41 protein-coding genes are annotated in these 42,028 nt (G+C 68.7%); 22 read left to right on the forward strand and 19 right to left on the reverse strand.

Going from position 1 to position 42,028, the window contains the following annotated elements; translation table 11 throughout:
• A partial coding sequence (locus QZX79_RS08175) for a sigma-70 family RNA polymerase sigma factor (RefSeq protein ID WP_294567401.1) occupies nt 1–602 on the forward strand: 602 nt, incomplete at its 5' end.
• 33 nt (nt 603–635) lie between these two features.
• On the opposite strand, the gene QZX79_RS08180 is transcribed toward QZX79_RS08175, so the two are convergent.
• Nucleotides 636–1,895 carry a glycosyltransferase 87 family protein gene (locus QZX79_RS08180; protein ID WP_294567404.1) on the reverse strand — a complete coding sequence of 420 codons (1,260 nt, stop codon included), beginning with the start codon at nt 1,893–1,895 and terminating at the stop codon, nt 636–638.
• A 470-nt stretch (nt 1,896–2,365) separates the two neighbouring features.
• Between QZX79_RS08180 and QZX79_RS08185 the strand changes: the two genes are divergently transcribed.
• Nucleotides 2,366–4,804, forward strand: coding sequence for a bifunctional diguanylate cyclase/phosphodiesterase (locus tag QZX79_RS08185; RefSeq protein ID WP_294567406.1), 2,439 nt, complete (start codon nt 2,366–2,368; stop codon nt 4,802–4,804).
• 123 nt (nt 4,805–4,927) lie between these two features.
• Complete coding sequence (locus QZX79_RS08190) at nt 4,928–6,445, forward strand: flotillin family protein (protein WP_294567408.1); 1,518 nt, start codon at nt 4,928–4,930, stop codon at nt 6,443–6,445.
• A gap of 181 nt (nt 6,446–6,626) precedes the next feature.
• Here QZX79_RS08190 and QZX79_RS08195 read toward each other — a convergent pair whose 3' ends face one another.
• Nucleotides 6,627–8,702 carry a bifunctional diguanylate cyclase/phosphodiesterase gene (locus QZX79_RS08195; protein ID WP_294567411.1) on the reverse strand — a complete coding sequence of 692 codons (2,076 nt, stop codon included), beginning with the start codon at nt 8,700–8,702 and terminating at the stop codon, nt 6,627–6,629.
• Between the two features lie 311 nt (nt 8,703–9,013).
• Here QZX79_RS08195 and QZX79_RS08200 point away from each other — a divergent pair, with 311 nt between their 5' ends.
• A complete protein-coding gene (locus tag QZX79_RS08200) occupies nt 9,014–9,655 on the forward strand; it encodes a ScbR family autoregulator-binding transcription factor (RefSeq protein WP_294567414.1) in 642 nt (213 codons plus the stop codon).
• A gap of 209 nt (nt 9,656–9,864) precedes the next feature.
• Here the strand turns inward: QZX79_RS08200 and QZX79_RS08205 are convergent, their stop codons facing one another.
• Nucleotides 9,865–10,404 (reverse strand): heme-degrading domain-containing protein, encoded by a 540-nt coding sequence (locus tag QZX79_RS08205; RefSeq protein ID WP_294567417.1) that lies wholly within the window; start codon nt 10,402–10,404, stop codon nt 9,865–9,867.
• A 113-nt stretch (nt 10,405–10,517) separates the two neighbouring features.
• The gene (locus QZX79_RS08210; protein WP_294567421.1) at nt 10,518–10,733 is read right to left on the reverse strand and encodes a hypothetical protein; all 216 of its coding nucleotides are present in this window, start codon (nt 10,731–10,733) and stop codon (nt 10,518–10,520) included.
• A 203-nt stretch (nt 10,734–10,936) separates the two neighbouring features.
• Between QZX79_RS08210 and QZX79_RS08215 the strand changes: the two genes are divergently transcribed.
• Nucleotides 10,937–11,167: a hypothetical protein gene (locus QZX79_RS08215; RefSeq protein ID WP_294567424.1), complete on the forward strand. Its 231-nt coding sequence runs from the start codon at nt 10,937–10,939 to the stop codon at nt 11,165–11,167.
• Here QZX79_RS08215 and QZX79_RS08220 read toward each other — a convergent pair.
• Nucleotides 11,164–11,319, reverse strand: a complete 156-nt coding sequence (locus QZX79_RS08220) for a hypothetical protein (RefSeq protein WP_294567427.1) — start codon at nt 11,317–11,319, stop codon at nt 11,164–11,166. The genes QZX79_RS08215 and QZX79_RS08220 overlap by 4 nt on opposite strands.
• A 221-nt stretch (nt 11,320–11,540) precedes the next feature.
• Between QZX79_RS08220 and QZX79_RS08225 the strand changes: the two genes are divergently transcribed.
• A complete protein-coding gene (locus QZX79_RS08225; protein WP_294567429.1) occupies nt 11,541–13,004 on the forward strand; it encodes a GH1 family beta-glucosidase in 1,464 nt (487 codons plus the stop codon).
• Between the two features lie 59 nt (nt 13,005–13,063).
• A complete protein-coding gene (locus tag QZX79_RS08230) occupies nt 13,064–14,038 on the forward strand; it encodes a LacI family DNA-binding transcriptional regulator (protein WP_294567485.1) in 975 nt (324 codons plus the stop codon).
• 55 nt (nt 14,039–14,093) lie between these two features.
• Here the strand turns inward: QZX79_RS08230 and QZX79_RS08235 are convergent, their stop codons facing one another.
• Nucleotides 14,094–14,375, reverse strand: coding sequence for a hypothetical protein (locus QZX79_RS08235; RefSeq protein WP_294567431.1), 282 nt, complete (start codon nt 14,373–14,375; stop codon nt 14,094–14,096).
• Nucleotides 14,376–14,528: 153 nt separating this feature from the next.
• Entirely contained in the window at nt 14,529–14,753 is a 225-nt protein-coding gene (locus QZX79_RS08240) for a hypothetical protein (RefSeq protein WP_120167147.1), read from the reverse strand.
• A 256-nt stretch (nt 14,754–15,009) separates the two neighbouring features.
• On the opposite strand from QZX79_RS08240, the gene QZX79_RS08245 reads away from it, so the two are divergent.
• From QZX79_RS08245 to QZX79_RS08265, 5 genes are all read left to right on the forward strand, one after another.
• Nucleotides 15,010–15,879: a hypothetical protein gene (locus QZX79_RS08245; RefSeq protein ID WP_294567434.1), complete on the forward strand. Its 870-nt coding sequence runs from the start codon at nt 15,010–15,012 to the stop codon at nt 15,877–15,879.
• A gap of 67 nt (nt 15,880–15,946) precedes the next feature.
• Nucleotides 15,947–17,338: an aminotransferase class V-fold PLP-dependent enzyme gene (locus QZX79_RS08250; protein WP_294567436.1), complete on the forward strand. Its 1,392-nt coding sequence runs from the start codon at nt 15,947–15,949 to the stop codon at nt 17,336–17,338.
• A gap of 21 nt (nt 17,339–17,359) precedes the next feature.
• Nucleotides 17,360–18,307: an acyl-CoA thioesterase gene (locus tag QZX79_RS08255; RefSeq protein WP_294567438.1), complete on the forward strand. Its 948-nt coding sequence runs from the start codon at nt 17,360–17,362 to the stop codon at nt 18,305–18,307.
• Nucleotides 18,308–18,369: 62 nt separating this feature from the next.
• Entirely contained in the window at nt 18,370–19,239 is an 870-nt protein-coding gene (locus QZX79_RS08260) for an aldo/keto reductase (protein ID WP_294567440.1), read from the forward strand.
• A 109-nt stretch (nt 19,240–19,348) separates the two neighbouring features.
• A complete protein-coding gene (locus QZX79_RS08265; RefSeq protein ID WP_294567442.1) occupies nt 19,349–20,050 on the forward strand; it encodes a type 1 glutamine amidotransferase domain-containing protein in 702 nt (233 codons plus the stop codon).
• A gap of 175 nt (nt 20,051–20,225) precedes the next feature.
• Here QZX79_RS08265 and QZX79_RS08270 read toward each other — a convergent pair whose 3' ends face one another.
• On the reverse strand, nt 20,226–21,014 hold the full coding sequence (locus QZX79_RS08270) for a nitrilase-related carbon-nitrogen hydrolase (RefSeq protein WP_294567487.1): 789 nt from the start codon (nt 21,012–21,014) through the stop codon (nt 20,226–20,228).
• 146 nt (nt 21,015–21,160) lie between these two features.
• Between QZX79_RS08270 and QZX79_RS08275 the strand changes: the two genes are divergently transcribed.
• From QZX79_RS08275 to QZX79_RS08290, 4 genes are all read left to right on the forward strand, one after another.
• Nucleotides 21,161–21,334, forward strand: coding sequence for a hypothetical protein (locus QZX79_RS08275; protein WP_294567444.1), 174 nt, complete (start codon nt 21,161–21,163; stop codon nt 21,332–21,334).
• Nucleotides 21,331–22,797: a cytosine permease gene (locus QZX79_RS08280; protein ID WP_294567446.1), complete on the forward strand. Its 1,467-nt coding sequence runs from the start codon at nt 21,331–21,333 to the stop codon at nt 22,795–22,797. The genes QZX79_RS08275 and QZX79_RS08280 overlap by 4 nt, the downstream gene beginning before the upstream one ends.
• Nucleotides 22,794–23,891, forward strand: coding sequence for an alcohol dehydrogenase catalytic domain-containing protein (locus tag QZX79_RS08285; protein WP_294567448.1), 1,098 nt, complete (start codon nt 22,794–22,796; stop codon nt 23,889–23,891). Before QZX79_RS08280 ends, QZX79_RS08285 begins: the two co-directional genes overlap by 4 nt.
• A gap of 109 nt (nt 23,892–24,000) precedes the next feature.
• The gene (locus tag QZX79_RS08290) at nt 24,001–24,642 is read left to right on the forward strand and encodes a TetR/AcrR family transcriptional regulator C-terminal domain-containing protein (protein ID WP_294567450.1); all 642 of its coding nucleotides are present in this window, start codon (nt 24,001–24,003) and stop codon (nt 24,640–24,642) included.
• Nucleotides 24,643–24,724: 82 nt separating this feature from the next.
• Here the strand turns inward: QZX79_RS08290 and QZX79_RS08295 are convergent, their stop codons facing one another.
• The 4 genes from QZX79_RS08295 to QZX79_RS08310 form a co-directional block, all read right to left on the reverse strand.
• Nucleotides 24,725–26,356, reverse strand: a complete 1,632-nt coding sequence (locus QZX79_RS08295; protein ID WP_294567489.1) for an alpha-amylase family glycosyl hydrolase — start codon at nt 26,354–26,356, stop codon at nt 24,725–24,727.
• Nucleotides 26,357–26,430: 74 nt separating this feature from the next.
• Complete coding sequence (locus tag QZX79_RS08300; RefSeq protein WP_294567452.1) at nt 26,431–27,324, reverse strand: carbohydrate ABC transporter permease; 894 nt, start codon at nt 27,322–27,324, stop codon at nt 26,431–26,433.
• On the reverse strand, nt 27,324–28,214 hold the full coding sequence (locus QZX79_RS08305) for a carbohydrate ABC transporter permease (protein WP_120167168.1): 891 nt from the start codon (nt 28,212–28,214) through the stop codon (nt 27,324–27,326). The genes QZX79_RS08300 and QZX79_RS08305 overlap by 1 nt, the downstream gene beginning before the upstream one ends.
• Nucleotides 28,211–29,482, reverse strand: a complete 1,272-nt coding sequence (locus tag QZX79_RS08310) for an ABC transporter substrate-binding protein (protein WP_294567455.1) — start codon at nt 29,480–29,482, stop codon at nt 28,211–28,213. The genes QZX79_RS08305 and QZX79_RS08310 overlap by 4 nt, the downstream gene beginning before the upstream one ends.
• 132 nt (nt 29,483–29,614) lie before the next feature.
• Here QZX79_RS08310 and QZX79_RS08315 point away from each other — a divergent pair, with 132 nt between their 5' ends.
• Nucleotides 29,615–30,754: an ROK family transcriptional regulator gene (locus QZX79_RS08315; protein WP_294567457.1), complete on the forward strand. Its 1,140-nt coding sequence runs from the start codon at nt 29,615–29,617 to the stop codon at nt 30,752–30,754.
• 82 nt (nt 30,755–30,836) lie between these two features.
• Here QZX79_RS08315 and QZX79_RS08320 read toward each other — a convergent pair whose 3' ends face one another.
• The gene (locus tag QZX79_RS08320; protein ID WP_294567459.1) at nt 30,837–31,856 is read right to left on the reverse strand and encodes an LLM class flavin-dependent oxidoreductase; all 1,020 of its coding nucleotides are present in this window, start codon (nt 31,854–31,856) and stop codon (nt 30,837–30,839) included.
• 38 nt (nt 31,857–31,894) lie between these two features.
• On the reverse strand, nt 31,895–32,458 hold the full coding sequence (locus tag QZX79_RS08325) for a gluconokinase (protein ID WP_294567461.1): 564 nt from the start codon (nt 32,456–32,458) through the stop codon (nt 31,895–31,897).
• A 124-nt stretch (nt 32,459–32,582) separates the two neighbouring features.
• Here QZX79_RS08325 and QZX79_RS08330 point away from each other — a divergent pair, with 124 nt between their 5' ends.
• Both QZX79_RS08330 and QZX79_RS08335 read left to right on the forward strand, forming a co-directional pair.
• Entirely contained in the window at nt 32,583–33,305 is a 723-nt protein-coding gene (locus QZX79_RS08330; RefSeq protein WP_294567463.1) for a potassium channel family protein, read from the forward strand.
• Between the two features lie 47 nt (nt 33,306–33,352).
• Nucleotides 33,353–34,012 (forward strand): NADPH-dependent F420 reductase, encoded by a 660-nt coding sequence (locus tag QZX79_RS08335; RefSeq protein WP_294567465.1) that lies wholly within the window; start codon nt 33,353–33,355, stop codon nt 34,010–34,012.
• Between the two features lies 1 nt (nt 34,013).
• On the opposite strand, the gene QZX79_RS08340 is transcribed toward QZX79_RS08335, so the two are convergent.
• Nucleotides 34,014–34,505: a hypothetical protein gene (locus tag QZX79_RS08340; RefSeq protein WP_294567467.1), complete on the reverse strand. Its 492-nt coding sequence runs from the start codon at nt 34,503–34,505 to the stop codon at nt 34,014–34,016.
• A gap of 672 nt (nt 34,506–35,177) precedes the next feature.
• Between QZX79_RS08340 and QZX79_RS08345 the strand changes: the two genes are divergently transcribed.
• Complete coding sequence (locus QZX79_RS08345; protein WP_294567469.1) at nt 35,178–35,762, forward strand: sigma-70 family RNA polymerase sigma factor; 585 nt, start codon at nt 35,178–35,180, stop codon at nt 35,760–35,762.
• Between the two features lie 114 nt (nt 35,763–35,876).
• Nucleotides 35,877–37,154, forward strand: coding sequence for a GAF domain-containing sensor histidine kinase (locus QZX79_RS08350; RefSeq protein ID WP_294567471.1), 1,278 nt, complete (start codon nt 35,877–35,879; stop codon nt 37,152–37,154).
• Here QZX79_RS08350 and QZX79_RS08355 read toward each other — a convergent pair.
• Genes QZX79_RS08355 through QZX79_RS08370 form a run of 4 tightly spaced genes read right to left on the reverse strand, consistent with a single transcriptional unit; the run spans nt 37,151 to nt 40,845 of the window.
• Nucleotides 37,151–37,546, reverse strand: coding sequence for a universal stress protein (locus QZX79_RS08355; RefSeq protein WP_120167186.1), 396 nt, complete (start codon nt 37,544–37,546; stop codon nt 37,151–37,153). The two genes, QZX79_RS08350 and QZX79_RS08355, sit on opposite strands and share 4 nt — an antisense overlap.
• A complete protein-coding gene (locus tag QZX79_RS08360) occupies nt 37,543–39,300 on the reverse strand; it encodes a tripartite tricarboxylate transporter permease (protein WP_294567474.1) in 1,758 nt (585 codons plus the stop codon). The genes QZX79_RS08355 and QZX79_RS08360 overlap by 4 nt, the downstream gene beginning before the upstream one ends.
• Nucleotides 39,293–39,835 (reverse strand): tripartite tricarboxylate transporter TctB family protein, encoded by a 543-nt coding sequence (locus tag QZX79_RS08365; protein ID WP_294567476.1) that lies wholly within the window; start codon nt 39,833–39,835, stop codon nt 39,293–39,295. The genes QZX79_RS08360 and QZX79_RS08365 overlap by 8 nt, the downstream gene beginning before the upstream one ends.
• Nucleotides 39,836–39,837: 2 nt before the next feature.
• Complete coding sequence (locus QZX79_RS08370) at nt 39,838–40,845, reverse strand: tripartite tricarboxylate transporter substrate binding protein (RefSeq protein WP_294567478.1); 1,008 nt, start codon at nt 40,843–40,845, stop codon at nt 39,838–39,840.
• A gap of 172 nt (nt 40,846–41,017) precedes the next feature.
• Here QZX79_RS08370 and QZX79_RS08375 point away from each other — a divergent pair.
• On the forward strand, nt 41,018–42,028 hold a 1,011-nt coding region (locus tag QZX79_RS08375), incomplete at its 3' end, for a PAS domain-containing protein (protein WP_294567481.1).

The raw sequence follows: 42,028 nt of genomic DNA on the forward strand, positions 1-42,028 counted from the left end.
GCTCGGCCGCTGACGCCGACGACGTCGTGCAGGAGACCTGGCTGCGGTGGGCGGACGCGGATCAGGCGGCGGTGCGCGAGCCGCGGGCCTACCTGGTGCAGATCGTCACCCGGCAGGCCCTCAACCGGCTGCGCACCGTGGCCCGCCGCCGCGAGGACTACGTCGGCGAGTGGCTGCCCGAGCCCCTGCTGACCAGCCCCGACGTGGCCGAGGACGTCGAGCTCGCCGAGAGCGTCTCCATGGCGATGCTCACCGTTCTCGAGACGCTGGCCCCCACGGAGCGCGCCGTCCTGGTGCTGCACGAGGTGTTCGACGTGCCGTACGACGAGATCGCCGAGGCAGTCGGCAAGTCGCCGGCGGCGGTCCGGCAGATCGCGCACCGGGCCCGGGAGCACGTGGCCGCGCGGCGCCCGCGCACGGCGGTGAGCCGCACCTCGGTCAGCCAGCACCTGGCGAAGCTGCGTCTGGCCGGCCTCGTCAGCACGCACCGCGAGAGCCGCCGCGTGATCTACAGCATCACGGACGGCCATCTGGCGCGGCTGGTCCGGGAGGGCCTCAACCATGCCGACCACCGTGTCACGGGGGAACCCGGGCACGGCTGAGGTGCGGTGCGGTACCGGGCCCCGCGTACGGGCCTAGGCGGACTCGGGCAGGCCGGCCCGGGAGGGCGCCCCCGCCGTCCTCCGGCTCATGCGCCAGAGCCTGCGCACCGACCACGCAAAGATGCCCACCACGAGGAGGTTGCGCAGCGTCAGCAGGAGCGCGACGGCCGGGTTCAGCCCGTACCGCAGCTCGTCGTAGAAGATCGGGTAGACGAGCGTTGTGAGCGCCGCGGTCAGGAGCATCGCCGCCGCCGGGAGCCGCCAGCCCCCTGCGGTATCGAGCACCAGCCCTGCCGCGATCGCCGCGGCGATCCAGAGCATGAACTGGGGTGAACCGACCTTATTGAACACGACGAGCGTGGTCACCAGGGCGAGCGAGGCGGTGGCCAGCAGCGGGCCGGGGCGCGCTCCACGGCGGAGCCCGACGGCGACCAGCGCGGCGGTTCCGAGCACCGCCAGGGCCAGCAGCGGGCCCATCAGGGCGGAGACCTGACCGCTCAGCGCCCCCCTCACCTCCATGGTGTTGATGATCTTGTCCTCGTAGAAGTACGCGCCCGAGGTGCCCGTGATCGCCTGCCAGACGCCGGGCGTCGACAGCGGCGCCTCGAGCTGCATTCCACGCGCGCCCTGGGCGCCGAGGAAGCCGGTGAGGTTGCGGAGGTCACCGAAGACGGCGACGACGACGGCGATGCCCGCTGACAGTCCGGCACCCGCGAGCGCGATCCGAAGACGGCTGCGGCAGGTGATGACCGCGGCCAGTACGACGGCGGCGGGCCAGACCTTCACCCAGGTCGCGGCGCTGAGCAGGAGGGAGGCAAGGACCGGCCGCGCCGCGAGGAGCAGGATTCCGACGATCACCACGGGGGCGGTCAGCCCGTCGAGGCGTCCCACCGCGACCGGGCCGAGCAGTGCCGTGGCAGCGAGCCACCAGTACGCCGCCCGGGGGCCGTGCGGCGTGCCGCGGCGAAGCAGGGCGGCGGTGCCGGCCGCGTTGAGGGCTGCGAAGATGCCGAACCACGTCAGCTGGTACAGCTCCGGGCCGAGGGCCGTGGCGGCGACAATGGGCACGATGGCTCCGGTGGGATAGACCCAGGCGGTGGAAATGCCCTGCCAGATGCCGTCGTCCAGGGCCTGGTAGGCCCAGCCGCGGTAAATGTTGATGTCGCTGAGCACTCCCCCGGACAGGATGAAGGGCATCAGCCGGGCGAGGAACCCCGCGTGGATCAGCGCGAAGAAGATCCAGACGGACGAGGTGCGGGCAAGGAAGTCCGGACCAAGCCGAAGTGATCGCACGGGCGCTCCTGGTGGGTAGGGTGGTGGGCCAAGTCTTTCATCCACGCGCGCGGGCCTGGAAATCGCAGGCGTCGAACCGCGGGCGTGGAAATCACTGGCCTGGAATCACGGGCCCGGAATCGCTGGCCCGGATATCCCGGGCCAGTGAGCCCGGGCCGCGCGAGCCCGCGCCCGGTCCCGGGGTCCCGGTCCCGGAGGGCGGTCTCGAAACCCGGGACGCCGCCCGCATGAGGGCCCTCCGCGCGTGCGCCGCACCTTCCAGGTCCCGCGCGCCCGCCCTGCTATAGTCGGCGCAGGTGGCCACCGTCCGGCTCACCTGAGGGGCGGTCGTGGGCCCGGCTCGCGCTGCACCGATGCACAGCGATCAGCGAAGGTTCACCATGCAACCATGCTCCACGCCGCAGCGAAGGTTCCCCTCCTGATGTCCGGGCGCATCGGCGTTCGGCGCCGGCTGCAGGGGTCGGTGTGCCATGGGCATCACTGAACTGACCGTCACCCTGTGGCAGGAGCGGCGGGTGCTTGAGGAACTGCTTGCGGCGACCGGCCAGGCGCTGGCACCGCCCCGGGACTCCGCCCAGGGCCCGGCGGAAGCACCGCGCGCCGAGTCCGACCTGCGCAAGGAACTCGGGCTGATCCGCCTGGCGCGGGATGTCGAGCTGGCCGCCGTCGCCCAGGAGTGGGGGCTCGGATCCGCGACAGGACTGGCGGGCCTCGCCGCCGGCGCGCCAACCGACTCCTGGCGCTGGGTCCTCGATTCCCACCATCAGGCGCTGACCGACCTCGAGGTGCGGCTGCGCGCCGGCCGCGCCGCGGAGGCAACCGGTACAACTCCCCCGGCCGGCGGTCCCGTCGGGGATGAACCGCCGCGCCCGGGCGGGGACGGCGACGACGGACCGGGCCCGCCCGCCCTGCCGGACTCACTGCTCGGCCACGCCCTGAACGCGGTCTCAGAGGGCTCCCTGATCACGGACGCCGCCCAGGACATCGTGTACGCCAACGCCGCCTTCACGGCCATCACGGGCTACACCTCCGAGGAACTTCTCGGGAAGAACTGCCGGATCCTCCAGGGCCCCGGTTCGGACCGCGTCACGCTTGCCGCCATGAGCAGCCGCCTTCAGCGGGGGGAGACCTTTCGGGGCAATATCCTCAACTACCGCAAGAACGGTTCACCGTTCTGGAACGCACTCACCGTTTCACCGCTGCGCGACGACGACGGCAGGATCACCCACTTCGTCAGCATCCAGCGTGACATCACCGCCCAGGTGGCACTGCAGGAGGAACTGCGCTTCCTCGCCCTTCACGACCCGCTGACCGGGCTGCCCAACCGCAGCGGCCTCGAACAGCGGCTGGGCGCCGCACCAGCCGCCACGGACGTGGCGCTTGGGGTGATTCGCTTCGACAATTTCCGCCACGTCAACGAGACGTTCGGCCGCGACGCCGGAGACGCCCTCCTGCGCGAGATGGCACAGAGGTTGAAGTCGAACCTTCGCACCACCGATTTCCTCGCCCGGATCGGCGGAGACGAGTTCGTTCTCCTGATCGCGGGCATCGACGACGCCGAGGCGCACCGGCAGATCGGCTCCGTCGCCGCTCGGCTCCACCGTGCCGTTGAAACTTCGGTGCCGCTCGGCGGAGGGAATTCGGTCGACGTCGGACTGAGCATGGGGCTGGCGCTGCACCGCGCCGGCCGCGACGGGTTTGGCGACTCCCGGCGGCGGGCGGAGGCCGCCCTCTCCGATAGACCGGTCGAGGGAAGCCCCGGCCGGCAGTGGTGGCGCCTCGCCGAACCCGGCGATCCGGTACCGCACCCCGGTGATCCATCTCCGCACCCCGAGCCCGGCGCATCCGCAACCGTGCAGCCTCCGCAAAGCCCAGCGCCGCAGACGGGAGATCCAGCCCCCGGCCCGCGCGGCCCGGCGGGGACACTGTCACTGGTCCTGCAGCCCGTTGTGGACCTCCGGACGGGAGAAGTGGACCTCCTGGAGGCGCTCGCGCGGGTCAGCATCGAAGGCCACCCTCCGATGGGACCGGCTGACTTCCTGCCGGCGCTGGCCCCGCGGGACGTTGACCAGCTCTTCCGGGACGCGCTCGAGCAGGCCCTGTCCCACCTCGCCCGCTGGGACCGCTCGGGGCGTGCCTTCCGGGTCAGCGTGAACCTCAGCCCCTCCACCCTGCTCGATCCGGAGTGTGCCGGGTGGGTCGCCTCTACCCTCGAACGGCACGGCATCGCGCCGGACCGGCTCGTCCTTGAACTTCTCGAAACCGGTGCGATCACCTCCCCGGTTCAGGTGGCCGCGCTGTCGAACCTCCGGACCCTGGGCGTCTGCCTCGCCATGGACGACCTCGGGTCGGGCTACAGCAGTCTTCAGCGGTTGTCCGTGCTGCCTTTCAGCGCGGTGAAGATCGATGGCGCGCTGACGGCCCAGCTGAGGACACGGCCCGTGCGTACGCTGACGATCCTCGCAATGCTCGTCCAGATGGGCCGCGACCTTGACTGGGACGTCATCATCGAAGGCCTTGAGGACGCTGCCCTGACCGAGGCTGCACGGATCCTCGCACCGCCCTTCGGACAGGGATACCATTTGGCCCCTCCCCTGGAACCGGGGGACGTCCCCGCCTGGGTTGAGGTCTTTGCCCCGCGCGGCGCCGACGGCGGGCTGGACACCTTCCTTGGCGCCCTCGCGTACACGTGGCAGTTCACCCGGCTGCGCTCGCCCCATCCCGGGCCACAGGACCAGTGCCCGCTCACGGCGTTCCTGGACGCGCACGCCGAGCCCGGGTCGCCGGCCTTTGACTGGCACGGCCTCCAGCACGGTCCGGCCGCGGACGCCCCGGAGCCTGGGGCGCGGCTTGTGGACTGGCTTGCGGACCGCAGTATCGAAGAATATGCACGGCTTCCTCTGAATTAGCCGGGCCGGCTAAAGAGTTCGGCAGATTGGGGATGCAAGAAACGTTTTCATCCCTAAGATCAGGAGTGGAACGCGGGACCTTTTTCCGCGGCTCGTTGCCCAGTGCCCGCGGAAAGGGCCACCATGGATCCCACTCTTATTCCAATTATCCTCATCGTCGCGGCTGTGCTTGTCCTCGCCGTCGTCGGCGTCATTCTTGCCCGCATGGCGCTCCATATTGCCAGCCCTGACCAGGCCCTGATTATCTCGTCGAAAGACAGCAAGGGCCAGCCCGACCCCGACAGCCAGCGTGTGGTCTTCGGGCGGATCTTCATCAATCCGTTCTCCCAGCGCGCCTACCCCATCTCCCTGGCCTCCCGCCAGGTCTCGCTCAAGATCGAGGGAATCTCGCAGAACGGGATCAAACTGCACCTCACCGGGGTGGCGCAGGTCAAGGTGGGCGGCGACGCCGACGCCGTCCGCAAGGCGGCCCAACGGTTCCTCAACCAGCAGGAGGCCATTGACCACTACACCCAGGAAACCCTTTCCGGGTCGCTCCGCTCTATTGTGGGCACACTGACAGTCGAATCGATTATCAAAGACCGGGCCACCTTTGCAAAGAGCGTGAAGGAAGAAGCCGAACACTCAATGCACAATCAGGGTCTCGAAATCGACACTTTTCAGATCCAGTCTGTGGACGACGATTCAGGCTATTTGAAAAACCTTGGCCGCCCGGAGGCCGCACTGGCCGAGAAAAACGCTAAAATTGCGGAGGCCCGGTCGGTCCAGGAATCGGAGCAGGCCCGCGCAATCTCCGACGAGCAGGTAGCCCTGGCGCACCAGCAGCTCATCATCAAGCGTGCTGAACTGAAGGAAGTTGCCGACGCCCGCCAGGCGCGGGCGGACGCGGCCGGGCCCCTCGCCGTGGCGGAACAGAACGAGCAGGTGATCATCCGCGAGCAGCAGGTCGCCCAACGGCGCGCCGAACTGCGCGAGCGCGAGCTCGACACGGAGGTCCGCAAGCCCGCGGACGCCGAGAAGTACAGGTTGATCCAGCAGGCCGATGCCAGGCTCGAGGAGCGGCGGCGGGCCTCGGAGGCGACCGAGATCGAGGCACGGGTGGAACTGGCCAAGCGCAAGCTCAACGCCGAAGGCGACCGGGTTGCGGCGGAGGCAGACGCCGCCGCGAACACGGCACGGGGAACCGCCGAAGCGGCCGTGCAGGAGGCGCGCGGGCGCGCCGAGGCGGCAGTGATCCGTTCACGCGGCGAGGCGGAGGCGGAATCCACCGAGGCCCGGGGCAAGGCAGAGGCCGCCGGCATCGCGGCGCAGGCCGAAGCCTACGAGAAGTTCAACGAAGCGGCCGTGCTGAGCAAGGTCCTTGAGGTCCTGCCCGCGATGGCGCGGGAGGTCGCCGCTCCGCTTGCGGCGATCAAGACGATGACCGTTGTGTCCAACGACGGCGCCGGCCAGCTCAGCCGGGATGTGTCGACCGGCGTGCAGCAGACCACCCAGCTGATCAAGGACACCACCGGCCTCGATGTCATCACCCTGCTGGGCGACATCCTGAAGGGCGCGGGGTCGGCCCCGCGCGTCTCCGCGAACGGCGGCGCCGTGTCACCGCCGGCCCCAGGCGGATCCGCGGACGGCGGGCGGCCCTGACCTTTCGGCACCCCGTCGCCTGCCCGGCGGCGGGGTGCCGCCCGCACCGGCCCCGGGTGTTCAGGCGCCCGGGCCCCAGACCTCGGACCGCACACGCTCAGGCCTCAGGCCTCAGGCGTTCGGGGCTCAGGGCTTCGAGACTCGGGCCCCGAGCCGCTCGGGCGTTGCGACCTGCACAGGCTCAGGCCAGCAGTTCCAGCCGCGGCCCGGCCGGCTCGGCGGTCGTGCGGATCTCGCGCACCAGCCAGTCCACGAGGAGCCGTCCGGCGCCGGCGTGTGCCGCCCGTGGATCATGCTGCTGGATGTGCCATCGGTCCACGTCGGCGCTGCTGCCGCGAGAGGCAAGGAATCGACTCAGGGGGCATTCGGCCAGGGCGCGGGGGTGGGGCGAACCCAGTCGGGCGAACTGCCAGTGGTAGGCCAACGCCCCAAGGCACGTGCGGAGCGAACCGTTGCGCGCCGGCAGGCGGAAGTGCTCGACCCACGCCGCGGCGTCCTGGGGTGCCAGCGGGGGGCTGAAGTGGAAGCCCTGACCCAGAGGCGCTCCGAGGACCGCCACCGCCTCGGCAATCCCCTCGTCCTCGATCCCTTCGATCACGACGTTCATGCCGAAATCCCTGCCCATCTGGATCAGGGTCGCGATCAGGCTGAGCGTCTCGGGCGGCTTGGTGCGGATGTCCGCGAGCAGATCGCGGTCGAGCTTGATGGCGTTGAACGGCAGCGACGACAGCCGCTTGAGGCTGCTGTATCCCGCGCCGAGGTCGTCCATGGCGAGGCCGACCCCCAGCCGGACCAGTTGGCTGAGGGCCTCCCGCTGGATGTCCCACTCAAGGGTCTGCGATTCGAGCAGTTCGAGGCCGAGCCGGTGGGGCGCGATTCCATGGCGGGTCAGGGCGCTGCCGATCAGGGCGGGTGAGGCCGGATCGAGAAGGGTGGTGGGCGGCAGGTTGACCGACACGCTGTAGTTCAGCCCCTGCCGGTCCCACTCGGCCAGTTGCGCAAGGGACTGCTCAAGGACCGTGGAGAAGAGGTGGTCCAGGTCGAAGGTGCCCAGGTCCTTGACGAACCCGGCGGGCTCCAGCACCGTCCCGTTGGGAAGGGTCAGGCGGGCCAGGGCCTCGAACAGGTGCACCGAGCCGTCCCGCAGGTCGATGACGGGCTGAAGGCAGATGGACAGTCCTCCACCGTAGAGGGCATCGCGCCGCCGCTCGCGGGCCCACGCGGCCTCCTCCCCGGCCGTATCGGCGGGATCCACCCCCTCTGCGGCGCCGGCGGAGGCGGCGCCTGCAGCACCGGCGAAGGCCCCGGCCGGTGCCGGGGAGACCTCGGCGGAAAGCTCCCACCATCGGCGCCGCCCGTGTTTGCGGGTCTTCACCTCATAGAGGGCCTCATCGGCGCTCTTGAGCAGGGAAGCGGTGTCGAAGCCGTCTTCTGGAAACAGGGCGAGCCCCATGCTCATCCCGATGGTCACCCTGCGCCCATCGATGCTGAAGGGCACCTCGACGGCGGAGGACAGCCGCTCCAGGACCCGGGTGAGGCCCGCTTCCGGAGCGCCGCGGCTGATACCGCTGAGGATCAGGACGAACTCGTCCCCGCCCATCCGGCCGAGGAAATCCTCATCGCGCAGCTGCGCCTGGATCCGCGCCGCCCACTCCTTGAGCAGCAGGTCCCCCGCCTCGTGCCCGAAGGTGTTGTTCACGACGCGGAAGTCGTCGAGATCGATCATGCCCACGGCCGCAGTGATTTCGGACCGGGGCCCGCCCGCCAGAATGTCCGCGAGGTGGTTGTTCATCGCCAGGCGGTTCGGCAATCCGGTGACGGGATCGTGGAGCGCCTGGAAGCGGAGCTGTTCATGGAGCGCCATGCGGGTGTTGATGTCGCGCTGGACACTCACGAAGTGGGTGAGCTCCCCCGACTCGGAGGTCAGGGGCGTGATACTGAGCATGTTCCAGAACGCCGACCCGTCCTTCCGGTAGTTGAGGATTTCACCGCGGAAGGGCTCACCGGCGTCGAGTGCAAGCCGGATGGCGGCCCGGGTCTCGACGTCGGTGCCCGGCCCCTGAAGCATCCGGCAGTTCCGCCCCAGCACCTCATCGGCCGTGTACCCGGTGATGGCAGTGAAGGACTCCGAGACATGCTGAATATGCTCCGAAGCATCGGTGATCAAGGAAATTTCCGAGGTCGCGGCCATCGCCTTGATGAACAGCTCCTCCGGCAGTTCGCCGCCGCCGAAACGCGGCCCATGGCGTAGATGCATGACGTAGTCCCCCTCTACCTGTCACACCCGAAAGCACCGGCCACCCGCCGTCGTGCCCGTGCGTCGGCACAGCGTTGCGCTGCGCCTTAGGACGGATGTTAATGGCATGCTAACCCGTATCTAACCCGGCGTATATCTGGTGCTTTTGCCGGAACGAGCGACAAAAGCCGTCCAAGAACCATGGTGGGAGCGCACCAACCATCCGGCCTGAAGGAAGGGCACAACATGGGATCCAACCTCGAAATGTCCGGAGGACAGCTGGTGCAGCAGGTCCGCCCACCGGGCATCCCGCCCGGCCCCAGGGAGCCGGCATGATCCAGCAGCGGGCACGGGCGACCCGCGAGTCCATCCTCGCCGGGGCCGCTGCGGTCTTCGAAAAAGAAGGGTATGGGATGGCCTCACTCGCGCGTGTCGCGGAGGAGGCCTCGGTGACCAAGGGCGCGCTGTACTTCCACTTCCGTTCCAAGGACGAACTGGCGCGGGCTGTCATTGCGGCCCAGCATGCCCGTGGGATGGAGCGCTCGGCCGCCATTATTGCTGAGGGCCGCCCGCCGCTTGAGTCGATGATCCTCATCATTCGAGGCTTCGGGCAGGACAGCCTCAAGGAGCCGATCGTCCGCGCCGGAATCCGCCTGACCTTCGAGGCATCGGCTTTCGGCCAGGATGTGGCGGGGCCCTACCTGCACTGGACCGAGGCCCTGGAGTCGATGACCCGCGCAGCGCGGGATGAGGGCTGGCTGCATGCGGAGGTCGACCCGGGGTCCTTTGCCCGGCTTCTGGTGGCCTCGGTCGCAGGCATTCAGATGGTCTCCAGCATCCTCGCCGGGCGCCGGGACCTCATGGAGCGTATCGAGGAAATGTGGGCGGCCTTCCTCCCCGGCATCCTCGCCCAGGAGCATCAGCAGGAGATCGGGCGGCTCGTTGGACTCGTCCGCGGAACGCCGGAGGAGTGAAACCGGTCGAATGGTTTGTTTTTAACGCCGGCTGTGCTTAGGCTTCGTTGGGGCGCACGACTCACCGCTCCGTGGGGGAAGCGATGAGACGACGGAACCTATCCGTTCCCGCCTCTGACCGTGCCCGGCGCGTGGTTCACTCCACGCCCGGGCACGGCCACAAGCCCGCGGCCCGCTTCGCTCAACCGGTCTCGCTCAACCCGCCTCGCTCAACCCGCCTCGTGCTGCCATGACCGCAGCGCCTCGACCACCAGGTCGTGGTCGGCGACCTGAGGCAGCCCGGACACCGTCACGACGGCCACCGGCCCCACACCGCGCACATACAAGGGAAACGCTCCGCCATGGGCGGCGTAGAGTGCAGGATCGAGCATCGGATTGTCCTCGGGCCTTCCGCCACCCCGGCGCGCCCGCAGCCCGACCAGCAGGGACGGCTCCGCGTACCGCATCGCGGTGCGGCTCTTGGCCGCGGCCCACAGGTCGTTGTCGTAGGTGGCGCCGTGCAGGGCGACGTGGAAGACCGTGTGGTCGCCGCGGCGGATGTCGATGGCGATTGGGAGATCCCTTTCGGTCCCCAGTTCCACAAGCCGGAGTCCGAGTGCGAGCGCGTCGGCAGCGGTGAACCGGTCAAACTGGAGCTCGGCGATCTCGCCTTCGATTTTCCCGATCGCAGCGGCGAGCAGCTCCTCCGGCTGGGGTTCGAATGAATCCGGATCGAATTCCGGGGCGTGCGGGAGTTCAGGTGTCTGCATCGCACCAACCTACTCCGCGGCGGCCCTTCGTGCCTGCTGCGGTTTCGGGATGGGCCCGGGACGCCCGGCGGGACCTCTCCGGCATGGACCCGGACCGGGCAGCCGGCCGGTGCCTACCGCCGGCCCAGGATCCCCCGGATCATTCCGCCGAGTCCGCCGCGCGAACCGCTGCTCATGCCGCCCCGGCCGGTGGTGCGGCCCATGCCGCGCCCTGCGCCGCCCATGCCGCGTCCTACTCCGCCCGTACCTCGGGTCCCGCGGGTGCCCGTGGTCCCCGTGGTGCCGCGGCCCGCCAGTCGTCCCGCAGCGTTGATAAGTCGGTTGCTCAAGCCCATGGCGCACTCCCTGGTTGGTTGTGCCCGCAGGTCGAATACCCACCGGTCACGCCTCAATGCTAAGCCTGCGATGTATTCCCGGCCATAACTTTCAAGACCCTTCATTCCGCGGATTCCCTCTGGGTAGGATGATGACCTCAGCCCCCATCCGAGGGCCCCGGGGGCGGCGGCGGACACTCGCACAAGGAGCGGACAGCATGGCAATCGCGGAGGACGACGGCGGGGAAATGGTGATCGGCGATGTCAGCCGGGTGGGCGGACGGGCACTTGCGGTGGGGCTTTCGGGCACCGGGGGCGACGAGGTGCTGAAGATCGGCTGGGTGGAGCAGTCCGCCGAACTCGAACTCACCATGGAGGAGGCGGTTGCCTTGCGCGACGAGATCGACAGGATCATCCGCGACCGCCAGTCCCACTCCCAGGGACGTTAGGCCTGGACCGCGGGCTCGGCGACGATGACCCGGTGATTGCCCTCGCACTGGTAGACGGCGACCGCCCCCTCCGGGACGGGTCCGGCCGCCGGCCACTGGCTCTCCGGAAGCTCCAGCAGACTCGATCCGCACGATGGACACACAGCGCTCATCTTCTCCTCCTGGATACCGCGGGCAGGTCCTGCCATTAAACCCGGTCGCTGCCGCCGGGCCTACGGGATCGGGTTTACGCCGGCGCTGGACAAATCGCACGATCTGCCCCTCCTTTGACACTTCCGCCCCCGCCTTCCTAGACTCAACCCACCCCGTGAGAGCGCTCTCTGCGGCAGCACGGCGTTTTTCCGCAACCCATTCAAGGAGCAGGTAAGGGCCCATGTCTCAGCAGGAACACTTCCGCACGAACTGGCCGCAGGGCTTCCTCTGGGGTTCGGCTACCGCCGCTGCCCAGGTGGAGGGGGCCGGCCATGAAGGCGGCAAGGAGGACTCGGTGTGGGACGCCTTTGCCCGCATCCCCGGCGCCGTTGCGAAGGGGGAGAACCTCGAGACCGCTGTGGACCACTACCACCGCATGCCCGAGGATGTCCGCCTGATGAGGGAACTCGGACTCGACTCCTACCGGTTCTCCACCAGCTGGGCCCGCGTGCGCCCCGGGGACCGCGCCGTGAACCGGGAGGGACTCGACTTCTACTCCCGGCTCGTCGATGAACTGCTCGACGCCGGCATCCTGCCCTGGCTGACCCTCTACCACTGGGATCTGCCGCAGGCGCTTGAGGAGAAGGGCGGGTGGGCCAACCGCGACACCGCCTACCGCTTCGTCGAGTACGCCACCGACGTCTACGAGGCCCTCGGCGACCGCGTGAAGCACTGGACGACCTTCAACGAGCCGTTCTGCTCCTCACTGCTCGGCTACGGCTCCGGGGTGCATGCCCCGGGCCGCCAGGAGCCGCGCGCCGCCATCGCCGCCGTGCACCACCAGCACCTGGCACACGGCCTGGCCGTGGCGGAGCTGCGCAACCGCGGCGCCGCGCACCTTGGCATCACCCTCAACCTCAGCAATTCGATCCCGAAGGACCCGTCCGACCCGGTCGATCTCGAAGCGGCGCGCCTTTTCGATTCCCTGCAGAACCGGATCTTCATCGACCCGATCCTCCGTGGCGCCTATCCCGAGGACTCCCTGCGGGACCTGAAACCGTTCGGGCTGGCCGAGCTCATCCAGCCGGGCGACCTTGAGGTGATCGGGGCTCCGCTGGACTTCCTCGGGGTGAACCACTATCACGATGACCTCATCAGCGGACACCCCGACCTCTCGGGCAGCGACGGACATTCAGGCGGCGCGGAGCGGCCGGCGGCGTCGCCCTGGATCGGCGCCGAGTGGATCACCTTCCCCAGCCGCGGCCTGCCGCGCACGGCCATGGACTGGGAGGTCAACCCCGACGGGCTGCGGCACCTGCTGGTGCGCCTGGGCAGGGAGTACGAAACCCTCCCCCCGCTGTACATCACGGAGAACGGTGCGGCGTACGACGACGAGGTCAGTGCCGATGGTGCCATCCACGACGCCGAGCGGACCCGGTTCATCGGAGACCATATCGACGCCGTGGGGCGGGCCATCGACGAGGGCGCCGACGTGCGGGGGTACTTTGTGTGGTCCCTGCTCGACAACTTTGAATGGTCGTGGGGTTACGGCAAACGGTTCGGCATCGTGCGCGTTGACTACGACACCCTGGCCCGCACCATCAAGGACAGCGGCCACGCCTACGGCCGGGTGATCGCCGCCGCGCATTCGGGCTCCGATCCGGCCGCCGCGCCAGCCGAGGCGCAGGACCGGCCGGCCGGGTAGGCTGCCGCCCTGTGACACACCGCGATCCGGGCCGGGCCCGGCCGGCGCCGACCCTCGAAATGGTGGCGGCGCTGGCCGGAGTCTCGCGCGCCACCGTCTCCCGGGTGGTGAACGATTCCCCGGCGGTCGATCCGCAGCGCGCACGGGCGGTCCGGGATGCCATCGCGGCACTGAACTACGTCCCGAACCGTGCCGCCCGCTCGCTGGCCAGCCGGCGGACCCAGGCGGTGACGCTGGTGCTCCCGGAGTCGACCTCGAAGGTCTTCACCGACCCCTTCTTCGCCTCGGTCATCGAGGGAATCGCCGGCTACCTTGCGGAAACCGAGTACACCCTCACCATGATCCTGTCCTCGGAGTCCTCACCCGAGAAGACCCGGCGCTACCTGCTGGGCGGGAACGTGGACGGGGCCCTCGTGGTGTCCCATCACAGCGGGGACAACTCCTGGGCACGGGTGAGCGGGTCCCTGCCGGTCGTCTTCGCCGGCCGCCCGCTGGTGGGAGAGGCCGGGAGCCACTACGTCGAGGTGGAGAACGAGCCGGGCGCGGCCGCCGCCACGGACCTCCTGCTCTCGCGGGGGCGGCGGAACATCGCCACCATCGCCGGCCCGCAGGACATGCCCGCCGGAATTGACCGGCTCGCCGGCTGGCGCAGGGCACTGGCCGGTGCCGGGCTTGATTCCTCGAGGGTCGAGTTCGGGGACTTCACCCCCGCCTCGGGGGCGGCGGCGATGCGCCGGCTCCTCGCCCGCGGCGCCCCGATCGATGGGCTGTTCGTGGCGAGCGCCCAGATGGCCGCCGGCGCGTACTCGATCCTCGCGTCGCACTCGCTGCGGATTCCCGGGGATGTGGCGGTCGTCGGGTTCGACGACGACGAGTTCGCGGCGGCGCTCACCCCGGCCCTGACGACAGTCCACCATCCGGTGACCGGCCTGGGCGCACGGATGGCGGAGAAGCTTGTGGCCCTGATTGAGGGCCGCCCGGTCGAACGGGTCACCCGGCTGGGCACATCCCTGGTCCTTCGCGGTTCTGCCTGAGCGGCACGCCCGCCCGGCGGCCACCCGGGACGCCGGCCCGCCTAGGCCCGGCGAATCAGGCTTCGGCCTCTTCCGCGTCCCCATCCGGGGTCTTGAGGACGGTCACCTCGGCGACGGGCCGGGATTCCAGCTCCGCGTCCTCGTCCCTGCGGTCAAGTTCCTCGGTCAGCTCCTCGAGGCGAAACTCGGTCTCCGGAACAAGCTCCCCCAGCTCGTCGTACTCAGCATCGATCTCGCGGTGGATCTTGCTGTGCAGGACCTCGACCGACTCGTCCCTGAGCTCCGTCAGGTCGTCGGGGAACGGCTCCTCCGGGGTGAGTCTGCTCTTGTTGGGCATGTGATCTGCTCTGTCTGTGTGAGGGGGTGGCGGGGACCGGACTCGACTCAACAGCGTTCGTCGAAACCATTAGGAAAGCATATAGGTAGCTTTTCTAACAAGTGCCATCGTGGCCTTCTTTCCCTCCCAGGCATCCGGAGGAGAACGGCGGCTTCACTCGGGCTGGATTTCCTTGGCACCCGCCGGCGCACCCGACAGCCCGACCACCTCGGGCTCGGGCAGGTCTGCGGCCTCGGCGATGAGGGCCGGATGTTCGCCGTGGCGCAGCGCCTCGACGACAGCCTCCTCAAGGGTCAGTGAGGCGTGGTCGAGTTCGAAGGCCGCAGCCTCCTTGTCTGCTGCGGCAATGCGGATGCGTCGGAGGTCTTCCTCGTTCATGTGTTCAGCCCTTCTTTCCTGGACCGGAAATGCGCCGGGAAGACCATTCCGCCCCCCATCTGTCCTGCTCGAAATCAGCCGAACACGCTCATCATAGGAGTACTTCAGTGTTTGCGATAGCGGCGGGTGCGGACGGCAACCAACCGTTCACGTCCTGTGCCTCGCACGGAGCCGTCCGGCATGGCGGCACCCTTGCCCAACGGTGATGTCTTTGCCAGTGTTGGCATCCCCGACTCCCTCCCGAGAGGCATGACACATGGATCTGGCCTCAGCGGCAGCCGAGCTGTACGCGTTGCCCCTTGACGAGTTCACCCGTGCCCGGGACGACCGGGCGAAGGAGGCCGCTGCGGCCGGGGACAAGGACCTGGGCGGTGCACTCCGGAAGCTTCGGAAGGCCTCGACGGCGGCCTGGCTGGTGAACCTCCTGGTCGACCGGCAGCGGGAGGAGATCGAGCAGGTGCTTGCCCTGGGCGAATCCCTGCGCGAGGCCCAGGAGACCACCGACCGGGCCCGCCTTCACGCGCTGGGGCAGCAGCGGCAGCGCCTCCTGGCCGGCATCGCACGGCAGAGCCTTGACCTCGCCGCCGGACTCGGCCACCGGGTCGGAGCCTCCGCCCTGCCGGAGGTGGAGGGGACCCTTCGGGCGGCGATGACCGATCCGGGCGCGGCGGCGGCCGTCCTCACCGGCCGGCTGGTCCGCCCGCTCGAGGTCTCGGGGTGGGAGCCGGTGGATCTGGCCGGGGCGGTCGCCGGGCCGTTTGAGGACCCGTTTGAAGCCGGTGGCGATGCCGGGGATGAGAGCCGGCCGGCCGATGATCCGAAGCGCGCGGCGCGGCTGGCGCAGGCCCAGGCCGACCTTTCGGAGGCCGAGGCCGCCGCCCAGCGGGCGGCCGGGGAGGCCGAGGCGCTGCAGAAGCGCGCGCACCGGATCGCGGTGAAGCGCGAGGGGCTTGCGGCCTCCATCGAGGACCTTCAGGAGCGGCTGGGGGTGCTGCAGCGCGAGCTGGATGGGTTGGACGCCGAAGCCGCCAAAGCCGGGCGCGCGAAAGACGCAGCCGAACGTGCGGCGGAGGCCGCACAGGAGGAGGTGGAGCAGGCGCAGCAGCGGGTCGGGGATCTCACCTGACGGTGGGCACCCCGGGAAGCCCGGTCGAGGCCTCGGCACGGGCGGCGGTCCCTGCTAAGGTGGCGGCATGTCGGCCCGGCCGGACGTCTATGGCGACGCGTTGGAGAGGGCGAGGGTTCACGCTGAGAAGTGGCTCGCGTCAGTCCCTACGCGCGCTCTGCCGCCCGGGCGTACGGCGGACGAACTCGCCGCGCAGTTCGCCGCTCCCCTGCCCGAGGGGCCCACGGATCCCGCTCGGGTCATCGATGAGCTTGCCCTGCTCGCCGAGCCGGGGCTGATGGCCATGCCGTCGGGCCGGTTCTTCGGCTGGGTCATCGGCGGCACCCTTCCGGCGGCGCTCGGCGCCGACTGGCTGGTGAGCGCATGGGACCAGAACGCGGGGCTGCGGTTCGCCACCCCGGCCGTGGTGGCCGCCGAGGAGGCCGCCGGGGGATGGCTGCTGGAGCTGCTCGGCCTCCCGGCCGGAAGCGGCGTGGGGTTCACCACCGGGGCCACCATGGCGAACTTCGTCGGCCTGGCCGCCGGGCGCCAGGTCGTCCTCGACAGGGCCGGCTGGGACCTCGACCGGGACGGTCTCGCCGGAGGCCCCCGCGTCCGGGTCTTCGTCGGAGCCGAACGGCACGACGTCATTGACCTTGCCGTGCGCTACCTCGGGCTCGGTGCCCCGACCGTGGTCGAGGCGGATGCCCAGGGCCGCCTTCGGCCCGATGCCCTTGCGGCGGCTCTGGACGCCGGCGAGGGCCCCGCCCTCGTCTGCCTTCAGGCAGGCAACCTTCACTCCGGGGCGTCCGACCCAATGACCGAGGCGGTCGCCGTCGCCCATGCGAGGGGGGCCTGGGTCCACGTCGACGGCGCCTTCGGCCTGTGGGCCGCGGCAAGCCCGCACTACCGGGGGCAGCTGGCCGGCATCGAAGCGGCCGACTCCTGGGCCACGGACGCCCATAAGACGCTCAATGTCCCCTACGACTGCGGGGTGGCGTTCGTCGCCCGGCCCGAGGTGATGCGCGGGGTGTTCGGGGTACACACGAGCTACCTCATCGCCGATGTCTCGGGCCCCGGCGACCCGCTGGAAAAGGTTCCGGAGCTGTCCCGGCGGGCCCGCGGCGTTCCGGTCTGGGCCGCCCTGCGCTCCCTCGGCCGCTCCGGCACCGTCGACCTCGTCGAGAGGCTCGCCCGGCACGCCCGTGCCTTGGCCGACGGCATCGGCCGGCTTCCCGGGGCCGAGATCCTCAACGACGTTGCCTTCACCCAGGTCTGCGTGAGCTTCGGGGACGACGAACGCACCCGGCGGGTCACCGAAAACCTGCTCGCCGAAGGAACGGCCTGGATGTCCGGATCGCGCTGGCACGACCGGGCGGTGCTGCGGATCTCCGTCAGCAACTGGTCCACCGACGAGGACGACGTCGAGCAGTCGATCGCCGCCGTCGCACGTGCCCTCTCGGCGGTTGGGAAGGGGTGAGCGGGGGCAGTGGATGAACCGATGAGCTCCCGCGGCACCATGGTCCTGCGCTTCCTCGCCGCCCCGACCGACGTCGCCGTCGGCGGCAGCACCGTGCAGGCCGGCCGGGTGCTCGAGTGGATCGACAAGGCAGGGTTCGCCTGTGCCGTCGGCTGGAGCGGCGGCTACTGCGTCACCGCCTACGTCGGGGACGTCCGGTTCACCCGGCCCATCCCCGCCGGCAGCCTCATCGAGGCCCATGCCAAGCTGATCTACACCGGCAGCACCAGCATGCACATCCTGGTCAGCGTCCTCTCCGCGAACCCCCGCTCCGGCCGGTACGAGGAGGCCACCGAGTGCCTCCTCGTGTTCGTCGCCGTCGACGACGCCGGCGCCCCGCGGCGCGTGCCCGAATGGACCCCCTCAACCGATGAGGAACGCGCCTTCCATGCGGCGGCCGCGGAGCGCATCCCGATCCGGTCGGAGATCAAAAAGGAGGTGGCCCGCACCACCTACACCGCGGCCGGGTCCGGGCCGCAGATGATCTTCCGGTTCCTCACGGCGCCCACCGACGCGAACTGGAGCGGCAAGACCCACGGCGGCACGGTGATGGCCTGGATCGACGAGACGGCCTTCGCCTGCGCCACCGGATGGTGCCGGCAGAACACCGCTGCCGTCTACGCCGGCGGCATCCACTTCCACCGGCCCATCCCGGTGGGCCACCTCCTCGAGATCGAGGCGAGGCTGCTGATGACCGGAACCTCGAGCATGCACATCGGACTGCGCGTGCGTGCCGCCGACCCGAAGGACCAGGTGATGCATCTCGCCGCACAGTGCCTGAGTGTCTTCGTGGCCCTGGACGACGACGGCCGCGCCGTCCCGGTGCCGGCATATACGCCCGCCACCGATGAGGACGAGGCACTGCAGCGCCATGCGCAAAGGCTCAAGGAGCTCCGCGAAGGCATGCCGGTGCTGGACCTGAGGCCGTAGGCCCCCAGTGACACCGGTCTCCCCGGGCGGAACAACCAGCGCGGCCCGGCCGTTGCGGCAGTATGACTGATACTCCACACCCGTCCACGACTCTGTCCCCGACCATCGACCTCAAGGACCTCGGGACGGTCCACCGGCTGGGCTTCGGCGCCATGCGCATCACCGGCCCGGGCATCTGGGGTGAGCCGGCACACCGAGGCACTGCCATCGACGTCGTGCGCCGTGCCGTCGAGCTCGGGGTGGACTTCATCGACACCGCCGACTCCTACGGGCCCGACGTCAGCGAGGAGATCCTGGCCGAGGCCCTCTACCCCTACCCGGAGGGCGTGCGCATCGCCACGAAGGTCGGCTTTACCCGGCCCGGCCCCAACCGCTGGGTCGCCGTCGGCCGTCCCGAATACCTGCGCCAGCAGACCGAACTCAGCCTCCGCAAACTCCGCGTCGACTCCCTCGACCTGCTCCAGCTGCACCGGATCGATTCCAAGGTCGACGCCGGCGAGCAGTTTGCCACCCTCCGCGACCTCCAGCAGGAAGGCAAGGTGAAGGCCCTCGGCCTGTCCGAGGTCACGGTGGACCAGCTGAAGGAGGCGGAGAAGTACTTCACCGTCTCCACCGTGCAGAACCGGTACAACCTCACCGACCGCACCTCGGAGGACGTCCTGGACTACGCCACGGAGAACGGGATCGGCTTCATCCCCTGGGCGCCGATTTCGGCCGGCGAACTGGCCCTCCCCGGCGGCCCGGTGGACGAGGCAGCCCGGCGGCTGAATGCCAGCGCCTCCCAGGTCGCCCTGGCCTGGCTGCTTCGCCGTTCGCCGGTGATGATGCCGATCCCGGGCACGGGCTCCATCGACCACCTCGAGGACAATATGGGCGCCCTCGGCATCGCGCTCGATGACGCAACCTACGCGCAGCTCGAATCCGCCCGGTGACGCTCCAGGCTGACCCAGGCATAAATACCGGCCCGGGTAGGCTGTCTCCAAGGACACCAATCAACCGATCGGCGTGCCCGCCGGGCGCGCCCGTGAAGGAGTACAACCCATGGCCCGAATCCTGATGGTCGTATCGTCCGCCGACGCCCTCACCCTGAAAGACGGCAGCTCCCACCCAACCGGCGTCTGGGCCGAAGAGCTCGTCGTCGCGCACCGCACCCTCCGTGAGGCCGGGCACGCGGTGCAGCTCGCCTCCCCCGGCGGGGTCAAGCCGACGATTGACGCGGCGAGCCTCGACCCGGAGCAGATCGGCGGCGCCGCCAAGGCCGAGGACTTCCGCTCCTACCTCGCGGACATCGACAACGAGCTTTCCTCCCCCCTGGTCCTGGCGCACGTCAGCGCGTCCGACTTCGACGGCGTCGTGATGCCCGGCGGCCACGGCCCCATGGCCGACCTCGCGGAGAACAAGGATTTCGGCCGGATCCTCGTGGAGACCAACAACGCGGGCAAGGTCATCGCACCGTTCTGCCACGGGCCGGCCGGCCTGCTCAGCGCCGTGGACGAGGACGGCGGCTTCGCCTTCGCCGGACGGCGCATGACCGTGTTCACCAACGAGGAGGAGCTCGCCGGCGGCACCGGCGAGAACACCCCCTGGTTCGTCGAGGACGTGCTGCGCGAGCGGGGCGCGGTCCTTGAGACCTCGGCCGCGTGGAGCAGCGCCGTGGTGCGGGACGGGAACCTGATTACGGGCCAGAACCCGCAGTCAAGCGAGGATGTCGCCAAGGAAGTCATCAAGGCCCTCGCCGAGTAATCTCCGAGGCGTCCGCAGCAGGACGAAATGACGGCGGGCGGTCACCGAAGGGTGGCCGCCCGCCGTCGCTCCCGATGTTCCAATGTTCCGACGTCGTTCCAATGTTCAGACGTCGTTCCAATGTTCCGACGTCGCGATGTCCGCGCCGGGGCCGGCAGGGCAGCGCCGGGCCGGATCAGCCGTACAGCGCCGGGCGCATGCAGGTGAGGTAGGTGTTCAGGCCGCGTGCCCGCTCCACCTCCGACCGATCGACCTCGGCGACGAGCAGTTCCTCCCCGCCGCCGGCGAGCCCGAGGAAGGTGCCGTACGGGCTCGCGATGCTGCTGAACCCGGTGAAGTCGGGGCTCGTGTGGTTGGCGTACGCGACGTAGAGGCCGTTTTCCAGGGCACGGGCCGGCACGAGCAGGGTGGAGATCCGTTCCGCGTTGTAGGTCAGTTCCGGCGGACGCCCTCCCACGTCCCCGGTCGTGGGCACCGCTGTGGGGATGCAGAGCAGGTCCACGCCGCGCCGGGCAGCGCTGCGGGCGAACTCCGGGAACTCAATGTCGTAGCAGATGCCCAGGGCCACCGTGAGGCCCAGCAGGGGCACCGGGTCCGGTAGGTCGTTTCCCGGGGTAAAGACCGACTTCTCCTCGGGCCCGAACAGGTGCGATTTCCGGTACCGGGTGAGCTCCGCCCCCTGCCGGTCGAAGAGCGAGGCAGTGATGTGCCGGCCCTCCCCGGCGGCCTCGACCGTCGACCCGACGAGCGCGATGCGGTGCCGGCGGGCGATGTCGGCCAGTTCGGCCCGGATGCCTTCCCCGTCCGAATCGACGACGAGCGCCGGGGCGTAGCCGGTCGCGAAGAGCTCGGGGGTCACCAGGAGCTCCGCCCCCTGCTCCGCGGCGCGCGCGGCGTAGCCCTTAAGGCGGTGCAGGTTCTCCTCGACGGCGTTGACCGCTCCCGCGGCCTGCAGCACTGCCATTGCCGGCACGGCCCCTCCTCTCCGGGGGCGTCCGCGGGTCCGGGCGCCACTCCAAAATTCGAAACAAAATCCGTTGACAGCCCCCATGATAGGCACAACTATTGATCCAAAACCGAATGACATTCGATTAGTGGAGTGCGAGGACAATGGATTCAGCTGACACCACGACGGCCGCCGAACTACGCCGGCGGCTCACGGAAATCTCGGCGCACGAGCAGAACGATCCATCCCGGAAGGCCTTGTCGGGACGGGACCTGGGCCTGTTTACCGCAGTGGCCCTGGGCATTACCCTGCTCGGCTTCCTGGTGCTGGTCCTGTGAGCGGGACATCCGGGGAGCGGCAGGCGCCTGCTGCTGAAGGCGCGAACGGCGGATCGCTGGGCTCGCTCCCCCTGCTCCTCAAGGAACGGATCTGGAACGGATCCGACTTCACCGGCGTCAACATCAGCCTTGCCATCGCCACCTGGGCGTTCCTCGTCGGCGGGTCAACGGCCCTCCTCGTGGGCTTCCAGCAGGGCATCGCCGCCATGGTGATCGGCAACGCCATTGGTCTCGGTTTCATGATCCTCGCGAGCGTCGTGGCCAGCCAGCGCTACGGCGTCGAGCAGTACACCATCCTCCGGCCGGTGTTCGGGCTGGTCGGCGTGGGCATCCTTGTCTTCACCGTCATCCTGATCACAGAGATGGGCTGGTCGTCGCTGCTCGCGATCATGGTGGGGCGCGCCGTCACCCAGGTGTCGAATTCGACCTTCGGGACCGACTTCGGTCCGGAGAGCCTCATGGTGACGTTCTTCGCGCTTGTCGCCATCGCCGTCTCCTGGTGGATCCTCTCCCGCGGGCCGGTGACCATCGGGCGGTTCAACAAGTTCATCGCACCTGGCCTGATCGTCGTCACGGTGTTCCTGATGATCTTCCTCGTCCTCAACACCTCGTGGGAAGCGCTCCTCACGGCGGCGCCGCTGGCGCCGTTCGAGGACGACCGGCTCAACTTCGCCCTGGCCGTGGAATTCAACGCCGGTGTCGGGGTGTCCTGGTACCCCGTGATGGGCTCGCTCGCCCGCCTGACCAAGACGCCGCGGGCGGCACTGTGGCCCTCCTACGGCGGACTGCTCGGCGCCACCCTGATTGCGCAGATCGTCGGCATGGCTGCGGCCCTGACCCTCGGCGATTCCGACCCGACGGTCTGGATGCTTCCCTTCGGCGGCCCCCTGCTCGGCGCCTTCATCCTGCTGTTCATCGCCTTCGCCAACATCACCAGCACCTCCTCCATCGTCTACTCGACGGTGCTTGCCCTCCGGCAGGCCAGCGGGAACCTGCTCTCGCGGGTGCGGTGGGCGTGGCTGTGCGCCGCGTTCTTCGTCCTGCCGGCCATCCTCGCCTTCTTCCCGGGCTTCATGTACGAGCAGTTCATGGTCTTCGTGACCCTCAGCGGGGCCTTCCTGGCCCCGATGTGCGGGGCGATCATCGCCGACTACTTCGTGCTGCGCCGCCAGCGGGTCGAACTCGAGCACCTCTACCGGCACCGCAGCGACAGCGACTACCACTTTTCCGGCGGAATCAACTGGGCCGGGCTCGGCGCCGTCGCCGCCGGGGCCGTCTTCTACCTGGTGATCTACAACCCGGTCACGCTCACTACCCTGCCGGTCTTCAGCTACATCACGGCGTCCCTGCCCTCGGCCATCGTGGGCGCGGTTGTCTACTATGTGCTGGCGCGGGCCCTCTATGTCCGCCGGGGTATCGGCGGCTACGCACCCGCCGCGGTGAAGGTTGAGGAAAGCGCATGAGCCGCCTCTCCCGCGCCGCGGTGCACCGGACCGGTACGCGGGACCTCGACCTGACAAGTGTCGAAGTGGCCGACCCCGCCCCGGGAACCGTCCTGGTCCGCATGGGAGCCTCGGGGGTCTGCGGGTCGGACCGCCATGTGCTCGACGGCGACTGGACCCTGCCCTCCCCCACCGTGATGGGACACGAAGGGGCCGGCACCGTCGAGGCGGTCGGCGAGGGCGTCACCGATGTCACCGTCGGCGACCGCGTCATCCTCTCCTGGTTCTACCCCTGCCGGCGCTGCACGGCGTGCGTCTCGGGCAGGTCCTACGTGTGCACTGGCAGCCGGTCGGAGGAGTGCCTGCTGCCCGACGGCAGCACCCCGCTCGTCCTCGACGGCGCTAGGGCGTTCCCCTACCTGAGCGTCGGTTCGATGAGCGAGTACGCAGTGGTCCCCGAGGCAGGGGCCATCCGCATCCCGCGCGAGGTGCCCTTCGACGTCGCGAGCCTCATCGGCTGCTCCGTCGCGACCGGATTCGGTGCCGTTGTGAACGACGCCGGAGTCGAGGCCGGAACCTCGGCCGTCGTGGTGGGGAGCGGAGGGGTTGGCCTCTCGATCATCATGGCGCTGCAGCTCGTCGGAGCAAATCCGATCATCGCCGTGGACCTGAGCGAGGAAAAGCTCGTGGCAGCGAAGGCCTTCGGGGCTACCCATACCCTCACGCCCTCGGACGGGCTCGCTGAGGAGATCCACCGGCTGACTGGCGGCGGGGCCTCGTACGCCTTCGAAGCCATCGGGCGGGTCAAGACCATCGAGTCCCTTCCGTCGCTGATCGCGGCGGGGGGCAAGGCCGTGATCGTTGGCCTTCCTCCCGAGGACTCCCCCGTTTCCATCGACGCGCTGGCGCTTGCCGAGGGCGGAAAGTCACTGATTGGATCCAACTATGGCTCCACGGTGCCCGGCCGGGATTTCCCCCGCCTGGCGCAGCTGTTCCTCGCGGGGCGCCTGCCGGTTGATCGTCTCATCTCGCATCGGATTAAGCTGAACGAGGTCAATGAGGCCTTCGAGGCGATGCGCCGGGGCGAGCGGGCACGGAGCGTGATCGTGTTCTAGAACTGCCGGCGGGCACGGAGCCTGATCGTGTTCTGGAACTGCCGGCGGGGCTTCCGCCGGTACGGACGACGGCGGAGGTGCGGCAGCGCACCCCAGGACGGGAGGGACCATGGGGCGTCCACGCCGGGCGATCCTGTCGCCCGAGAAGATCTACCGGGCAGCCCTTGAGCTGGTTGACGAGTTTGGGGACTTCACCCTGCCCGGCCTGGCGCAGCGGCTGAGCGTCAGCCCATCCTCCATCTACCACCACGTCCAGGGACGCCCGGAGATCATCAACGGGATCCGTTCGGTCATCGGCTCGGACGCGCTGGCGTCGGGTGATTTCTTCACCGCCGGCCCGGCCTGGCAGAACCGCGCCGCGGCGTGGGCGCGCAGCTACCGCAGCGCGCTGGGCCAGCACGCCAAGGCCATTCCGCTGCTGGTTGGTGAGGCAGTGACGGACAAGGCCACCCTCGATATCTATGAACAGCTCGCCGCCCTGTTCGCCGGGGCGGGCTTCGGGCCCAATGATGTGGTCGTCGCCGTCACGGCGCTCGACAGCTTCATGCTGGGCTCCACCCTGGACTGGGCGTCCCCGGAGGCGGCCTGGGTGGCTGATCCCGCCTCACAACCGGCCCTGCACGAGGCCTTCGCACTGGCCACCCTGGAGGGACGGCGCTCCGACCTCGGTTTCGAAGTGGGGGTGGAGGCGATCATCACTCATCTGGAGACCCTCCTGCCCGGACACCAGCGGGCGGCCACCAGTAGGTGACCGCCCGCCGTCGTTCGATGATGAAGCGTTCGATGATGAAGCGTCGAATGCGCCATCGCGCGGTGTTCCCGCCCCGGAGTGTTTAGGCTCCCGCGACCACCCACGCGGTGGTGTCGGCGGGAAGCTTCCCGTCGATCAGGGGGCCGCTGCTCACGACGACCCGGCCCGCCGGCAGGTCCACCGGGTCGGCCCCGAAGTTGGTCACCGAGTGCCAGCCACCAGAGCGGGTGAAGTGAAGGACCTCCGGTGCCGAGGGAACCCAGTCGAGCTGCTCGGTGGTCTGGAGTTCCCGGCGCAGCGCCAGGGCACGGCGGTAGAGGTTCAGGGTGGAGTCCCCGCCCTCCTCCTGCACCTCGACGGCGGAGTCGGAGAACCAGTCCGGCTGGGGCAGGTGGGCCGTGTGTCCCCCGAAGCCGAAGGAGGGCCCATCGGCGGTCCAGGGCAGCGGCACCCGGCATCCGTCGCGGCCAACCTCAACGCCCGGGTTGCGGAAGAACGTCGGGTCCTGGCGCGCCTCGTCGGCGATGTCGGCCACCTCGTGCAGGCCCAGCTCCTCACCCTGGTACAGGTAGGCCGAGCCGGGCAGCGCGAACATCAGCAGGGACGCGGCGCGGGCGCGCCGGAGGCCGCGTTCGGCGTCCAGCTCCGGGGTGGTTCCACCGCTGAGCAGCCAGTCGATCCCGGTGGGCTTGCCGTCCCCGGCCGGGGGCAGGCCGTAGCGGGTGGCGTGGCGGACGACGTCGTGGTTGGAGAAGACCCACGTCGAGGAGGCGCCGGAGTTCTCGGCCTCGGTGAGGTTGGTGGTGATGATGCTGCGGAACTGGCCGGGGTTCCAGTCGGCGCGCAGCAGGTCGAAGTTGAACGCCTGGCCGAGCCCGTCGGGGCTGGCGTAGCGGGCCCGACGGGTGGCGTGGACCCAGGCCTCGGCCACGGCGGTGCGCGGCGGGTCGTACTCGTTGAACACCCGGCGCCATTCGGTGTAGATGTCGTGGACCTCGTCGCGGTCCCAGAAGGGGTGCTCGCCGTTGAGGTTTTCGTCCTCGGCGCCCAGCTCGGCCTTCGAGGGAAGCGGGTCGGTGAGGTTCTTGGTCAGCGCATGTGCCACGTCCACCCTGAAGCCGTCGACACCGCGGTCGGACCAGAAGCGCAGCGTCTTCAGGAAGTCATCGCGCACCTCCCGGTTGTCCCAGTTGAGGTCCGGCTGCTCCGGGGCGAAGAGGTGAAGGTACCACTGGCCGTCCTCGGTGCGGTCCCAGGCGGGCCCGCCGAAGACGGACTCCCAGTCCGAGGGCGGCTCCGAGCCGTCCGGGCCCTTGCCGTCGCGGAAGATGTAGCGCTCCCGGGCCGGTGATCCCTTCGGCGAGGCCAGGGCCTCACGGAACCACTCGTGCCGGTTGGAGGTGTGGTTGGGCACGATGTCGGCGATGAGCTTGATCCCGGCACCGTGCAGGGCGGCGACCAGTTCATCGAAGTCCTCAAGTGTTCCGAGCTTCGGGTCGACGTTTCGGTAGTCATCGACGTCGTAGCCGCCGTCGGCCAGGGCCGAGGGGTAGAACGGGCTGAGCCAGACGGCGTCCACCCCCAGGGACGACAGGTAAGGCACCCGCGAGGTGATGCCCCGGATGTCGCCCAGGCCGTCGCCGTTGGAGTCGGCGAAGCTGCGGGGGTAGATCTGGTAGACGGCGGCCTGGCGCCACCAGTTGGGATCCGACATGGAGCCGGTCTGTGCGGAAAGTTCGGCGGTGCTTGTAGCCACGGCGGGGTTTCCTTTCGGTATCTGGGACGAGTTTATTTGGTCGAGCCGCGCATGACGCCGGAGACAACCCAGCGCTGGGCGAACAGGTACACGAGCAGCAGCGGAGCCAGGGCCAGCAGGTAGGAGGCGAAGGCCACCGGGTAGTTGGTGTTGAACTGGCCCTGGAAGATGAACTGGGCCAGCGGGAGGGTCTGGGCGGCCGGGTCCGAGAGGATCACCAGGGGCAATAGGAAGTCGTTCCACGCCCACAGGCAGGTGAGGATGCCCACGGTGGCGTTCATCGGCCCAAGCAGCGGGAAGATGATGCGCCAGAAGATCGTCCAGGTGCTGGCACCGTCGGTGAGGGCGGCCTCCTCGAGCTCGAGCGGGATCGAGCGGATGTAGGCCACGTAGACGAAGATGTTGAACGAGAGTCCGTACACCGTGTAGAGCAGGATCAGGCCGAGCTGGTTATCGAGGCCCAGGATCGCGGTTTCCTTGACCACCGAAAGCAGGATGATCGGGAACGGTACGAAGAGGGCGGCGATGAAGTACAGGTAGAGGCCCTTGAAGAACTTCCGGTGAAGGTTCCGGGCGATGGCGTAGGCGACCATCGAGTTCGTCAGGAGCGTCAGCAGCACCGCCCCGACCGTCACCAGCGCGGTGTTCAGCAGGGCCCGCGGGAACTTGACCGTGGTCCACGCCTCGGCGAAGTTTTCCCAGCGGGCTCCGATGGGCAGTTCGAACCCGGTGCCGCCGAGCTGGTCTGGTGTCTTCAGTGCAGTGACGACGGCGAGGTACAACGGGATGAGCACCGTCAGGGAACAGACCGCGACGAGTGCGGTGAGCCACCAGTTGATCTTCGCGCGGTCGCGCCGCAGAGCCTTGGGGGCGGGCCCGGACGGGGCAGAGGTACGTGGCGCTGCCGATTCGGCTGTAGCTGTCATTAGAACGAAGCCTCCCTGCGCTGCAGGATGCGCAGCTGGACGAATGAGATGGCGATGATGACGATGAGGTAGATCACGGCGTTGGCGGTCTGGTAGCCGTATTCGCCGCCCTCGAACCCGCCACGGTAGATGAGCAGGGAGATCGATTCCGTCGACGTGCCCGGTCCGCCGGCGGTCAGGGAGACGATCTGGTCGAACACCTGCAGGAAGTTCTTCAGGGACAGAACCATGTTGATGGTGAAGAACGCCCCGATGAGGGGGAAGGTGATGGACCGGAACTGCCGCCATGAGGAGGCGCCGTCGAGCGAGGCCGCCTCGTACAGCTCACCGCCGATGGTCTGCAGCCCGGCCAGGTAGATGATGATGTTGAAGGCGGCCGCCTGCCAGACGGAGAGGATCACCACGCCGATCCAGGCCGTATCGGCGCCGGCGAGGATGCTCGTGGTCAGGGCGTTGATCCCCAGTGCTTCCGCGATCGCCGGGACGGAGTTGGAGAACAGGTAGTTGAAGACGTATCCGACGATGAGGATCGACAGGATGTTCGGGATGAAGAAAATCCCGCGGAAGCCCGTCTTGAACTTGATCCGCCCGTTGAGGGCGATGGCCACGGCCAGGGAGATGACGTTGACCGCGATGGTCGAGACGATTGCGAACAGGAAGGTGAACCCGTAGGCGTTGAGGATCCGGTCGTCGCGGAAGAGGTTGATGTAGTTGCTCAGCCCGACGAAGGACCACTCACCGTAGCCGGCGTAGTTGGTGAAGCTGAAGTAGATTCCGCTCAGCAGCGGCACGGTGTGGAACACCGCGAAGATCACCAGCGCCGGGAGGACCATGAAGTAAAAGACCCGAGGAGTCTTGCGGCCGACGTTCGGCCGTGTCAGCGTGCTCATGGGGTGTCCTTCTCATTGCTGATGGTGCGGGCGGCGATCTTGTTCCACTCGTTGTCCAGTGATGCGAGGAGGTTGTCGGTGCTACCTCCGAGGGCGAACTCCTGGAGCAGCGGCGCCAGCGGCAGGCTTGAGGGGATCTGGTGGTCGATGAAGCCGATCAGGCGTCCCTCGGTGAAGTAGGGGGCGAGCCCCTCGAGGGCCGGATCCTCATTGGGCGGGCTGGTCTTCAGGGGTGAGAAGGCGCTCTGCTCCTTCGCGTACGCCTCGACGACCTCCTGGGAGAGGAGGAACTCCGTGAACCTGCGTGCCTCCTCGGGGTGCTCGGTGTCGCGTCCGATGGAGATCCCGACGTCGACGCCGGAGACGACGACGGTCTCGGCGGGGTCATTGCTGGCGGGGTAGGGGAACGAGCCGATGTTGGCGTCAGGATTGGCGGCCCGGATCGCCGGGATCGCGTAGCTGCCCTGGAGGTACATCGCTGCCTCGCCGGCGCCGAAGGCCGCGTTGCCCGCGTTGTAGTCCTTGCCCGGCGCATCGGGCTGGCCGTAGGAGAACAGCGTCTTCAACTTCTCCGCCGCTTCCGGGTAGTCCTTGGAGAAGGACACATCGCCGTCCTTGGACAACAGATCCTCGAAGAAGCCCTCGGGCTGGAGGGCGCCGCCGAGGTTCACGAAGGCCGGCCCAACGGTCCAGGCATCCTTCAGCGTTGTGTAAAAGGGCGTCACCCCGTTGGCCTTGAAGGTCTCGGCCGCTTCGATCAGCTCATCCCAGGTCCGGGGAGGAGCCACGTCGTACTTGGCGAAGATGTCCTTGTTGTACAGGATGCCGCTGGCGTTGCTGGAGAACGGCAGCGCGTTGACCTCCGAGGGAGTGCGGGTGCCGAGTTCCTGGACAATGTCCTTGACCGCCGGAAGCACGGTATCGGCGGCGGGATGGTCGCTGAGGTCGGCGAAGACGCCCGCCTCGGCGAGCTTGCCGTAGTTGCCGTTGGTGTTGAGGGTCAGGACGTCGGGTGTCTTGTTCTTCACCAGGAGCGTGCGGATGGCGGTGTCGGCATTGGGCACATGGTTCTGCACCACGTTGATGCCGGGATTCTGGGCTTCGAACTCGCTGATGATTTTGTCGAAACTGCCGACGGCTTCCGGCTTGAACTGGAAGAAATCGAGGGTCACGACGTCGGTGTCGGTGGGCGCGCAGGCGGACAGCATCAGCGCTGTCGCGGCCGCGGTGGCGAAAATCTTCGCTCGAACCCGGCGCTGTATAAACATGAGATTATTTTTACCTTGAAATAAAGTAGAGTGTCAAAAGGCCCCAGGACACCCATCCGGGGCTTTCCTGCGTAGTTCTTGAGTGGTGTTACAGTTACGGTGAAAATAATCACGGCATCTCCGGAGGCGGCCATGGAATCGGTCCTCGCTCTCTCCCCGGACAGTCCCGTCCGCAGCATCGCGCGCGAGGTGCTGATCCACGGCCCGATTTCGAGGTCCAACCTGGCCTCCCGCCTCGGCCTCTCGGTCGCGAGCCTCACCCGGCTCAGCAAACCGCTGCTTGACGCCGGGGTGGTGCGCGAGAGGAACGAATTGGTCCCCGGCGGAGTCGGCCGCCCGACACGCCCGCTGGAGATCGTTCCGGAGGCGCACCGGTTCGTCGGCATCAAGCTCAGCGGCACGAGCGCGGCGGGCGTTGCGACGAACCTCCGCTCGGACTCCCTCGGCACGGCCGAGAGACTCCTGCCGAGCCATGATGTCGCCGACGTGGTCTCGACGATCCTGGCGGTCATCGAGGACCTTGGCGGCGCCTCGCAGTTCAGCGGCGTCGGCATCAGCATCGGCGGAAAGCTCAGCGCTGACGGCGTCGTGGTCCGTGCCCCGTTCCTTGGCTGGCGGGACGTGCCCCTGGCCCGCCTGATCGGGGATGAGGTGGCGGTCCCGGTGGCCGTGGAGAACGACGTCGTCGCCCTCACCATGGCCGAACACTGGTTCGGCGGCGGGCGCGGGGAGACCGACTTCGCCGTCCTCACCGTCGGTGCCGGCGTGGGGTACGGGTTGGTGCTCAACGACACGGTCATCGCGCCGCCGGATGCCGGCCTCGGCCTCCTCGGCCACTACCCGCTCGACCCATCGGGCCCCCTGTGCCTTGAGGGCCACCGCGGGTGTTCCTCGGCCGTCCTGACCATCCCGGCGATCTGCGCCCAGGTCGCCGCCGCCACCGGCCGGCAGTGCAAGTATGAGGACATCCTCGACATGGCCCGCGCGGGCCATCCCGTTGCAAGGGCGGTGATGGACGCCGCGGGCACCGCCCTGGGAACGTTGATCGCCGCCGTTGGGAATCTGACGATGGTTGACCTCGTCGTGCTCTCCGGCGAGGGGATGGAACTCGCCGATGTTTCTCCCGAAAAGATCGACGCGGCGATTGCGAGCCACCGGGACCCCGAAGCGACGCCGATCCGGCTGAAGCGTCAGCCGACCGACTTCGGCGAGTGGGCCCGGGGCGCCGCCGCCGTCGTCATCCAGCGCTCAATCCTCGGCACCCTGCGCTAGTCCTCTGACCGCGTCAGCGGCGGGCGGCCCCCCTACTGGCCGCCCGCCGCTGGCTGTCCTCAGGCCCCGGCCTGCCGCCGGCTCAGCGCCAGCCCGCCGCGGGCGCTACATGCCGAACGATGCTGTCGAGGAGCGTCGCGTTGTACTCGACGCCGAGCTGGTTCGGGATGGTCAGCAGGACGGTGTCAGCTGCCTGCACCGCCGCATCGGCGGCGAGCTGCGCGGCGATGGCGTCCGGTTCCCCGATGTAGCTCTTGCCGAAGCGGGCCTGGACGCCGCCGAGGTTGCCGACCTGGTCGGTGGCCTCGAGCTGTGCCCTCACCCCGAAGTAGTAGCGGTCCTCGTCGGTGACCAGGGGGAACACGCTGCGGCTCACCGACACGCGTGGGCTTCCCGCGTGCCCGGCCGAGGCCCACGCTGCGCGGAAGACCTCAATCTGCTCGGCCTGGAGCTGGTCGAAGGGAACCCCGGTATCCTCGGTCAGCAGGGTGGAGCTCATGAGGTTCATACCCTGCTCCCCCGCCCACTTGGCGGTGGCGCGGGTGCCCGATCCCCACCAGATGCGTCCACTGAGCCCCGGGGCCTGTGGATCGATGGCCAACTGCCCCGCGGACCCCGTCATCCGGGGGTCGGCGTCGGCGATTCCCGCCCCGGCGATGGCGGCGCGGAAGATGGCCGTCTTCCGGCGCGCGTCGTCGGCGTCGGAGAGCCCCTCGGCCGGCACGTAGCCGAACTTCTCATAGCCGCGCAGGGCCGGTTCGGGTGATCCCCGGCTGACTCCGAGCTGCAGCCGGCCGTTGCTGATCAGGTCGGTGACGGCCGCTTCCTCCGCCATGTACAGGGGGTTCTCGTAACGCATGTCGATGATGCCCGTCCCCAGCTCAATGCGGCTGGTGCGGGCCGCCATCGCCGCCAGCAGCGGGAAGGGCGAGGCGAACTGGGGGGCGAAGTGGTGCACCCGCAGGAACGCGCCGTCGACGCCGACCTCCTCGGCGGCGACCGCGAGCTCCACCATCTGCTGCAGGGCGTCCCGTGCCGTGGGCACGAGGGAACCTTGGACATCCTGGTAGTGCCCGAAGGACAGGAAACCTATTTTCTTCATCCCCGGGTAGCGTCCCGGGCCCGCCCCTTATTCCCCGGTCAATCTTCCCCTGCCGCTCTTTCCCTGTCGCTGCCCGGGGTCTCATCCTCGGGGGGCAGGCCCCTCAGATAGTCGGCGGCCTGGTCCACGATCTGCTCGAGGGACAGGCTCAGGTCGACGGTGACACCGCGCTCGTCTTCCTGCAGGGTCTGCAGAACCTCGTACTGGGACACCAGCAGCGAGGGCGGCATGAACTGATGCCGGCGGTTGGCCACGCGTTCGGCCACCACCTCCATCGGCCCGTGCGGGTGGACCATCACCGCGGCCGGCGCGAAGCTGCGCAGCAGGTCGCGGTAGGAACGCTTCAGCGCAGAGCAGGCCACGACGATGCCTTGGTCTCCGCCCTGCGCGAGCCTCTCGCCCACGGCCCGCAGCCAGGGCAGGCGTTCGGTGTCGGTGAGGGGCGTGCCTGCTGCCATGAGTTTCCGGTTGTGCTCGGAATGCAGGTCGTCGCCGTCGACGAAGTCGGCGCCGAGGCGGGCGGCCAGCAGGGTGCCGACCGTGGTCTTGCCGGAGCCCTGCACCCCCATGACGACGATCGGTGGAAGCTGGGTTTGCGGCACGGTTGACCCTTCGTCGGACCGCGGGGTAGGCGCGGGCGGGGAGATGGACGTCTGAGCATTCTACAAAGCGGTCCCCGGATCGCCACAGGCGCGGGCGGCGGAGATGCCACCCTAGGATTCAGCTATGACTTCTGAGATGTGGCGGGCGCGCACCGAGTGGCCCCTGGCCGGGGCCGCGGTCCTCTTCCTCCTGCTTTATTCGGTCCAGGTGATTCTGCCGCTGAGTCCGGCCGAGTCCTCCCTGCTGGCCGCCGTGAACTGGGCCATTTGGGCGGTCTTCCTCCTTGACTTCGTGGTGAACCTCGCGCTGGCGGAGCGGCGGTGGCACTGGCTGCTCCGGAACCTCCACGAACTTCTCATCCTGGTCCTGCCCATGCTGCGGCCGCTGCGCCTACTGCGGTTGCTGACCCTGCTGCGGGTGCTGAACAGGGCCGGAGGAGACGCGCTCCGCGGCCGGCTGGCGCTCTATGTCCTGACCTCCTCCGCTATCCTTTCCTATGCCGGCGCCCTGGCGGTGCTCGATGTGGAGCAGGATGCCCAGAAGGGCAATATCCTCACCATCGGCGATGCCCTCTGGTGGTCCCTGACGACCGTGACCTCCGTGGGCTATGGCGACCACTTCCCCGTCACGGTACCCGGCCGGCTGGTTGCCTCGGGGCTCATGGTGCTCGGCATCGCGGTCCTCGGCGTCGTGACCGCCACCGTGGCCTCCTGGCTGGTGGAGAGCGTCTCGACCGGATCGCCCGACGACTCCGCCGACGCCGTGCGGCAGGAGCTTGCTGCGGTGCGCGCCCAGCTTGCCGACCTCACTGACCAGCTCGCGGCCGGGCGCCGGCCGCCGGAGTGAGTCCGGCGGGGGTGGACGGCGCGTCAGGAAACCGGGTTGGATGAGGCATGAGCAAACACACGACGACACTCGGCCTGATCGGCAGCGGCCACATTGGCTCGCAGCTGGCACGCCTCGCTGTCTCCCGCGGATACGACGTAATCCTCAGCAACTCCCGCGGCCCGGCGACCCTGGCCGACCTCGTGGCCGAGCTCGGTCCGCGGGCCCGGGCGGCCACGAGCGCCGAAGCGGCGGCGGCGGGTGACATCGTCGTCGTCACGGTCCCCCTCAAGGGCTACCGGAATCTCCCCGCGGAGGCGCTGGCCGGAAAGGTGGTCATCGACACCTGCAACTACTACCCCCAGCGGGACGGCCGGATCCCCGAGCTCGACGACGAAAGCACCACCACCAGCGAACTGATTCAGGCGCAGCTGCCCGGCGCGCGCGTCGTGAAGGCCTTCAACAACATCTACTTTGCCGACCTGCGGGAGGGATCGCCCGCCGGGACGCCAAACCGGCGGGCCCTGCCGATCGCCGGGAACGACGAGGCGGCGAAGGCCACCGTCGCGGCGATGATCGATGAATTCGGCTTCGACGTCATCGACGCCGGACCGCTGGCCGAGGGCTGGCGGTTTCAGCGCGATACACCCGCCTACGTCACCCCGGCGGACGCCGACGGGATGCGGGAAGCGCTCGGGCGTGCGAAGCGGTACGCCGACGCGGGCTGAACTAGCCGGAGACGGGTTTGCCGGTGAGGAGTTCTCCGGCGAGCCGTCCCAGCTCATCCTGGGTCACCAGGTCGGGCTCGGTGGTTCCGATCTGCTGGGCCGACGCGACGGTGGCGCCCTCCCTGGCCATGACCCCGATGATGTACATGGTCTGACCGGTGGGCAGGGCCTGGGCCATCAGGAAGGACACCGTTTCTCCACCCACTGGATCGATGGGCAGTTCCTCCATGGTGACCGAGACCGTCTGGCCTTCGATGGTCATGGTGAACTCCGTACATCCCGACGTGTTGATGTCCAGGCTCTGCGCCAAAAGGTCCGGATTGTCGTTGGACGCGAGGGACACAACGGTGATCGAGCCGGCTGGGTCGGGGATGCCGATCCCCGCGGCCGCCGCAGCGTCCTCGGGGATCTGTTGCAGGCTCTTGTTCGCCATCTCCGCGCATGCCGCCGGCTCGATCACGGCCGCGTCGAGTCCCATCTTGACCAGATCCATCCCTGCCGCCTGCTGATCCGGCGGCACCGGAGTAAACGGCCGGCCCTGGGCGTCCAGGAGCCCGGCTACGCGTGCCTCCAGTTCCGCCGGCGGCAGCACTTCCGGTGCGGCGGGCGGCTTGGCCGGAGCCGTCGATGCAGGGACTGTCGGCTCTGGGTCCGCAGAGACGGGCCGGGTGGGATCCGGCGAGGCGACGGATTCAGCTGGAGAACCCTCCGCCTCCGCCCCGGGGCCGGGGCCGAGCACGCCACAGCCCGAGAGCAATACTCCGACAGTCAGCAGGGCGCTCACGCGCGCGCCGATTCTTCCCATGTTTTCCCCCATTGAATCCCCCGCATGCGTCGTAATCAGCACAGCGTACACGCAGGGCTTGTCTCCCGCCCGGCTGGTCCACCAAAGCCTCCGAAGTTTTGGCCGCCCCGCACCGGCTGCGTCCGGACCGAGAAAAAAGTAAGTAGGTGTATTGCTCGATTGTCTAAATAAATGTCATACTCGAATTCTTCGCTGGGGAGTGGATACACAATCGGTCTATGCGGCAGGACGCAGGCAGGACCTCCACGAGCCGGGGAGGGTTGGTCCACGAACAGAGCAGGTTTTCATGCCGGGCAACACTCAAGCGACGGGTGCGCATCCTTTAGCTTGCGCATGCTCGGACTCAGGGACCCTGCAGCCATGACCGCCAACAGCTCAACGACCCCCACTCTGCTGCGGCTCCTTGAGGAGGTGGCGGGCGGCAGCGAGCCGGCGTTTGAGTCGCTCTACGAGCAGACCGTCCGCCGGGTGTACCGGGTGGCCCTGAATGTAATCAAGAACCCGGCGATGGCGGCCGAGATCGTTCAGGAGGTGTATCTGCTCGTCTGGACGTCGGCCGGAAAGTACGATCCCTCCCTGGGCTCGCCCCAGACCTGGATCCTCACCCTCGCCCACCGGCGGGCGGTGGACCGCGTCCGCAGTGAGCAGAGTTCCTCCGAACGCGGTGCGCGCCACGCCCAGGAAATGGGTGCGCTCAAGCACGATTCAATCGACGAGACGGTCCACCGCTCCCTGATGGCCGAGACGGTCCGCAGGTGCCTCTCCTCCCTGACCGACCACCAGGCCGAGGCCATCCGGCTCGCCTACTACGGCGGCCTGACCTATGTCGAGGTCGCCGAGGCACTCAACCTCAAGGTCCCCACGGCGAAGTCCCGCATCCAGAGCGGTCTGACGAAACTCCGCCGCACACTCGAGGTCGAGGGGTACGACGCCTACTCCCGGTAGGCCCCCGCCTATCGAACGCACCGGCCGCCTCCCCGCGCCTACAGCGTCTGAATTCGCGCGATGCGGTAGCTTGGGGTATTCCTGACCCGGTCTCGATTCACCCCAGGGGGAGCAATGCAGGATGCGCTTATCGATCAGCCCCGCCTGGAGGAGCTTTCCCGCCAGGCCGTGCTGCGCGCGTATGGGCTTCCCTCCCACGCAGGGGAAGCCACCTCCGGTGAGGTTTCTCCTCCACCGGAACTGTTGAACCTGGTCCGGCTCGCGGTGCAGATCACCGGAATGGCCTCGGGTGCCATCAACATCATCACCGCGGACGAGCAGCACACGATCGCCGCGCACGGCATCAAGCCGGAGGTCTGCTCCCGGGAGGACTCGATGTGCTCCAAGGTATTCCAGTCGGGTGAGATCACTGTGGTGCCCGACGCCACCCGGGACCACCGCTTCGTCAACAATCCCTTCGTCAACGGAGTGAAGTTCAGCATCCGCTCCTACGCCTCGGTGCCGCTGGTCTCCCCGGCAGGCTCGGCCCTCGGCTCGCTCTGCGTCTTCACAAGCGATCGCCAGGACCTTGATCCGGAGCGCCGGGAGGGCCTTGAAATTCTCGCATCGCAGGTCATCGAGGTGCTCGAACTGCAGCTGAGGACCCGGCAGCTCGCCGATGCACTGGCCACCGTCCGGCGCAGCAACGAGGACCTCGCAGGGTTCGCGGCCCGGGTCAGCCACGATCTCAAGAATCCACTCACGGCCATCCTTGGCTATGCGGAACTCGGCGAGCAGGACGACTCGGTGTCGGGGCCCGCTGCAGGCTACCTCCGGATCATCCGGGGAAGCGCCGGCCGGATGCTCGAGACGGTCCAGGAGGTCCTTGGCTTTTCCCGGGTCGGTGGCAGCATCACGCGGGAGCGGGTTCCGCTGGCCGCCGCCGTCTCCGCCGTCCGGCAGGACATCCTGCCGCTGGTGCGGGACTCCGGGGCGGGCATCACCGCCGCCGACGCCGAGCTGGACGCCGACCCGACGCTGCTTCGCGCCCTGCTGCAGAACCTCATCGCTAATGCGATCAAGTACTCCCGCCCCGATGCCGCCCCGCGCATTGCGGTGCTCGCCGAGACCGGTGACACCCAGGTCCTCACCGTCGTGGATAACGGCAAGGGCATCGCCACCGAGGACCGCACCCGGGTCCTCGAGCCGCTGGTACGGCTGTCCCGCGAGGGCGATCCGCCAGGCACCGGGATCGGCCTTGCGACCTGCGCCCGTATCGCCGCGGCCCACGGCGGGAGCGTCTCGATCACCGACACTCCGGGCGGCGGAACAACGGTGAGGGTCGATCTGGGCCCGGCCGGTCCCCTCGGTGCCTCCGGCCCTGCCGGAACGGCGCCGAGGGGCAGGGCTTAAGGCAGCTTCACCGCCAGCACGTTGCACCGGGCCGAAAGCAGGATCGTCTGCGCGGTGGAGCCCATGATGAGCTTGCCAACCGGCGTGCGGTGCCGCAGCCCGATCACCAGGAGTTCGGCGTTCAGGCTTTCGGCGGCCTCGAGGACCTCCTCGGCCGCCGTGGCGTCGGAGGTGCCGTGCCGGATCTCGTATTTCACATTCGAGGCCGCCAGTTTTCCCTCAAGCCGGGACACATCCGTGTCATCGGCGTAGCCGGGGTCAACGAGCCGGTCCGCGCGGGTGGTGTTCACCACCACCAGCCCGGCGTCCCGTCGCCGCGCCTCGTGGATCGCCTCCTCCACCGCTGCGTCTCCGAGGGCGTTGGGCACGTAGCCGACAACGATCGTGCTCATGGGCCTTCCTTTCGGTTCTTGGTGCTTGAAGCTCCGGAGTGGGCCCCACCGGACACGGTGTCCGGCCCGTGAGCGCTCCTGGCGCCGGGGACGCCGGCCGCCGCACCCGGATCAGCGGGTCCAACGGGATCACCGGACACCGCGGGCGCCGTACCGGAGGTCCCGTCGGCGTCCGGACCGCCCGGGGCGGCCGAAGCGCGGGGAGTACCGGTGCCGTCATCGACGTCGTCCTCGAGGTCGGCGGTGGTCTCCGCCTCCAGCGCGCTCTGACGCTTCCTCATCCAGAAGGACAGGACGAAGATGATAATGAGCACCACGTAGATGACTGCGGCGATTGGCGAGGACACCAGCGCCACCGGATCGCCCTGGGAGATGGCCAGGGAGCGCCGCAGCTGGTTCTCGAAGATCGGGCCAAGGATCAGGCCGACCACCATGGGTGCAACCGGGTAGCCGAAGCGCCGCATGAAGAACCCGAGGATGCCAAGGATCAGCAGGATGATCACGTCAATGGGCGTGAAGTTCACCGAGAACGCACCCAGGGCGGCGAACACGAGGATGCCGGCGTAGAGGTAGGGCCGCGGGATCTGGAGGATCTTGACCCAGATGCCCACCAGGGGAAGGTTGAGCACCAGCAGCATGAGGTTGCCGACATAGAGGCTGGCGATCAGGGCCCATACCAGCGCGCTGTCGTTTTCGAAGAGCTGCGGCCCCACCGGGATCTGGTAGCGCTGGAATGCCACCAGGAGCATCGCGGCGGTGGCGGTGGTGGGGATGCCGAGGGTCAGCAACGGCACCAGCACACCGGCGGCTGCGGCATTGTTCGCCGCCTCCGGTCCGGCGACGCCCTCAATGGCGCCCTTGCCGAACTGCTTCTTCCGGGCGCCCTTGGCGAGCTTGCGCTCGGAGGCGTAGGAGAGGAAGGTGGCGACGTCGGCGCCTCCGGCCGGGATGGTGCCGACGGGGAAGCCGATCACGGTGCCGCGGAGCCAGGGCCGCCAGGAGCGCCTCCAGTCCTCCTTGCGCATCCACTTGGTCCAGCCGCCCGTCACCGGGATGACCTTGATGGGCCCGTGGCGCAGCCGGGAGGCGACGTAGAGTGCCTCGCCGACCGCGAACAGCGCGACGGCGACGAGGACGACGTCGATCCCGTCCGCAAGGAACGGGCTGCCGAAGGTGTACCGCTGCTGGGCTGTCAGCGAATCGAAGCCCATGGTGGCGATGAACAGGCCAAGGGCCAGGGACGCGAGGCCGCGCAGCACCGAGGACCCCAGCAGGGCCCCGACGGTCAGGAAGGCGACGACCATGAGGGCGACGTACTCGACCGGGCCGATCTGCACGGCGAATGCCGCCACGTAGGGGGCGACGAAGCTCAGCAGGACGGTGGCGATGGTGCCGGCGATGAACGAGCCGACCGCCGCGGTGGCCAGCGCGGCGGCGCCGCGGCCGGCCTTGGCCATCCGGTTGCCCTCGAGGGCCGTGACGATCGAGGACGACTCCCCGGGGGTGTTGAGCAGGATGGAGGTGGTCGAGCCGCCGTACATTCCGCCGTAGTAGATGCCGGCGAAGACGATGATGGCCGCCGTCGGCTCCAGGCTGTAGGTCAGCGGCATCAGCAGCGCCACGGTCATGGCGGGCCCGATGCCGGGAAGCACCCCGACGGCGGTGCCCACGAGCACCCCGCCCAGTGCGAACAGCAGGTACATCGGCTGCGCCGCGACGGCGAAGCCTTCGAGCAGGCTCATGAAGTTATCCACTGAACACACCGAACCCTTCGAGGAAGCCCGCGGGCAGGGAGACACCGAGCAGCCCGGCGAAGACGAACTGCAGGACGAGCGCCAGGACGATGGCGGTGATCAGGTTGCGGAACCAGGGCCGGGCACCGAGGGACCACGCGGCACCGAAGAACAGCACCGCGGCCGCAATGGGCCAGCCCAGGGGCACGATCAGGAAGGAGTGGAGCAGGACGAAGCCGGCGAGCTTCCCGACGGTTGCCCAGTCGGTGGCAATGTTCGGGTCGACGTCCTCCCCCTCCTCCGGCACGCCGGTCCCGCCGCGCAGCAGCTGGATGACAAGGCCCGTCCCGACGAGGACGAGCATGCCCGAGACCAGGTAGGGGAAGGCCTTGGGGCCGATGTCGCTGGCGGAGGGCGGGGTCTGGATGGATGCCCCGGCAACGAATCCCACCACGCCGACGCTGATCACGATGAGCGCGAAGATGAGCTCTCCGATCGGCCGGCCGGGAGCGGCGGTGGTGCCGCTCCCGGCGGGACTGGATGTTGACGTGCTCATGGCTACAGCAGGCCGATCTCGGTCAGGGTGGTCTTCACCGTGGCGATGTCCTCGGTGAGGAAGGTGTCGAACTCATCGCCGGTCAGGAACGCATCGGACCAGTTGTTCTCCTTGAGGGTCGTCTTCCAGGCCTCGGTCTCGTGGAGGTCGGTGACGAGTTCGGTGAGCTTGTCGGCCTGCGCCTCGTCGATCGACCCCGGGGCGACGACGCCGCGCCAGTTGGTGAGCACCACATCGATGCCCTGGTCGGTGAGGGTCTGGACCTCGGGAAGCTGCGGGGCGGCCTCCTCGCCGGAGACGGCGAGGGCGCGCAGCTTGCCGGCCTCGACCTGCTCGGCGTATTCGCCGACGCCGGAGATGCCGGCGTTCACCTTGTTGCCCAGCAGCGCGGCGAGGGATTCCCCGCCTCCTGAGTACGGGATGTAGTTCAGCTTGTCGGGGGCGATACCGGCCTCCTTGAGGACCATTCCGGCGAGGATATGGTCTGCGCCGCCGGCGGAGCCGCCGGTGATGGAGACGCCCTGGCCCTTCGCCTCGATGTCATCGAGGAGGTCCTGCATGTTCTGGTACGGCGAGTCGGCCGGGACGACGACGACGAGCGGCTCGTCCGTCATGCGGGCGATCGGCGTCGTGTCCTCGATGCGGTTGGCCGCGTTGTTCGTCTCCACCGCTCCGACCATCACGTAGCCCATGACCATCAGGGTGTTCGGGTCGGTCTCGGTGGCGAGCTGGGCCAGCCCGTTGGTTCCGCCGGCACCGCCGACGTTGACCACGGAGGCCGTCTCGACGAGGTCGTTGTCCTGCAGGTCCTTCTGCATGGCGCGGCCGGTCTGGTCCCAGCCGCCGCCCGGGTCGGCCGGGACCACGATGTTGAGCTTTTCGATGGCGTCGCCGCCCCCGCCCCCGGTGGTGCTCTCGGTCATCGAGCCGCAGGCGGAAAGAGCAAGCGCGGAGGCCAGGGCGAGTGCTGTCAGGGGAGTTCGGCGCGAGCCGGCTGGGTTGATCTTCATGGGGGTGTCTCTTCCTTGAGATGTGATGTGGATCACCACGCTCGTTTCAGCGTAGGAACGTGTCAAAGGCAGCGGAAGAATACGGTCGTAACGCTCGTATTGGTCTTTATGGTCCCGGCGATCGGGTGGAATTCCGCGCCGCAGCGGCCCGCCGCCGTGCCACAATGGGCGCATGGTCCGGACGATGTCGCTGCGGTTCCAGCTGTTCCTGCTGCAGTTGTTCATCGTGCTCGCCGTCGTCCTGGTGGCCGGATCCACGGCCGTCGCGAGCCAGATGCAGCAGATCCGCGACCAGTATGAGGACCGCATGGTGGGGGTGGCGCAGTCGGTGGCGCAGCTGCCCTCGATCATCGAGGCGTTCGACGACCCGGAGCCGAGCGCCACTATCCAGCCGATCGCCGACCTGATCGCCCAGTCCACCGGGGTGACGTACGTGGTGGTGACCGACGAACGCGGGGTGAGGTATTCCCACCCGAACCCGGAGCTGATCGGCAAGGTCGTCTCCACCGACCCGTCGGTCCCGCTCTCCGGCGAAATCTACGTCGGTACGCAGACCGGCACCCTCGGCGAGTCGTGGCGCGTGAAGGTTCCGATCTACTCCGCGGCAGGCGAGATTATCGGCACGGCCTCGGTGGGCACCCTTGAGTCCGAGCTTCGGGAGGACCTCTTCGAGGACCTCCCCCGCCTGCTGATCTGGCTGGTCGCTGCGGCGCTGGTCGGCTCGGCCGGTTCCATCTACATCTCCCGCCTGGTCTGGCGCCGCATCTACAAGCTTGAACCCGAGGAAATCGCGTCCCTGCTCGAGACGCGCGACGCCATGCTCCACGGCATCAGCGAGGGAATGGTGGCCGTTGACGAGAACGGCCGGATCGCCCTGATGAACGACGAGGCCAAGCGGCTGCTCGAGCTCGACGACGCCGCCACCGGCCGACACGCCTCCGAGGTGCTCGATCCCGCCCTCGCCCGGCTCCTCACCTCCCCCGGTGACGCCGACGAGACAGTCCTCGTGGGCGAGCGGGTCCTGCTGGCACGGACCACCGACGCCGTCGTCGACTCCAAGCGGGTGGGCACCGTGATGATCCTTCGCGACCGCACCGAACTCCACCAGCTCCTGACGGACCTGGACGGAGCCCGGGACGTCACCGCCGCCCTGCGCGCGCAGGCCCATGAGTTCGCCAACCGC

Origin of the sequence: uncultured Arthrobacter sp., from assembly GCF_902805515.1 — a bacterium.
Classification (GTDB): Bacteria; Actinomycetota; Actinomycetes; order Actinomycetales; family Micrococcaceae; genus Arthrobacter_D.

Excerpts from the sequence above, each read along its gene's own strand:
- QZX79_RS08200 (WP_294567414.1), top strand. The coding sequence starts at position 9,014 with ATGATCCAGCAGCGGGCACGGGCGACCCGCGAGTCCATCCTCGCCGGG.
- QZX79_RS08300 (WP_294567452.1), bottom strand. The coding sequence starts at position 27,324 with ATGACAGCTACAGCCGAATCGGCAGCGCCACGTACCTCTGCCCCGTCC.
- QZX79_RS08215 (WP_294567424.1), top strand. The coding sequence starts at position 10,937 with ATGGCAATCGCGGAGGACGACGGCGGGGAAATGGTGATCGGCGATGTC.
- QZX79_RS08365 (WP_294567476.1), bottom strand. The coding sequence starts at position 39,835 with ATGAGCACGTCAACATCCAGTCCCGCCGGGAGCGGCACCACCGCCGCT.
- QZX79_RS08260 (WP_294567440.1), top strand. The coding sequence starts at position 18,370 with ATGACTGATACTCCACACCCGTCCACGACTCTGTCCCCGACCATCGAC.
- QZX79_RS08305 (WP_120167168.1), bottom strand. The coding sequence starts at position 28,214 with ATGAGCACGCTGACACGGCCGAACGTCGGCCGCAAGACTCCTCGGGTC.
- QZX79_RS08285 (WP_294567448.1), top strand. The coding sequence starts at position 22,794 with ATGAGCCGCCTCTCCCGCGCCGCGGTGCACCGGACCGGTACGCGGGAC.
- QZX79_RS08330 (WP_294567463.1), top strand. The coding sequence starts at position 32,583 with ATGACTTCTGAGATGTGGCGGGCGCGCACCGAGTGGCCCCTGGCCGGG.
- QZX79_RS08270 (WP_294567487.1), bottom strand. The coding sequence starts at position 21,014 with ATGGCAGTGCTGCAGGCCGCGGGAGCGGTCAACGCCGTCGAGGAGAAC.
- QZX79_RS08225 (WP_294567429.1), top strand. The coding sequence starts at position 11,541 with ATGTCTCAGCAGGAACACTTCCGCACGAACTGGCCGCAGGGCTTCCTC.
- QZX79_RS08370 (WP_294567478.1), bottom strand. The coding sequence starts at position 40,845 with ATGAAGATCAACCCAGCCGGCTCGCGCCGAACTCCCCTGACAGCACTC.
- QZX79_RS08250 (WP_294567436.1), top strand. The coding sequence starts at position 15,947 with ATGTCGGCCCGGCCGGACGTCTATGGCGACGCGTTGGAGAGGGCGAGG.
- QZX79_RS08265 (WP_294567442.1), top strand. The coding sequence starts at position 19,349 with ATGGCCCGAATCCTGATGGTCGTATCGTCCGCCGACGCCCTCACCCTG.
- QZX79_RS08335 (WP_294567465.1), top strand. The coding sequence starts at position 33,353 with ATGAGCAAACACACGACGACACTCGGCCTGATCGGCAGCGGCCACATT.
- QZX79_RS08320 (WP_294567459.1), bottom strand. The coding sequence starts at position 31,856 with ATGAAGAAAATAGGTTTCCTGTCCTTCGGGCACTACCAGGATGTCCAA.
- QZX79_RS08240 (WP_120167147.1), bottom strand. The coding sequence starts at position 14,753 with ATGAACGAGGAAGACCTCCGACGCATCCGCATTGCCGCAGCAGACAAG.
- QZX79_RS08290 (WP_294567450.1), top strand. The coding sequence starts at position 24,001 with ATGGGGCGTCCACGCCGGGCGATCCTGTCGCCCGAGAAGATCTACCGG.
- QZX79_RS08190 (WP_294567408.1), top strand. The coding sequence starts at position 4,928 with ATGGATCCCACTCTTATTCCAATTATCCTCATCGTCGCGGCTGTGCTT.
- QZX79_RS08315 (WP_294567457.1), top strand. The coding sequence starts at position 29,615 with ATGGAATCGGTCCTCGCTCTCTCCCCGGACAGTCCCGTCCGCAGCATC.
- QZX79_RS08195 (WP_294567411.1), bottom strand. The coding sequence starts at position 8,702 with ATGCATCTACGCCATGGGCCGCGTTTCGGCGGCGGCGAACTGCCGGAG.
- QZX79_RS08235 (WP_294567431.1), bottom strand. The coding sequence starts at position 14,375 with ATGCCCAACAAGAGCAGACTCACCCCGGAGGAGCCGTTCCCCGACGAC.
- QZX79_RS08340 (WP_294567467.1), bottom strand. The coding sequence starts at position 34,505 with ATGGATCTGGTCAAGATGGGACTCGACGCGGCCGTGATCGAGCCGGCG.
- QZX79_RS08345 (WP_294567469.1), top strand. The coding sequence starts at position 35,178 with ATGACCGCCAACAGCTCAACGACCCCCACTCTGCTGCGGCTCCTTGAG.
- QZX79_RS08185 (WP_294567406.1), top strand. The coding sequence starts at position 2,366 with ATGGGCATCACTGAACTGACCGTCACCCTGTGGCAGGAGCGGCGGGTG.
- QZX79_RS08310 (WP_294567455.1), bottom strand. The coding sequence starts at position 29,482 with ATGTTTATACAGCGCCGGGTTCGAGCGAAGATTTTCGCCACCGCGGCC.
- QZX79_RS08220 (WP_294567427.1), bottom strand. The coding sequence starts at position 11,319 with ATGAGCGCTGTGTGTCCATCGTGCGGATCGAGTCTGCTGGAGCTTCCG.
- QZX79_RS08255 (WP_294567438.1), top strand. The coding sequence starts at position 17,360 with ATGAGCTCCCGCGGCACCATGGTCCTGCGCTTCCTCGCCGCCCCGACC.
- QZX79_RS08230 (WP_294567485.1), top strand. The coding sequence starts at position 13,064 with ATGGTGGCGGCGCTGGCCGGAGTCTCGCGCGCCACCGTCTCCCGGGTG.
- QZX79_RS08275 (WP_294567444.1), top strand. The coding sequence starts at position 21,161 with ATGGATTCAGCTGACACCACGACGGCCGCCGAACTACGCCGGCGGCTC.
- QZX79_RS08295 (WP_294567489.1), bottom strand. The coding sequence starts at position 26,356 with ATGTCGGATCCCAACTGGTGGCGCCAGGCCGCCGTCTACCAGATCTAC.
- QZX79_RS08205 (WP_294567417.1), bottom strand. The coding sequence starts at position 10,404 with ATGCAGACACCTGAACTCCCGCACGCCCCGGAATTCGATCCGGATTCA.
- QZX79_RS08355 (WP_120167186.1), bottom strand. The coding sequence starts at position 37,546 with ATGAGCACGATCGTTGTCGGCTACGTGCCCAACGCCCTCGGAGACGCA.
- QZX79_RS08350 (WP_294567471.1), top strand. The coding sequence starts at position 35,877 with ATGCAGGATGCGCTTATCGATCAGCCCCGCCTGGAGGAGCTTTCCCGC.
- QZX79_RS08245 (WP_294567434.1), top strand. The coding sequence starts at position 15,010 with ATGGATCTGGCCTCAGCGGCAGCCGAGCTGTACGCGTTGCCCCTTGAC.